At 55.1% G+C, this 57,274-nt stretch carries 55 protein-coding genes and 5 pseudogenes (1 of these 60 cut by a window edge); 19 read left to right on the top strand and 41 right to left on the bottom strand.

Annotated elements, in window-relative coordinates; all coding sequences use genetic code 11:
* From DESFRDRAFT_RS21330 to tnpA, 3 genes are all read right to left on the bottom strand, one after another.
* The coding region (locus tag DESFRDRAFT_RS21330; RefSeq protein WP_005994117.1) for an IS66 family transposase at positions 1–420 on the bottom strand (420 nt) is incomplete at its 3' end.
* 30 nt (positions 421–450) lie between these two features.
* Complete coding sequence (gene tnpB / locus DESFRDRAFT_RS11640) at positions 451–801, bottom strand: IS66 family insertion sequence element accessory protein TnpB (protein WP_005994118.1); 351 nt, start codon at positions 799–801, stop codon at positions 451–453.
* Positions 801–1,151, bottom strand: coding sequence for an IS66 family insertion sequence element accessory protein TnpA (gene tnpA / locus DESFRDRAFT_RS11645; protein WP_005994120.1), 351 nt, complete (start codon positions 1,149–1,151; stop codon positions 801–803). Before tnpA ends, tnpB begins: the two co-directional genes overlap by 1 nt.
* 53 nt (positions 1,152–1,204) lie before the next feature.
* Here tnpA and DESFRDRAFT_RS22940 point away from each other — a divergent pair.
* Positions 1,205–1,611 (top strand): annotated as a pseudogene (locus tag DESFRDRAFT_RS22940) (transposase); the annotation flags it as partial.
* A gap of 125 nt (positions 1,612–1,736) precedes the next feature.
* On the opposite strand, the gene DESFRDRAFT_RS21340 reads toward DESFRDRAFT_RS22940, so the two are convergent.
* The 20 genes and pseudogenes from DESFRDRAFT_RS21340 to DESFRDRAFT_RS11750 all read right to left on the bottom strand — a co-directional run bounded on the left by DESFRDRAFT_RS21340 (position 1,737) and on the right by DESFRDRAFT_RS11750 (position 25,593).
* Positions 1,737–2,798, bottom strand: coding sequence for a class I SAM-dependent methyltransferase (locus DESFRDRAFT_RS21340; protein WP_005994122.1), 1,062 nt, complete (start codon positions 2,796–2,798; stop codon positions 1,737–1,739).
* A 34-nt stretch (positions 2,799–2,832) separates the two neighbouring features.
* Complete coding sequence (locus DESFRDRAFT_RS11655; RefSeq protein WP_005994123.1) at positions 2,833–3,846, bottom strand: glycosyltransferase family 2 protein; 1,014 nt, start codon at positions 3,844–3,846, stop codon at positions 2,833–2,835.
* On the bottom strand, positions 3,821–4,777 hold the full coding sequence (locus DESFRDRAFT_RS21345; protein WP_005994124.1) for a GDP-mannose 4,6-dehydratase: 957 nt from the start codon (positions 4,775–4,777) through the stop codon (positions 3,821–3,823). The genes DESFRDRAFT_RS11655 and DESFRDRAFT_RS21345 overlap by 26 nt, the downstream gene beginning before the upstream one ends.
* Before the next feature lies 1 nt (position 4,778).
* Complete coding sequence (locus tag DESFRDRAFT_RS22545) at positions 4,779–6,236, bottom strand: hypothetical protein (protein WP_005994125.1); 1,458 nt, start codon at positions 6,234–6,236, stop codon at positions 4,779–4,781.
* A gap of 54 nt (positions 6,237–6,290) precedes the next feature.
* Positions 6,291–8,459, bottom strand: a complete 2,169-nt coding sequence (locus tag DESFRDRAFT_RS21350) for an acyltransferase family protein (protein WP_144005022.1) — start codon at positions 8,457–8,459, stop codon at positions 6,291–6,293.
* Between the two features lies 1 nt (position 8,460).
* Positions 8,461–9,693: a class I SAM-dependent methyltransferase gene (locus tag DESFRDRAFT_RS11670; protein WP_005994129.1), complete on the bottom strand. Its 1,233-nt coding sequence runs from the start codon at positions 9,691–9,693 to the stop codon at positions 8,461–8,463.
* A gap of 167 nt (positions 9,694–9,860) precedes the next feature.
* Positions 9,861–10,076: a hypothetical protein gene (locus DESFRDRAFT_RS11675; protein ID WP_043794679.1), complete on the bottom strand. Its 216-nt coding sequence runs from the start codon at positions 10,074–10,076 to the stop codon at positions 9,861–9,863.
* Positions 10,077–10,495: 419 nt separating this feature from the next.
* A complete protein-coding gene (locus tag DESFRDRAFT_RS11685; protein WP_005994133.1) occupies positions 10,496–11,734 on the bottom strand; it encodes an ABC transporter ATP-binding protein in 1,239 nt (412 codons plus the stop codon).
* 9 nt (positions 11,735–11,743) lie between these two features.
* Positions 11,744–12,577: an ABC transporter permease gene (locus DESFRDRAFT_RS11690; RefSeq protein WP_144005023.1), complete on the bottom strand. Its 834-nt coding sequence runs from the start codon at positions 12,575–12,577 to the stop codon at positions 11,744–11,746.
* A 153-nt stretch (positions 12,578–12,730) separates the two neighbouring features.
* Positions 12,731–13,798: pseudogene (locus DESFRDRAFT_RS21355) on the bottom strand (IS3 family transposase).
* A gap of 510 nt (positions 13,799–14,308) precedes the next feature.
* Positions 14,309–15,262, bottom strand: coding sequence for an NAD-dependent epimerase/dehydratase family protein (locus DESFRDRAFT_RS11700; RefSeq protein ID WP_081458469.1), 954 nt, complete (start codon positions 15,260–15,262; stop codon positions 14,309–14,311).
* Positions 15,231–16,427, bottom strand: coding sequence for a glycosyltransferase (locus DESFRDRAFT_RS11705; protein WP_005994144.1), 1,197 nt, complete (start codon positions 16,425–16,427; stop codon positions 15,231–15,233). Before DESFRDRAFT_RS11705 ends, DESFRDRAFT_RS11700 begins: the two co-directional genes overlap by 32 nt.
* 210 nt (positions 16,428–16,637) lie before the next feature.
* Positions 16,638–17,888, bottom strand: a complete 1,251-nt coding sequence (locus DESFRDRAFT_RS21360; protein ID WP_005994146.1) for a glycosyltransferase — start codon at positions 17,886–17,888, stop codon at positions 16,638–16,640.
* Positions 17,870–18,772, bottom strand: coding sequence for a glycosyltransferase (locus DESFRDRAFT_RS11715; RefSeq protein ID WP_005994147.1), 903 nt, complete (start codon positions 18,770–18,772; stop codon positions 17,870–17,872). Before DESFRDRAFT_RS11715 ends, DESFRDRAFT_RS21360 begins: the two co-directional genes overlap by 19 nt.
* The gene (locus DESFRDRAFT_RS20790; protein ID WP_005994149.1) at positions 18,766–20,385 is read right to left on the bottom strand and encodes a glycosyltransferase; all 1,620 of its coding nucleotides are present in this window, start codon (positions 20,383–20,385) and stop codon (positions 18,766–18,768) included. The genes DESFRDRAFT_RS11715 and DESFRDRAFT_RS20790 overlap by 7 nt, the downstream gene beginning before the upstream one ends.
* Before the next feature lie 4 nt (positions 20,386–20,389).
* A complete protein-coding gene (gene wecB / locus DESFRDRAFT_RS11730; protein WP_199533120.1) occupies positions 20,390–21,460 on the bottom strand; it encodes a non-hydrolyzing UDP-N-acetylglucosamine 2-epimerase in 1,071 nt (356 codons plus the stop codon).
* Between the two features lie 5 nt (positions 21,461–21,465).
* Positions 21,466–22,536, bottom strand: a complete 1,071-nt coding sequence (locus DESFRDRAFT_RS11735; RefSeq protein ID WP_005994154.1) for a polysaccharide biosynthesis protein — start codon at positions 22,534–22,536, stop codon at positions 21,466–21,468.
* Positions 22,529–23,422, bottom strand: coding sequence for a dTDP-4-dehydrorhamnose reductase family protein (locus tag DESFRDRAFT_RS11740; RefSeq protein WP_005994156.1), 894 nt, complete (start codon positions 23,420–23,422; stop codon positions 22,529–22,531). Before DESFRDRAFT_RS11740 ends, DESFRDRAFT_RS11735 begins: the two co-directional genes overlap by 8 nt.
* Before the next feature lie 10 nt (positions 23,423–23,432).
* The gene (locus DESFRDRAFT_RS11745; protein WP_005994159.1) at positions 23,433–24,683 is read right to left on the bottom strand and encodes a glycosyltransferase family 4 protein; all 1,251 of its coding nucleotides are present in this window, start codon (positions 24,681–24,683) and stop codon (positions 23,433–23,435) included.
* Positions 24,676–25,593, bottom strand: a complete 918-nt coding sequence (locus tag DESFRDRAFT_RS11750; protein ID WP_005994161.1) for an NAD-dependent epimerase/dehydratase family protein — start codon at positions 25,591–25,593, stop codon at positions 24,676–24,678. The genes DESFRDRAFT_RS11745 and DESFRDRAFT_RS11750 overlap by 8 nt, the downstream gene beginning before the upstream one ends.
* A gap of 331 nt (positions 25,594–25,924) precedes the next feature.
* Here DESFRDRAFT_RS11750 and DESFRDRAFT_RS23270 point away from each other — a divergent pair, with 331 nt between their 5' ends.
* The 15 genes and pseudogenes from DESFRDRAFT_RS23270 (at position 25,925) to DESFRDRAFT_RS23275 (ending at position 39,349) form a co-directional block, all read left to right on the top strand.
* Positions 25,925–25,987, top strand: a complete 63-nt coding sequence (locus DESFRDRAFT_RS23270) for a hypothetical protein (RefSeq protein ID WP_407918616.1) — start codon at positions 25,925–25,927, stop codon at positions 25,985–25,987.
* 287 nt (positions 25,988–26,274) lie between these two features.
* A pseudogene (locus tag DESFRDRAFT_RS22945) lies at positions 26,275–26,769 on the top strand (integrase core domain-containing protein); the annotation flags it as partial.
* Between the two features lie 210 nt (positions 26,770–26,979).
* Positions 26,980–27,529 (top strand): annotated as a pseudogene (locus tag DESFRDRAFT_RS11760) (integrase core domain-containing protein); the annotation flags it as partial.
* A 115-nt stretch (positions 27,530–27,644) separates the two neighbouring features.
* A complete protein-coding gene (neuC, locus tag DESFRDRAFT_RS11765; protein ID WP_005994168.1) occupies positions 27,645–28,814 on the top strand; it encodes a UDP-N-acetylglucosamine 2-epimerase in 1,170 nt (389 codons plus the stop codon).
* Position 28,815: 1 nt separating this feature from the next.
* Complete coding sequence (gene neuB, locus DESFRDRAFT_RS21365; RefSeq protein ID WP_081458471.1) at positions 28,816–29,883, top strand: N-acetylneuraminate synthase; 1,068 nt, start codon at positions 28,816–28,818, stop codon at positions 29,881–29,883.
* The gene (locus tag DESFRDRAFT_RS21370) at positions 29,876–30,508 is read left to right on the top strand and encodes an acetyltransferase (RefSeq protein WP_158306972.1); all 633 of its coding nucleotides are present in this window, start codon (positions 29,876–29,878) and stop codon (positions 30,506–30,508) included. The genes neuB and DESFRDRAFT_RS21370 overlap by 8 nt, the downstream gene beginning before the upstream one ends.
* A 5-nt stretch (positions 30,509–30,513) precedes the next feature.
* Positions 30,514–31,572: a nucleotidyltransferase family protein gene (locus tag DESFRDRAFT_RS21375; RefSeq protein ID WP_081458484.1), complete on the top strand. Its 1,059-nt coding sequence runs from the start codon at positions 30,514–30,516 to the stop codon at positions 31,570–31,572.
* A complete protein-coding gene (locus DESFRDRAFT_RS11780) occupies positions 31,566–32,249 on the top strand; it encodes an acylneuraminate cytidylyltransferase family protein (RefSeq protein ID WP_005994176.1) in 684 nt (227 codons plus the stop codon). The genes DESFRDRAFT_RS21375 and DESFRDRAFT_RS11780 overlap by 7 nt, the downstream gene beginning before the upstream one ends.
* Positions 32,249–33,571: an N-acetyl sugar amidotransferase gene (locus DESFRDRAFT_RS11785; RefSeq protein WP_005994178.1), complete on the top strand. Its 1,323-nt coding sequence runs from the start codon at positions 32,249–32,251 to the stop codon at positions 33,569–33,571. Before DESFRDRAFT_RS11780 ends, DESFRDRAFT_RS11785 begins: the two co-directional genes overlap by 1 nt.
* Before the next feature lie 2 nt (positions 33,572–33,573).
* Positions 33,574–34,347 (top strand): imidazole glycerol phosphate synthase subunit HisF, encoded by a 774-nt coding sequence (gene hisF, locus DESFRDRAFT_RS11790; protein ID WP_005994180.1) that lies wholly within the window; start codon positions 33,574–33,576, stop codon positions 34,345–34,347.
* 3 nt (positions 34,348–34,350) lie between these two features.
* A complete protein-coding gene (gene hisH / locus DESFRDRAFT_RS11795) occupies positions 34,351–34,995 on the top strand; it encodes an imidazole glycerol phosphate synthase subunit HisH (protein ID WP_005994181.1) in 645 nt (214 codons plus the stop codon).
* A gap of 1 nt (position 34,996) precedes the next feature.
* The gene (locus DESFRDRAFT_RS11800) at positions 34,997–35,962 is read left to right on the top strand and encodes a Rossmann-fold NAD(P)-binding domain-containing protein (RefSeq protein WP_005994182.1); all 966 of its coding nucleotides are present in this window, start codon (positions 34,997–34,999) and stop codon (positions 35,960–35,962) included.
* A gap of 18 nt (positions 35,963–35,980) precedes the next feature.
* The gene (locus DESFRDRAFT_RS11805; protein ID WP_005994184.1) at positions 35,981–36,937 is read left to right on the top strand and encodes a Gfo/Idh/MocA family oxidoreductase; all 957 of its coding nucleotides are present in this window, start codon (positions 35,981–35,983) and stop codon (positions 36,935–36,937) included.
* On the top strand, positions 36,934–38,676 hold the full coding sequence (locus DESFRDRAFT_RS22205; RefSeq protein ID WP_005994186.1) for a hypothetical protein: 1,743 nt from the start codon (positions 36,934–36,936) through the stop codon (positions 38,674–38,676). The genes DESFRDRAFT_RS11805 and DESFRDRAFT_RS22205 overlap by 4 nt, the downstream gene beginning before the upstream one ends.
* Positions 38,677–38,962: 286 nt before the next feature.
* On the top strand, positions 38,963–39,349 hold the full coding sequence (locus tag DESFRDRAFT_RS23275; RefSeq protein ID WP_144005025.1) for a helix-turn-helix domain-containing protein: 387 nt from the start codon (positions 38,963–38,965) through the stop codon (positions 39,347–39,349).
* On the opposite strand, the gene DESFRDRAFT_RS23280 is transcribed toward DESFRDRAFT_RS23275, so the two are convergent.
* The gene (locus DESFRDRAFT_RS23280; RefSeq protein ID WP_407918617.1) at positions 39,326–39,466 is read right to left on the bottom strand and encodes a transposase; all 141 of its coding nucleotides are present in this window, start codon (positions 39,464–39,466) and stop codon (positions 39,326–39,328) included. The genes DESFRDRAFT_RS23275 and DESFRDRAFT_RS23280 overlap by 24 nt on opposite strands.
* A gap of 191 nt (positions 39,467–39,657) precedes the next feature.
* Here DESFRDRAFT_RS23280 and DESFRDRAFT_RS22215 point away from each other — a divergent pair, with 191 nt between their 5' ends.
* Positions 39,658–40,836, top strand: a complete 1,179-nt coding sequence (locus DESFRDRAFT_RS22215; protein ID WP_005994188.1) for a polysialyltransferase family glycosyltransferase — start codon at positions 39,658–39,660, stop codon at positions 40,834–40,836.
* Positions 40,837–40,929: 93 nt separating this feature from the next.
* Positions 40,930–41,964, top strand: a pseudogene (locus DESFRDRAFT_RS21385) (DDE-type integrase/transposase/recombinase).
* A gap of 62 nt (positions 41,965–42,026) precedes the next feature.
* Here DESFRDRAFT_RS21385 and DESFRDRAFT_RS23115 read toward each other — a convergent pair.
* The 17 genes from DESFRDRAFT_RS23115 to DESFRDRAFT_RS11885 form a co-directional block, all read right to left on the bottom strand.
* On the bottom strand, positions 42,027–42,314 hold the full coding sequence (locus DESFRDRAFT_RS23115) for a helix-turn-helix domain-containing protein (RefSeq protein ID WP_081458473.1): 288 nt from the start codon (positions 42,312–42,314) through the stop codon (positions 42,027–42,029).
* The gene (locus tag DESFRDRAFT_RS21395; RefSeq protein ID WP_272913128.1) at positions 42,214–42,420 is read right to left on the bottom strand and encodes an ATP-binding protein; all 207 of its coding nucleotides are present in this window, start codon (positions 42,418–42,420) and stop codon (positions 42,214–42,216) included. The genes DESFRDRAFT_RS23115 and DESFRDRAFT_RS21395 overlap by 101 nt, the downstream gene beginning before the upstream one ends.
* A 31-nt stretch (positions 42,421–42,451) precedes the next feature.
* Complete coding sequence (locus DESFRDRAFT_RS21400) at positions 42,452–42,610, bottom strand: transposase domain-containing protein (protein WP_081458474.1); 159 nt, start codon at positions 42,608–42,610, stop codon at positions 42,452–42,454.
* Between the two features lie 36 nt (positions 42,611–42,646).
* On the bottom strand, positions 42,647–43,330 hold the full coding sequence (locus DESFRDRAFT_RS23120) for an acyltransferase (protein ID WP_005994194.1): 684 nt from the start codon (positions 43,328–43,330) through the stop codon (positions 42,647–42,649).
* Positions 43,327–44,556 (bottom strand): LegC family aminotransferase, encoded by a 1,230-nt coding sequence (locus DESFRDRAFT_RS11830; protein WP_005994196.1) that lies wholly within the window; start codon positions 44,554–44,556, stop codon positions 43,327–43,329. The genes DESFRDRAFT_RS23120 and DESFRDRAFT_RS11830 overlap by 4 nt, the downstream gene beginning before the upstream one ends.
* Positions 44,553–45,551 (bottom strand): NAD-dependent 4,6-dehydratase LegB, encoded by a 999-nt coding sequence (locus DESFRDRAFT_RS11835; RefSeq protein WP_005994198.1) that lies wholly within the window; start codon positions 45,549–45,551, stop codon positions 44,553–44,555. Before DESFRDRAFT_RS11835 ends, DESFRDRAFT_RS11830 begins: the two co-directional genes overlap by 4 nt.
* Positions 45,548–45,670 carry a hypothetical protein gene (locus tag DESFRDRAFT_RS23125; RefSeq protein WP_272913129.1) on the bottom strand — a complete coding sequence of 41 codons (123 nt, stop codon included), beginning with the start codon at positions 45,668–45,670 and terminating at the stop codon, positions 45,548–45,550. Before DESFRDRAFT_RS23125 ends, DESFRDRAFT_RS11835 begins: the two co-directional genes overlap by 4 nt.
* A 422-nt stretch (positions 45,671–46,092) precedes the next feature.
* Entirely contained in the window at positions 46,093–46,386 is a 294-nt protein-coding gene (locus DESFRDRAFT_RS21405; protein ID WP_272913130.1) for a recombinase family protein, read from the bottom strand.
* Between the two features lie 259 nt (positions 46,387–46,645).
* Positions 46,646–47,410 carry an AglZ/HisF2 family acetamidino modification protein gene (locus tag DESFRDRAFT_RS11845; RefSeq protein ID WP_005994200.1) on the bottom strand — a complete coding sequence of 255 codons (765 nt, stop codon included), beginning with the start codon at positions 47,408–47,410 and terminating at the stop codon, positions 46,646–46,648.
* 1 nt (position 47,411) lies between these two features.
* Positions 47,412–48,029: an imidazole glycerol phosphate synthase subunit HisH gene (hisH, locus tag DESFRDRAFT_RS11850; protein WP_005994202.1), complete on the bottom strand. Its 618-nt coding sequence runs from the start codon at positions 48,027–48,029 to the stop codon at positions 47,412–47,414.
* A complete protein-coding gene (locus DESFRDRAFT_RS11855) occupies positions 48,026–49,195 on the bottom strand; it encodes an N-acetyl sugar amidotransferase (protein ID WP_005994203.1) in 1,170 nt (389 codons plus the stop codon). Before DESFRDRAFT_RS11855 ends, hisH (DESFRDRAFT_RS11850) begins: the two co-directional genes overlap by 4 nt.
* A gap of 106 nt (positions 49,196–49,301) precedes the next feature.
* Positions 49,302–50,402 (bottom strand): glycosyltransferase family 2 protein, encoded by a 1,101-nt coding sequence (locus DESFRDRAFT_RS11860; RefSeq protein WP_005994204.1) that lies wholly within the window; start codon positions 50,400–50,402, stop codon positions 49,302–49,304.
* 70 nt (positions 50,403–50,472) lie between these two features.
* A complete protein-coding gene (locus tag DESFRDRAFT_RS11865; protein WP_005994205.1) occupies positions 50,473–51,486 on the bottom strand; it encodes a glycosyltransferase family 2 protein in 1,014 nt (337 codons plus the stop codon).
* Positions 51,483–52,067 carry an acyltransferase gene (locus DESFRDRAFT_RS23130; RefSeq protein WP_005994206.1) on the bottom strand — a complete coding sequence of 195 codons (585 nt, stop codon included), beginning with the start codon at positions 52,065–52,067 and terminating at the stop codon, positions 51,483–51,485. Before DESFRDRAFT_RS23130 ends, DESFRDRAFT_RS11865 begins: the two co-directional genes overlap by 4 nt.
* On the bottom strand, positions 52,064–53,068 hold the full coding sequence (locus tag DESFRDRAFT_RS11875) for an NAD-dependent epimerase/dehydratase family protein (protein ID WP_005994207.1): 1,005 nt from the start codon (positions 53,066–53,068) through the stop codon (positions 52,064–52,066). Before DESFRDRAFT_RS11875 ends, DESFRDRAFT_RS23130 begins: the two co-directional genes overlap by 4 nt.
* A complete protein-coding gene (locus DESFRDRAFT_RS11880) occupies positions 53,065–53,631 on the bottom strand; it encodes a hypothetical protein (RefSeq protein WP_005994208.1) in 567 nt (188 codons plus the stop codon). Before DESFRDRAFT_RS11880 ends, DESFRDRAFT_RS11875 begins: the two co-directional genes overlap by 4 nt.
* Positions 53,628–55,151, bottom strand: a complete 1,524-nt coding sequence (locus DESFRDRAFT_RS11885; protein ID WP_005994209.1) for a hypothetical protein — start codon at positions 55,149–55,151, stop codon at positions 53,628–53,630. Before DESFRDRAFT_RS11885 ends, DESFRDRAFT_RS11880 begins: the two co-directional genes overlap by 4 nt.
* Positions 55,152–55,369: 218 nt before the next feature.
* Here DESFRDRAFT_RS11885 and DESFRDRAFT_RS11890 point away from each other — a divergent pair, with 218 nt between their 5' ends.
* Positions 55,370–57,274: the 5' portion of a hypothetical protein gene (locus DESFRDRAFT_RS11890; protein ID WP_144005026.1), read on the top strand. The gene runs 66 nt beyond the window's last position; only the first 1,905 of its 1,971 coding nucleotides appear in the window; it begins with the start codon at positions 55,370–55,372; its stop codon lies off the right edge, out of view.

Raw genomic sequence — 57,274 nt, forward strand, 5'->3', positions numbered from 1 at the left:
TTTGGCCGGCACGATGTCGAGCTTCTCGCTGACTTCCTCGCCGATGCGGACCAGGACCGCGCCGCAAGGGCAAACCTTCTCCGATTCCGGCAGGTCGTGGACGATCTCCACCCGGGGCAGATCGGCGGGAATAGGGCGACGGCCGCGTTTGCCACGGGTACGAATCGGGGCGCAAACCTCCTCGAAGGTCTGCGGCTTGTGCTCCTCCGCAGCCTGCTCGGCCTCATCGAACAGGGAAAGTTGCTGTTCCTGGCCGGTGCGGGGCTTTTTCTCGGACTTCGGGCCGTAGATGATCAGGTTCAGGAGACGAAGGCGCTGCTCCAACTGGGCAATCTGCGCCTGATGATCGGCGATGACGCTTTTGAGGACGGCGGGGTCGTCGGGGAGGAATTGATGTCCACAGCCCGAACAATATACCAATATTATCCAATTTAATCAAATAAATACTGGTCAGAAAACCGTTGAATATTCCAGGTTGGTGTGCCCCTTCACAGTCAGGGGATCCAGGCCGTCGAGCAGCCAGGCAAGCTGTCTTGAGTCGATGGCCAGCACCTCGGCCTCTCGGGTCGGCCAGCAAAACACATGGCACTCCAAACGTTTGTGCCATAGGCAAAAGCCATTACGATCCCAGTAGAGCAGCTTGATGATGGTCCTGCTGCGGTTGCAAAATCCAAACAGATGGCCAGCGAACGGATCGAGTTGCATCTGCCGCGAGACCAGGATGGACAGGCCGTCGATGGATTTGCGCATGTCCGTGGCTCCCAGGGCCAAGTAGACCCGGACGCCATTTGCCGGCAACATCACAGCCGCGCCAGCGTGCGAACAAGTTTCTCAAGCACCGGTGCGGCGAAATCGCCGCGTATCTCGATGCGAAAGGCGTTGGTCACATGCACCAGCATCGGTTCCGGTGCGGTGGCAATGTCTGGTTGAGTCGACGCGGACAGCGGCACGGGGACGATGGTGACGAAAGACGCGGCATCCCTGTTATCCGTTGAGCCTAAACGCTTGCGCCAATAGCTCAGGGAACTCTGGGAAAGGCCATGCTGCCGACAGTATACCCCCTGGCTCAGACCGCTACGCTGACAAGCTGCAACATGCTCCGACCAATACGCCGCCTTCAAGGAACGCACTTCTGTTGCTGGTGCTGCCATGGTCGTCCTCCTGTGGGATAAACCATGGCAGAAAATTCAAGCGACGTAAGAAGGACCTATTTGGACGCTTACTGTTGTCCTGGCGACTGTCCAACACCTTGGACGCTGATTTTTGCGTCGCCGCCTTGGAAGAGGCCATTAATCGTTACGGGGTGCCGAAAATCTTCAACACGGACCAGGGCTCGCAGTTCACCAGCCTGGATTCACCCAGGCGCTCAAGGATGCCGGTGTCGCCATCTCCATGAATGGCAAAGGCCGGTGGATGGACAATGTCTTTATCGAGCGGCTGTGGCGCTCGGTGAAATGGGAGTGCGTCTACCTGCGAGAGTTCGAAACCGGCAGCCAGGCGCTCGGAAACTGGTTTCGTTTCTACAACGAGCAGCGACCGCATACGGCTTTTGACGGTCGCCGTCCCATGGACGTATATCGGGATGGCCACTCGGCTTCAAAGGCGGCATGAGCACTAACCGGACTATAGCTTAACTGCGCCGCCAAACTGTCCAACCAACTCGGACCAGCTCAGTCCTTAAATTGTAGCTTCGCTCCCACAGGACCAATTTCTTTATGCCCCTGGAAATATGGAAGCTAACCCTCTTTGCGGCTTAACACTTTTATGACGCTCCCTTTTTTGAGCATCTTGTCGGCAATTAAGGGAAACAATGAATTTCCTATTTTTGCTATATACCTATTTGCATTGAGTCTTGCCCCAATTCGGTACGCAAGCCGCGTAAAGAAGGAACGGTCCCTTGGAAAGACAGTGGTAAAGCTCGATTCCCCCCAAAGGTATTCACAAATGTCGCGCAAGGTAAAATCTATGGACTCATGTTCGACCAGTTGCACGCTAAACCCCGCTCGCTGTAATGCTACATCGAGAGACCTGGGCGACCAATAGTTCGGGTGCTCAAATCCAAAAACAACCGTATGTCGTGAACCTGAGAATTTATAAATTAACCCCTCAATATTAGGGACCTGGATCAGTAGACTTCCGCCCGGCTTCAAAATTCGAGCAAGCTCGCGTAGAAAATCCACTGGATTGGGAATATGCTCCAGAACGTCACGCATAACGACATAATCGTAGAAACAATCACTTAGCCCAGCTTTTTCCAAGGTCGTATTGAGTAGCGTTGCCGAATTGCCAAAGCGCTTGGTCAAGCTGGCAAAGTTATCAGAGCTGAGTTCAAGCCCTGTGACTGAACACCCAAGAAGAGATGCTTCATGCAAAAGAGTTCCTTCGCCACCGGGTCCTACTTCCAAAAATTGCTTTCCTACCAAGGAATTCCTATCTCCCAGTATACCGAGAAGATACCTGTTTTCCAGCCTGTCGCGTTCTATAGCACCAGAAGAACCGTGAAATTTCGTCTCATTGTATATGTTTATCCATTCAGACTCATAAAAAGCGTATGTCGCGGCATCAGTCAAACGAGGGTTAAGGAAAACCATGCCGCAAGTACTGCATTGATCGAACAGAAACCCATCTTTTTTCATAAAAAGGCATAGGCCTCTTCCATTACAAGCTGGACATGCCTGTAACTTGCAGGCGAACTCGTCCCTTAAATATCCAGTGTTCGTGTCAAAAAAAAGTGCATGTGCATTTTCCAACGCGGTATGCAGGCGTGTTTTATACGAAATATAATCAAATTCAGGCATAACAATTCTTCTCCCACATCATCAAAAAACGTTTTTAACCACGACTAAGACTAAACAGCGCCCGGTCTATTAACACTTGCAAAGAGCGTAAGATCTCCCTGGCGATTTTGCGAAGGCTAATTTTTCCTGGGCGGAGGCTTTCAACAACGTGTTCAGAAGGGAGATGAGGCAGCCATGCCGGATTTATCTCTTTCACCCACTGCAAAAATGCGCTGTAGTCCATTCCTTCTTTATAGAGAAGCTTTGGCAGGTAAAAATCACGCACATCTCTGGCGAGCAACTCTGTAGGGGCCAAATACTTGATATACCCTTTGATTTGCATTATGTTAGTTCGCACATCTTCTTCTGGAGAGACCTCTACATCATATGAGAAGTTCGTTATTTTGCGAGCTCTTGGGCTGTTTTTGTATACATTTTGGTGATAATGGAACAAGTTATCGACAAATCCCCAGGCAAACCCCTTTTTTTGTAAAAGTGTCCGGATGATGATATCTTCATTTCTGTACAGAAAGTCGTCATCAATCTCATGCAGCATTGCATCAAAGGCTTTCTTGCGCCCCATTTGTGTGCCGCCAAACCCGAAGCCTCTGGGATTTCCTGCGAACTTGTTGGGATACTCGACGAGGTAGACCATCTGCTGCTCACACTCAAACCAATCGTATTGGCCACAGTGGGCGCTCATGCCGTCAAACCATCCCGCAGGGATATACACATCGGAATGAAGATAGAGAAACCAGTCTGTTTCCACCTGCTCTACCAATTTGCGGATCGAGTACCCTAACGTTTTGTATTCCTTGTGGTCAAAGATGCTGACTCTCGGGAACTTTGCTGCCACATCCAAAGAGTTGTCGATACAACCTCCGTCACCAAGCAAAAGGCGGTTTACTGGGATCTCTCGATAGATGGAAATAAGGTTTTTGCGCCAGAGTTCGTTTGAATGTACTATGGGTATAATAACATCAACTGCCCCTGCAGAATCAGAAAGAAAACGATCGACATAAGGTTCTTCGCTATACAGCCGCTTAAAAATCGAGTGAGCTTCCTGCATATTTCATTTCCTTTTGCATCATCTCCATGACCATTTGCTCGAACGTGGTTGACGGCATCCAGCCCAGTTCGTTTCGTATTGCAGAAATATCTCCCCGCAAAGGCACTTTCTTCCGGCGCATCAGTGTGGCGTCCTCCCACACGTGATCACGCCAGTTAAGGCCGAGGAGCGAGAAGGAATTCTCAATCCAGTCCTGTACCGTATGAAGTTCACCCGTTGCGATGACGTAATCTTTTGGAGCAGTGCTTTGCAGCATCTTTTCAAAAGCCCGCACATAATCAGGTGCGAAACCCCAATCTGTCGCCGCAGCTAGACTGCCAACCACCAGCTCTTTTGCTCTACCCTGTTTTATGGCAACAGCGGTTCGTACGACTTTTTTGGAGACAAAATCTGGCGAGCGCAAGTGAGATTCATGATTGAATAAAATACCCGAACACGCAAATAAACCATGCCGTTCTCTATACCAGGCGACTACGTCAATTCCCATATTTTTAGTGATACCGTAGGCACATGCAGGAACACGCAGAGATTGTTCGTTGGCCACGCCCTCCTGCGTCTCTCCGAACACCAGTGACGAAGCCGCATAGAACAGACGGGCTTGTGAGCAATATTGCAGCACCGCTTCAAGAACATGCATCAGCCCTACTACATGTGTTTCTAAACATGCTGCAAACTCTGATCCTCTCTGTACCGTTGTTGACTGAGAAGAATGGTGGTGCGCAGCGAGATAGTAAATATAATCAATATGATGATGGGAGAAAAAGTGATCAATCGAAAATCGATCCGTAATATCGAGTAATGCCGCTCCAGTCTGTGATCCACTTTTGGTTTGACGGTAACTACCTATCACCTCAACATTATTTTTCTGTAGATATCTTGAAAGAAGCGTACCATCCTGTCCAGAAGCACCGATAATCAATGCTTTGAACATATTAATTCTCCTTGCACAAGGCGTCAAACAATTGCAACACACGTTTGTGCGCCAAACCATCAAGGGTCGCCCAACGGGGGGCCTCTTTACGTTGGGCTTCAGCAATGTTGCATCTATATGCTGAATCATTTGTCAGACGGGCTAAGCTATCTTCAAATGCGTTCCTGGACTGCACGGTGATCACCCCATCAAGCCCAATGTAATCGTCATAGTCAAGCCCGTAGACGTCGTAGTTGAGAACCGGAATTCCGCTCATTATGGCCCAGCGAATCGTGGACGAAATCGAAGCGACATAGAGTGAACAAAGGGGGACGACTTCAAACGTGTTCCCTTTAAAAATCTTGAGGGATTCATTTTCATACTGTTTATATACATCCGGCGACACACTAGGGTGCACGCAAACAAGAACATTCCATCCTGTAAGCCGCTTCATAACCTGAAACCAGGCGGAAATAAGTTCAGCATAGGTTTCATGCGCAACGCAGGCGTTAGGCGGCAGCATGTAATGAGTGTCGGGTGGTAACGCGGTCACAAGCAAAGGCTTTTCTTCTGGTAGGGCATACTTGTGGAGCAGTTCCTGTAAAAGCTGAGGCCTACGCTTAATCCTGTCATGCAGTATATCATGCGTGGGAGAGCCGACTAGCTGCAATGCTGAAGGTTCAAGCCCGGCATGAACATAATAATCTCTCATCGCCTCGCCTTCCATAAGCACAGCATCGGCAAAGCCGCTGTTGAGCACCCATGGCTTGGGCGGCGCCAGACGCAGCCATTTCATGAGCAGAGCTTCACTTGCGGGTAGCCTTGTCAAAGGCACTCCATCAATCGTATACTTCCATTCTGGGAACAACCATACCAAGCAACGATTGGCGAAATAGTCCAAACTGTGCGCGGGAATATGCCGCAGGACCCGTGCCGGCTCCTGCCCTTTACACAAACAATGGGTCAGCACCATGACGGGGACTCCTGCTTTCTTGCACTCATCGATTACGGCGCTTGTGTCGTGCCCGACTATATCTCCCCCTAGCAGCACCACATCAGGCTCAAGCATGGCTAAAAAGCATTTTGTCACGCATTTTCTAAGGCGCAATGCTCGCCACTTAGGAAGCGGGTTGGCCACTCTGCCAGAACTTGGGAGAAAAGAGCATATGCGGGCATACAACTGCCGCATCTTATTTTGTACGCTGCAAGCCAGAGTCCTGAAACATTTAGCAGCGCTTGACTGAGAGGATACATTTTCCTGCCTCACGGGAATCGGCAGGATACGCGCCCCGTAAGTGTCGTAAACATCAATCCCCAAATCATGGCAGATAGCTATTTGCGGCAGAACATACTGTTCCGGGACAGCAAACTGCACAACAGGCGTCCAGCCCCCACTTTTGATGCAAAGCTGAATGTACGGCAACTGATCAGCAAAAAAAGTCGCCATGTGACTTACAACAAGTAATTTACGTTTTTTCATGTTAGTCTCAGCAGCTTTTCGCCCAATAAAAGGATAATATAGCTAAAAATATCTTCATTCTTTGCTGCCCGAAACATCTTCAATGTATCCTCTGTCTTTTAGTTGTAGCAGGTAGGGCATAAGAAGCTTCTCAGCCTGCAAATGGCTGCCAACAAGAGAAAGGTGGTCGCTATCCCTGTACAATGGCAATCCATCAGGAGTAAAAGAGAGACATTCGCCTTGTGGACAAAAAAAATCAAGAGAATTGATAACCGTTGCCCCTTTTATGCTGTCAAGAATAGCCAGGTATTTTCTTTGCCTGGTGACAACTTCCTCTTTTGTGAGGCGTGGCACAGTTCTGGCCTTACTGAAAGGCCTGGATATACATTGGCGTAAATTAACTGGCAATTCTGGATTCTCGGACACAATATAAACCAGTTTTCCTTCTTTTTTGAAAAAATTCACGGTGTCTTGTAGGGCTTCGGCAAAACCCTTGGCAGGTATAATAATAGGATGAATATACGTAGGGGCAGACGGCTCAAACCCTGTAAAGTATATGGGGCCACGAGTAAAAATAAACACTGCAACAATATCTTTCTTTGCAACAATACTCTCAAGCATCTTCCGCGTACGCTGCTCTGTGTCGCGTTGTGTTGACTTTAAAGCATATTTCCAGAGGCCCAAAAGTGGCGTTATGATCGTCGGTTTTTGTCTGTCTACCCATATAGTGCTCGCGACTAAAAAGGTGTTGAACCCTAATCCTGCATTTACCTTGGCCATTCCTCGGTACGCTACAGGAGCATGACTGTCGCCAATCACTGCTATTGTCGTTTTTCCCCCGACATCTGTGTAACCATAATAAGAGTATCTATCATGTGGTATATCTGGCGCATATCGCAATGCCTTATCATCATGCACAGCAGAAGCAGTGCCATTCATGGTTTCAATGGCCGCAGCGAATGCTTTCATGTGTGCCCTCTCCGGCAGGCCTGAGTAATGCCATATAAACAGACCGACACCACCGGCACATACCATCAAGGTAATCAAGCACCACACTTTCGCTTTTCGTGCTGAATTACCAAAACGAATTGGCTTTTCAATCAACCAGTATGTCAGGACGGCTAAGCAAAGAGAAACACACACTAACCCCAGACGCAACAGCCACATATCGGACTCAAGCTTACCGTTGATAACAAAAGCAAGCGAAATAAGTGGCCAATGCCACAAGTAAAATGGATACGAAACTAACCCGATGCCAACAACAAAACGGTTGGACAGCAAGGCGTTGTTGATCCACTGCTGTCGGCCCGCCTTAATCAACAAAATCGTGCCGACCGTTGGCAAAAGAGCTTTCCAACTTGGCCATGCTTGGTTGCCCTTGCTATAAAAAAGCGTCATTCCTCCTAAACAAATCGCGCCGAGCGAAGCGCTCAGCGCACTTGGCAGCCAATTAGTGACCCCACATTGTATTTTTCCGGGCAATGCTTTCCTGCACCAAGCGTTGAGCATACTTTGAAACGGTACCCCATGCCCCCCCCCCTCTCGGACAAAAATCCTCAACAGTGCACCAGAAAAAAGCTCCCATACTCGAGCTAACGGTGAGTAAAAATCCGCTATAGTATCCGTACGATGTAAATATATATTATCCGCAAAAGATAATAAACATAACGCCGCGATGACGAAGCCCACCCGTAACTTACCTTTTACACAGAGAAAAAGCAGCAGAGGAAAGACAATATAAAACTGTTCCTCTATGCCGAGGCTCCAAAGATGTAGCAGGGGTTTTGACTTGGCAGCCACGTCAAAATACCCACTCTCGTGCCAGAGGAAAAAATTGGAAAGAAAGGAGGATCCACCGAAAACATGTTTGCCAAGAGCGCTATATTCATCAGGTAGAAGAAACGCCCAGCCCAAAATCAAAACCGTTGTCAGCACAGCGAGAAGCGCGGGGAAAATACGGAGGATACGGCGACAATAAAAATCCCAAAAGCTGAACTTCTCGGCCTCTAGACTATTTAGAATAATGCCGCTTATCAAGTATCCAGAAATAACAAAAAAAACATCCACGCCAATAAAGCCACCCGGGAAAAGAGTGGGAAATGCATGATAACCGACAACCGCCAGCACCGCGAATGCGCGAAGTCCATCAATATCCGGACGGTAGGCTAATGGAGAGACAGCATCGAGTGCCTTTATTCGTCCCATAAAAGACCTTTCAGCATCATCTTCATAGAAAATCAGCAACTCACCCGATCAAAGAAAACTCAGGCAAAGGGAAAAACATTTTTCCACCTTGATGCAGGAAATCCTTTTCCCGCGCTATTAGGTTGTCCTTAAAGTGCCACGGTAGCACAAGAAACACATCAGGGTTGCTTGCTTTGGCTTCGGCCTCGGAAACAATAGGAATATGACTACCCGGTGTATAACACCCGAATTTGTTTTCGTTCACCTCCGCAATGCAGGGGATATCTTTTTCAGTCAGCCCGCAGTACTGGAGTATCACATTCCCTTTGGTGGACGCTCCATACCCAAAAACAACCTTTCCCTCTGAGCGCAACACCTGTAGTCGCCGGATCAAATTGTCTTTGTGGCGACGTGTGTTTTCCGAAAAAGTGATATACGGGGTGAGTGTGTGCAAACCGAGCGCTTCTTCCTGGTTAAGAATGATCTGTACCAGCTCTGAGGCCTCGGGTTGTGGGGACCCCGCCAAGGCTGCGGTCACAGCAAAGCTGCCTCCATTGACATCATTAAACGTGACATCAAGGATCTTCAACCCCGCTTTGTCTGTCATGAATTTAATCTGCTCCAAGGCGTAATATTCCAAATGCTCATGGCATACCGTGTCGTACGCATTGGCCTTGAGCATAGCTGGCATGTAACTTTGCTCAAAATGCCAAATACCATCCGGTGCCAGCAGCGAAGCCACTTGGTGCATAAATTCTTGCGGATCTTCTAGATCGTAAAACATGGCAATAGAGGTGATAATTCGGGCTTTTTTCTTGCCAAAATGTTTTTTAAACTGATCCGCAGAGAAAAAGTCAAGGATCAGTTCAATATTAGGCTTGTAATATTTCTGAAACTTCAAAGCCGAAGGGTCAAAACCAACCCGCTGAACATGCTCGGGATAAAAGCCCAACGTTGTTCCATCGTTACTGCCGATATCAACAACGATATCATCATCACGTAGTGACACAAAGCAAGATAAAGAAGCCACCTTCTCACGCAAATGCGTAACCATCGACTGGTTCAGGCCAGATCTGTATCCGTAGTGATCGCCATACAATTGGCCCATATCATACGAATGTTGTAATTGAACTAACTGACATGAGTCGCACAGACAAAGCGCAAGCGGCCCCGTGGGAACGTAGTCCGTTGTATTTTTTGGGAAAACACCTGTAAGTGCAAGTTCGCCAAGGTTCAGTATGCCTTTCAGGCCTGTCGAGCCGCAAAGGCGACAACAAGATATTTCCGTGTACATTTTCTACCTTTTCTTTATATCCATTCACAGGGTCTGAACGGCCTAACCAGAAAATTGAGCTGACGCCGGACGATATCCGCCGAATATGCTGTTATCGTCGTCATGGCTTCCTCCCATCCGGGGGAGATCCCCCTCAGCGAAGAGGTCCCGGCCGCCCTGGCCCTGCTTCATGCATATAGGTCCTCAGGGAGCGACTCGACCAACAGGAAGTCCGGATCAAACAGCTTGGAACGCGCAATACCGAGCTTGTGGCTCGGAACCAGCAGTTGGAAACGCAAACTCAAGGCCAACTCCTCCAACCCCAACCGCCCGCCTTCGTCCGACAGTCCGTTCAAGCCGAGACCGCCCAAGGCCATGCCGATCTGGCAACGCTCACTTTCCAAGCCTGGAGCCGTACTACGCCCACCAAGTCATAGAGCTGCCCGAGGTCCAGATAGCGGTCACCCACTTCCACCTGCTGCGCGAGCGCTGTCCCAGTTGCGGCACGATAAACAAGGCATGCGTCCCCGACGAGCTCCGCACCGGCTTCGGCCCCAGGTTCTCAGTCATGGTCGAGGAGATGGCCGGCATGCACAGGGACTCACGCCGCATCACCCAGGACTTTTGATCCCCCGTCCTCGTCGAGGCCATCTCGCGGTCATTTCAGGGGGCCGCGTCGGACCTATTCTGGATCTGACCTACCCCGTAAACGCGTACTTTTCTTATTACTGAGAGTAATAATTCTTCTCAGAACTATCCTGCAGCCCCCTAGCCTGACGCGGGTTCTTGATATGTCTGACTAAAGACATGTTGAAAAGTTACGTTATATTCGTGTTTGCGACCATCGACAATCCGGCCTGACGCAGCCAGACAGCGCGCCGCCGAAGCCGTATCGGTCATTGCTTTCAAAAATTCGCTCGGTAACCACAAACGCAAGAGGAGCCACAACAACAAAGTGCACGATTCGGCCTGTGCCTCCAAAAGACTGTAGAAGAAAATCAACGGAAAATTGGCCGACGTTCAATAATTTCCCAGGAATGATGCACTCTGCTACGAAACGGCCTTGCTCACTGCGAGTGAGGCCCGGCATAGATGAAATGAAAACCGTTTCACCACTGGAGGTTATAAGGTCAATGCGCGGAACAATAGGCCCATCCACGAACTGCATGACCTCATATTCCATGTGCAAATGAATTGACTCTTCTCTGTCAAAGGATATGGCTGAAGCCCCATTTTTAGTCGACAATCGAATGGAAAGAGGTTTTGCGGTCGCATCTCCCAAGCCGTCCGCATCCGTAAAGTCCGCACGACTCTGATCGCCAAAGCCCCCTCGGTAGCGCAGCACAGCCTCGCTCATATTGCCATTGAACACACACTTCCCAGAATCCATCAGCAGCCCACGCTGGCACAGGGTTGTCATCATATTCATATTATGGCTCACAAACAGCACGCTACGGCCCTGTTCTGTACTTACTTCTTCCATCTTGCCAAGGCATTTTTTTTGAAAATCCATATCGCCAACTGCCAGAACCTCGTCCACAATCAAAATATCCGGTTCGAGATGGGCAGCCACAGCAAAACCCAGGCGAACGTACATGCCAGATGAATAGCGTTTAACCGGTACATCCAGAAATTCTTCCACCCCAGAAAAATCGACGATTTCATCAAATTTGCGCACAATCTCCTTTCTGCTCATACCCAGGACGCCACCGTTGAGAAAGATATTTTCACGCCCGGTCAGTTCCGGGTGAAAGCCTGTGCCCACTTCCAATAGACTGGCCACACGGCCGCGGAGGGTGATCCTCCCTGTGGTGGGCACGGAGATACGTGAGAGAAGTTTGAGCAGCGTTGATTTACCGGCACCGTTTCGGCCGATAATGCCCAAGCGCTCCCCCGGTATGACATCAAAAGACACATCGTTTAAGGCCCAAAAATCTTCCCAATTCATCTTGGGTCCGCGCCGAAACAGGCTGGGTGGCTCGGGGTTTAGCCTGCTGCTCCTGGCACCCTTCATAATGCGGAAGCGTTTTCCCAGGTTTTCTACTGAAATAATTGGCTTCACGGCACGCTCCTACATAACATCCACAAAAGTACGTTCCATGCGCCGGAATACCAGCACGCCCACCCACAACATTGCGACCGTCCAAAGGCAGCTAAAAAGCACCGCTTGAGTAGGAAAAGCCGGGGTGCTGAGCATGGCCCAACGAAAGCCGTCTACTACCCCGACAATTGGGTTGAAATCATAGAGCATGCGCCATTTTTCCGGCACCAGAGAGCTGGAGTACATCACAGGGGAAAGGTATATGCCAAAACCAATGGCGACCGAGGCAGCATGCGCCACATCGCGGTAATGCAAGGTCAACGCAGCTAGTATAATACCCGGCCCAAGGGCCAGAAGTCCCGCCAACAAAATGAAGCCCAACGCGGCCGGACACTGTGCGGGCGGCACAATTCCAAACCAAGCCAGAACACACAAAAAAATCAGCAGTAACACCAGAAAGTCCACCAGAGCGACCGCAATGGTGCTTAATGGGATAATTAGACGTGGTATATACACCTTGCCTATTAGATTACCGTTAGTCAGTAAGCTGCTGCTGACGCTGGTCAAACATTGGGAAAAAAAGTTCCAGACCAGAGTGCCTGAAAAAATCAGAACGGAATAGGGAACCTCAGGTTCACTGGGCAGTTTCGCCACATTGCCCAGCAAGACGGTGAACGCGCCAATGCTGAGTAGTGGTCGAAAAATGGCCCAGAGTAAACCCATAGCTGTCTGCTTGTAGCGTACAGAAAGGTCCCGCCGACACAGCATCCAAAGCAGCTCTCTGTATTGCCACAGGTCTTTCCAATACTGCGCGTCCAAGCGATTCGCTTCAATAACCAAGGTATAGCCGTCTTGTTTCGTCATCATTTTTATCCACTAAACAACCACCAGCTAAAGCTGGTGGGTTTAAATCAGCGGACTGGAAGTCCAGCTATTGACCGGCAGGCTTCGCAGCCTGTTGCTCAATATCAAATCTGGAGTTCACCCGATTTTGTGGAGACATTTCGAGTTGAACTCTCAGAAAGCGAGAGCATGCATCATTTCGTAAGCCAAAGGCGACATGTAGTCGAGAGCAGAATGTCGTCGATGGGTGTTGTACCAGCCTTTGATGAAATCAAACACGGCCAGTCTGGCTTCCTGTCTTGAGCGAAACGAGTTTTACCAGAGCAGTTCGCACTCAAGCGATGCAAAGAAACTTTCACACATGGCATTGTCAAAGCAATCTCCGACAGTTCCCATAGATTGACGTATGTTCAATGTACGGCAACGGCTCCCGAAAGGATTACGTTGTTTCACCGGCATGGTGAGAGCCGCAAGCACCAAGTCCGTTCTCATATATGGCTGGCCATGGCCAAGCCAACAACTCTGCGGCTGAAAACATTCAGAACCACCGCTAGGAAAAGGAAACCTTCCCACGTCGGGACATAGGTGATGTCAGCCACCCAAAGTCGGTTCGGAGCCGGTGCGGCAAATTCCCGTTTTACCAAGTCCGGAGCTGGGCGAGCTTTTTCCTGACGCACAGTCGTACGAATCCAACGCCGCCGACTCGCTCCTTGAAGTCCTTGCGAACGCATGAGGCAGGCCACGCGTTTCTGACTCACTGCAAAGCCTTGGTCCGACAGCTCGGCATGGACTCGTGGCGCGCCGTATGTGCGCCGGGATGAACAATGAATCTTGCGGATCAACACGGTGAGCTCCACGCATAGCAGCCGCTGGGGGAGACACCCAAAACGCGGCACAACGTGGAAACGCTATACGTGTCCTGATTTGCCATCACGAACCTGAACGCTTCCGCGTAGTCGAGTCGGCCTCCTTGGCGAACCAGGCCGCGGCTTTTGACAAAATCTCACGCTCTTCGCGCAGCTGCTTGTTTTCGCGGCGCAATCTTCGAAGCTCGTCCCATTCCTGGGAGTTCAGTTCATCATGGCGGAGACCATCGTCGCGATCTGCTTGCTGCACCCAGTTGCGGATCGTCTGACCGGAGGGCTCGAATTCCTTGGCCAGATCCTCAGGGCTGCGCCCCGAGCGAACCAGATCGATCATCCGGCTACGGAATTCCGGGGGATACGGGGGACGTATCGACATCGTGGACCTCTCCTTCCAAAGGATTATCTGTCCACGAAATCGGGTCAACTCCACGGTCAAAAATTTTTCCGAGTACATATTCCGAGTAGATTCCGATGACAAGCTGGAATGTCCCTGCGCTTCGCCTGCTCTTTTTTTCAACCACGCCTATTCCGGCCCTATTCGCCCCGCCAGGACGTTTTCTTCCTATTTTGCAACCTCACCCTGAAACGCCCCTGGCTGGCATTTTCGCGGGTTCTGGTCAACGCCTTGGCTTCCCGATGGCATCGCGCTCGGCGCTGACGTAGCCGGCCGGGCGACGGTAGTAACCCTGGCTGGTCAGGGGCCGAGTGCGCCAGTCCCGGATGCCTTTCCTCTCGGAAGGTAACTTGCCCTCCTTGAGGTACTTCCCCCTCCCTGGGGACATCCGAGCCCGGTTTCCTTCTTCAAGGATTTGATCACCTTTCTATGATACTGCCACTGTCAGTGAACGGGTTCATCCCACCACGTTAGGTGTTCTCGCGAGAAATCTCAGGCAAATCTTTTTTTGAAGGCCGCAAAAGTGAGACGCAGGCCCTCTTCCAACCCCACCCGCGGCTTCCAACCATAAAGTCTGTTTGCGAGGTCGATATCCAAGTAGTTGGCCGGGACATCAAACGACCGGACCGCCAGACACTCCACCGCCAGAGGCTGACCAGACACCTTGCGAATTAACTCAAGTACTTCGTTTACTGCATACCCTCTCCCTGATCCAACATTGACTGTGACATTCCCCGGCCCCCCCCCCAGGCAGCGTAGGAAAAAATCCGTTAAATCATCGATATAGAGGTAGTCGCGGATCACCGAACCGTCGCCAAAAACGGTGATTGCCTCTTGGCGGAGAGTCTTGAGCATCGCCACAGCAATTATTCCCTGCTGGCGAAACGGGGATTGGCCCGGTCCATAAATATTAGAAGGTCTACAGATTACATAATCGAGACCGTGTTTAAAACCGAAGTAGCGGATGGCGTTTTCGATGACATACTTGGTTAAGCCGTAGGAGGAAATGGGCGCGGGTACGGCGTTCTCGAGAATGGGCAGGGTCTGAGGGATACCATAGACCGTCCCGCCCGAGGAGCAGTAAAGAAGCCTTTCTACACCGCCAGCCGCGCACAATGTCAGGATGTTGAAGGCTGCGTCGAGGTTGGCGGAAAGAGTGGCCAGAGGATCGTCCTCGGCGGTCTGTGGTAAGGTGGCGTCGGCGAAGTGGGCCACCAACTTTGCTCCAGCCAAGGCTTGGCGCAAACGATTCCGATCGCTGATGTCGCCGGTGAGGTACTCCACTCCGAGCACGGGGTGTTCAGGCTGACCTCCTCTGGAATAGACACGCACCTGACAGCCTCGGCAGAGCAGCGGTTCAAGTAGGCTAGAACCGAGAAACCCCGTGCCTCCAAGCACCAAGATACATTTCCCCTCAATTGTCACGTATCGGCCTTTTCCCCTCATCAATCAACTGATCGTAAATTGCCTCCAACGCCTTCTCTTGATGCCGGATGTTTAAGCATTGCTCGGCATGCTCGCGGCCCCGACGCCCCAGTCGCTCGCGCAGGTTCCTATCGGCGATCATTCGGGAAAGCGCCTCGGCCAGAGCCGTCACATCGTATTCGGGCACAAGCAGGCCACTTACCTCGTTGTGAATTATGGAGGGGATGCCGGAGTGGAAGGTAGAAAGCACTGGCAAACCCGAGGCCATGGCCTCTACGATAGCTCCAGGAATACCTTCCTTTTCGTTGGCCCGGCTGGTGACACTGGGGTGGACGAAAATGTCCGCTTCTTGGTAGGCCGACGCCATTTCCGGTGAACCGTATAGTATCGCCCCTGTGAAGTCCGTGTGCTTGGCTAGTCCGGCCTCGTCCACGTATCGGACGAGTTTTGCGTGGAGGGGACCATCGCCCACGAGGCGCAGGGTAAAGTCGGTCACGCCCTGAGAAAGAAGTTTCCGCAAGGCGCGAAGCAGTATGAGGTGTCCCTTCTGAGGCACGAAGGAGGCTAGGATGAGCAGGCGCACGGGGCCGGTCGGTTCGGGGTATTCCCTGGCCGGAAAGGCGAATCGCCCGATATCCGTACCGAAATAATGAACCACAATCTTTTCTCTTGGGCACCCTAGAGACACCAGATCATCCTGCATCTGCTGACTCATGGCCAGAATACGGGTCGCCGGGCCAAAGACGTTTTGTCTGAGGAACCGCCCGCCATAGCCGCAATACATGCGCGGAAAAGAGGAGCAGTCGTAGCCGTAAAAGGAGACAACTGAGGGGAGGTCAGCCCCGCGCATGACTGAGGCGTACATGCCGGCATCCGAGCCATAATGGAAGTGTAAGACGGTGGCGTTCTGCTCGCCGAGAAAGCGGACAATACGACTCGTATCCCGACCGGATAGGCAATAGGCTAACTTGAAAAGCGCCTTTTCGACCAAGGTGGCACCCTGGCTCAAGTCCAATACAGGGAGGCCCTCAGCCGTGTCGAGGGCGGCGTAACCGCCGTCGTTTTGCCGAGAGAACTGTTTGTATACTACGGCAGGGGCATAGCGAACATGGTATTGGATCTGGTTACGGATGAACGATGCCCGTAGTTGGGTGGATTTTCGGACAAAATGGACAACACTTTTCATGATGGTCTGCTTACCGATAAAATGTTAACAGGACTAGCAGGCGTAGACAACCGGTCATGATTGAGGCCTGGACCAAAGACTCTTTCCGTCATGGGTTGCCCCGCAGACTTCATACGGGAAGTCTGCGGGGAAATTCCCTTCCATAGATACAATTTGGATAGTGCCAATAAATATGTTCCTAAGGCCATATTGTCGGGCGTGATACGACAGTCAAGTGTGCAAGAAATTTTTTTTGCCTTTGCGTCGTCTGCCCAAAACACTTTCATAAACCAGCATAACCGCTTCGGCGTGGCGGTCAAAATCGTATCGGGAAACAGCAAGTTCGTGGGCGCGCCCGCCCACCCGGCGACGCAACGCGGGATCGTCGGCCAGGGTCCGCACCGCCGCCGCCAGGGCCGCGCTGTCACCCTGGGCCACGGCGATGCCGCCGCCTTCATCGGCAAAACACGTCTCCGGCAAGGGCGTACCGTCGAACACGACGCAGGGCACGCCGCACGAGGCCGCCTCGGCGGCCATCATGCCAAAAGTTTCGGCCGTGGAGGGCATCAGGAAAATGTCCGAGGCGCGGTAGAAATCGACCATGCGCTCGGGCGTGGTGATATCTCCCAGTTCCGTAACGGGAAACCGTCCCAGAAGCGTATCGACGCAGCCAGTTTCGCCGCAGGTCAGGATGTGTATATCGTTGCGGTCGCCAAGACTGGACAGAGCCTCCAGAATGGAAGGCAGACCCTTAAACACTGAGATGGCTTCTCGGAAAGCGATTACGGTCCTGTCCTGTGGAATTCCAAGTCGTTGCCGAGACAGCATCCTATTCCCCGGGCTAAACATAGCGGTGTCAAGCCCCGGAGGCACGAGATGCGTCCTGTGGCTGCGTGTCAGGGGTGATCGGGACACCCGATCGCGAAGCCAAGTAGATAAGACGATGATGTCGAAGTCCGAACGTTCGTAGACGCGCTGCTTGATCCGGTACATGCGGGCCGCACCCTGCCCGGCCATGACAAAAGGGGTAGTCAGGTCCGGGCATCGCGGACAGCCTTCCAGCCATCCGGTGCAAGCGAAGGGATGCACGCAACGCCCGGTCAACGGCCACATGTCGTGGAAACTCCAAACCGTTGGCTTAAGGTGCGTCAGCAGGGGAAGGAAGAGGATGTTGAAATAAGGGATATGGATCAGTTGGTAATGTACGATATCCGCCAGCCGATACTGTGTTGACGCCACAAGCCGGAGGGGGGTGGCGTGCAACACGGACTCCAGGGAGCAGCAGCGCTCGATGAAGTAGCTGAACTTAAAGAAAAGACGCGCCGCGAAGTTGGAAAGTGGCCAGGAGGTGTCCGAGACATCGGTTTTTATCCACACGGCCTGGGAGGTCGTGTGGCCTTGGGCGGCAAAGGCCCGGGCGAGGTCGAAACCATTGAAGCTCCGTCCTAGCGCATCTGTGTAGCTTACCTGGAGAATATGCATTTTTTGACGCGCGACAGCAGCCGTAAGAGATAGAACCAGCAAAACAGCATCGGACTGTAAGAAAAAGACTGCTTGATATGCTCGCGAAAAGCCTGCCTGTCGTTGCCCGTGTAGTCCAGGGCGATAAAATGCCACTTCCCCAAAATGCGGTGGCGTCTTTTCCTGACGACCTCCGGCGTGCCGGGCTGATCGGTGTAAACATAGCCCAGACGTGCGATTTCCCGGGCCATATCCGCACCCTGGCAGGTATTGGATGCGGATGCGCCATGCTCGCGATGGGTGGCGAGAAATTTCGGAATATGTATGATCTTCCCAGAGGCCGCTAAGCGAAAGGAGTAATCGAGGTCGCCGGTATACTTAATGGTTGTATCCCGAAGTCCAATTTTTTTGATTGCTGTTCGTCGTATGAACATGCCAGGCCCTATGGTAACGTTGGCATCTTCCAGCATGTTTTGCAGTGTATAGTCAGGCAGCCTCATACGCCTTAAAACCCGGCTTTGGGCGTCGATGGAAACCCAGTCTGGATAGGTCATGCTGGCTTCAGGATTGGCCACAAGACTGGCGACCGCAAGGCTCACGGCTTGGTCACTGTATAAGGGATCGTCGGAATTAACGACGCAAACGATATCTCCAGAAGCCAGGGCAAATCCCTTGTTAACGGTTTTCGTCTCCCCCATGTTGTCGTGACGGAGATAGCGAACAGAATTCCCATACTGTTCAACCAGTTCGGCTGTGTCGTCTGATGAACCGTCGTCAAGGATTAGGTACTCGATGTTCGGATAATCCTGTCCAAGAACGCTTTCAATCGTTTCCGGAAGAAACGCCCGTCGGTTGTAGGTCGGCGTTAGGATGGTTACGATGGGGCATTTTGGATCCGCTAACATAAGTCAGCAAGCCTCCACAGTCCCAGAGATTTATCCGCGTATGCCCCATCGCCCTCGGTGCATTCTTCGATGATCAGCCGCAGCGGCTTTGGTAGACTGAACGGTGGTTTTTCCAAGTTCAGCACACGCCAACAGCCACAAAGCTCTTCATTGGACGCCCGGGAAGTGAAGGTGGTAGCCAGCAGATAGGTTGCTCCGCTACGCTTGAAGTTAGCCAGGGCCTTTTTGACGTCGGCGTTCGTCAGGTGTACGAGGCAGTCGCGGCATAGGATCAGGTCCACCGTGGGCAGCGGGTCGCTGACGAGGTTCAGATGGTCGAAGACGTGCAGGGAATCGCCGTAGGCTGTCCGGTTCGCCTCGATCAGCTCGGGAACGATATCGATGCCGACGTAGCGGATCTGGCCCAGGTCGATGTGTTGCAACCAGTGGAAGTCGCCGCACGGCGCGTCGAGCAGACTCTTGATGCCAAACTCCCAGAAAAGTTTCGGCAGGTCCTGGCGTAATTTCGCGGTCTGCATCAGACTGGAGCCCTCCCCGGACCGGGACTCCTCCCCGCCGAAGATGTTTTTCTGGTAAATCCGGGAAAAATGCTCCTGCAAGGGGTAACGATTGCTTAGGGTTTTGGCATAGGTCAAAATTTGACGAATTTTTTGCTTGAATCTCCAAGCCGAAGACGGCAGCAAGTATATTGCTATGGCCTGAACAAGGGCACCAAGTCCCTTCACGGAGGTGTGGCCTACGGCAGGCAGCCTGCGGGAGAGGGGCAAGCCTTGTGTGGCGACCATAGATTGACGTACTGCATCCCAAAAATAGCCGTACAGGCCGACGCGGGCCAGGGGCGACAAAAGTCCGAGATAGGCCACCCTCAACCCCCCAGAGCCAAAGGTCGTGCGCATCCAGTCTTGTGTTAGCAAGCGGTAGTTGTTGTTAAAAAAGCAGCGCACCTCGTCCTTATGGCAGGAGAGAGTGCGACTTCCCTGGCCGACGTGTTGCCGGGCGTGAGCCAGGACTTCGGCCAGGTGCACGAAGGGTACGAGCATGGCCATGCGCACCCAGAGGTCGTAATCCTGGGTGGTGCGCAGGTGCAGGGGGAAGGTCCCCACCTTTGAAAAGGCGCTTTTGGGCACGAGCAGGGTGCAACCATGCAAATTTTGCTCAATGTAGAGGTAATAGGGCATGGCCGCCGACGGCCTGTGCGGCAGGCGGACAGTATGAAAGAGGCTGCCTTTGGCGTCCATGAGGGTATAGTCCCCGTAGACAACCACTTCGCGGTCTTCGCGGGCGTCCAAAAAGGCTACCTGCTTTTCGATCTTGTCACAGGGATAGGTGTCGTCGTGGCTAAGCCACGAAAAGTATTCGCCGGTCATTGCTGCGATGCCGGCGTTGAGCGCCGTGGCCACGCCGCCATTGATCTTGGAGAGATAGCGGATACGGGCCCCGTAGGAGAGCGCGATGGCCTCGGTCGCCCCGCCGTCGCTGGAGCCGTCGTTGACTACGATGACTTCAATATTCGGATAGGTCTGGGCCAGTGCCGAGTCTATGGCGTAGTGCAAGTACTCGGAACCGTTGTAGACCGGTATGACGATGGAGACCTTGGGCGCAAATGCGGGCATGAAATCAACTCCAGTGGGAAAAGAGCAGCTTGGCCACCGTGCGGCTGACTGCCGGAGCAAGGTATTCCGCAGGCGTGACCCAGGGACCGTCGTGTTCGAGTACTAAGCGCAGGGCGCGTAGCAGATCCTCGGGTTCACAGCCAGTGAGGATGTTGCTGCCGGCCTCCATGGTTTCCGGGCGTTCGGTGACGTCGCGCAGGGTCACGGTGGGGATGCCGAAAATGCAGCCTTCTTCTTGCACGGTGCCACTGTCGGAGAGCACGGCCCGAGCATTCTTCTCCAGGTGCACGAAGTCAAAAAATCCCGGCGGCTCTAAGGCAACGACGCCCTTATCCAAGGCGCGGCCAGAAGCCTGAAGGCGGCTGCGGGTGCGCGGGTGCAGGCTTAGGAGTACGGGCAGGCTGTACTGGCTGTGGATGGCGATCAGGCCCTCAAGAAAGCTGTCCAGCCGGTCGGGCAGATCCACGTTTTCTGCTCGGTGCAGGGTCACCAAGAAATAGCCACCCGGCGTAGCCCCAAGTCGCGTCAACACGTCGCTCGACTCGATCTGTGGGGCGTAGTGCGTGAGCACCTCATGGATAGGGTTGCCGGTGACGTAGACCCGGTTGGCGGCGAATCCCTCGCGCAGCAGGTGGTCGCGGCTGTTGACCGTGTAGGGCATGAGCACGTCGCTAGAATGGTCAATGATGCGACGGTTGACTTCCTCGGGCACTCGGGGGTCGAAACAGCGGTTGCCGGCTTCCATGTGGAAGACCGGAATGCCCCGGCGCTTGGCCGCGATGGTGGACAGTGCGCTGTTGGTGTCGCCGAGTACCAGAAAGCGCTCAGGCTTGTGGCGTTCGAGCAGGGCGTCGACCTCGGCCAGGATGACGCCGACCTGCGCCATGGCCGATGAGCCCTGACACTCGAAGCGATGGTCCGGCGCGCGCACACCGAGCTGGTCAAAGAAGATGTCGCACAGGTTGGGATCGAAGTTTTGGCCGGTGAAGACCAGGATGTGATCGCACAACGCGTCGAGCAGGGGAATTACCTGGGACAGCCGGATGATCTCCGGCCGCGTCCCGAGTACGGTCATGACCTTCATCGCAAAAGCTCACCGTCGGCCCCAAAGGATTCCACTTGCTCGACGAGAAGGCCGTGTTTTTCCAGTAGAGCACGGGTAGCAGCCAAATCCATGAGGTCGTCGTTGGACAAGTAAGCGCGGCCACGCGGCGCAGCGTCCTCGGGCACCACGAGTTCGGGCAGCATGGGCTTAATGGCGTAGAAGTCGCCCCGGTCGTAGGAGCGAAGGCCCTCTTCCTCGGAGATCATCATCTCGTGGATTTTTTCCCCAGGCCGTATGCCGATGACCTTGATGGGCGTGTCCCGGTCCCCGATTAGGGCTTTGGCGATGTTGACCACGGTGGCGGCGGGTATCTTGGGGATAAATGTCTCGCCGGGCTGGGCCTGAGCCACGGCCGTGGCGATGGTGAAGACCGCATGCTCCAGGGGGAGCAGGAAGCGGGTCATATCCTCGGTGGTGATGGTCACCGCGCCGCCGCTACGGATTTGGTGGTGGAAAAGCGGGATTACTGAGCCGCGCGAGGCGAGAACGTTGCCGTAGCGCACGCAGATGTATCGGGTCTTGGGACTGTCCAGGTTGGCGGCGATGAACACCCGCTCCTGCAAGGCCTTGGTCATACCCATGGCGTTTATGGGCTTGCAGGCCTTGTCCGTGGTGACGCCGACGACGGTGGTCACCGGGAAGTCGTGCTCGCGGATGGCCCGGGCCACGTTGTGAGCACCCATGATATTGGTGAGGGTGGCTTCGGTGGGGAAGTATTCGCAGGTGGGCACCTGCTTGAGGGCGGCGGCATTGATCACGATGTCCACGTCGCGCAGACAGGAGACCACCGAGCCGTAATCGCGCACGTCGCCGATGCGAAATTCTAGCAACTTCTTGAAGTTGTCGTAGATGATCTCATCGGTTGGGTTTTGCAGGTCCTGGTACTCCACTCGCATGTAATGCTGCTTGGCTTCGTCGCGGGACAGGATGCGGATCTTTCTCGGGCAGCCGCTGCGGCCTTCGAGCAAGTGACGCACCAGGACTTTGCCGAGGGAACCCGTGCCACCGGTGATCAAGAGTGATTTGTTTTCGAAAACGTTATGCATTGTTGTTATCTCCCGAGAGAAATGCCTGGCGGTCTCGGTGCATGGCCGACACCAGTTCGGGCCAGGACGGCGCCGAGTAGCCCGTGGCTTGATAAAATTTCGCACCCGACAGCGTCTTGTCCTCGACCATCCGCTCGTCGCGGCGGATGTCGACATCCTTTCCGTAGGTCGCTGCCACGAGGCGCAGCAACTCGTACTTGGAAATCGGAGTGGATGCCACCTGAAAAAGCCCAGTCAACTGCGGCCGGGGCAGGACGTACTCGGCCACAACCCGGGCCAATTCGCTGGTCGGTAACCCGGAATAGAGGACGTTGGCGTAGCCCGAGACCGCCTCGCGGCAGCCCAGGAACCACTCCAGCAGGCTTTGGCGGTTGCGCAGTTCGTGGCCGATGATGGACGTGCGCAGCGTCAGCCCCGGGGCTTCGCGCACCTCGCCCAGGTATTTGCTAAGGCCGTAGACGTCCCGTGCCGTGGGTGGGTCCTCCTCGACGTAAGGGCTCCCCTTGTGCCCATCGAAAACGCAGTCGGTGCTGATGTGGATGAGGCGCGCGCCCCGGGCGCGGCACAGTTCGAGGAGTTGGTGGGGCAGGCGGGCATTGACCTCGATGCAGGGCAGGGGCTGGCGGCCCTCGGGGAGCTGGCGGATGAGGCCCACGGCATTGATGACGACATCGGCCCGGACCGCGTCCATGGTTGCGGCCACGGTTTCGATATCGCGGGCTTCAAGTCCACCGCGCAGGCGGGCCAGGAAGGCTTCCGGAGCCTGGCCTCGCAAGCGCTCGGGATTCCGGGCCGCTCCGGTCACGTCGAGCCCGGGACGACGCGACAGTGCGAAGGTGAGCGCATGGCCGAGCATGCCGGTGGCGCCGAGGACGAGAATGCGCATGGGATACTCTTTACGGGTTGCGTCGCAGGGCCGCGACGTCATGATACAGGGCAAGAACGCGTTGCCTGACCGCACCATACTCGAGCCGCTGTCGCACAAGCTCGCGGTTGTAGACGGCCGCCGCCGTGACCAGGGCGTCGTCCTCCATGGCCCGCGACAAGGCGTCCTTGATGGCCTGCGGATCGTCCGCCGGAATAAGAAATCCGTTTTCCCCGGGCCTGATCCATTCGGCCACGGAAGGCAAGTCCGAGTAGATGGGAAAAGCGCCCAGGCCGAAGGCCTCACACAGGGAGCTCGGCAAGCCGTCGTTGACCGTCACAGCCATGAAGATGCGCGCCTGAGCGTACAGGGCCAGGACTTTCTCGTACGATAATCGGCCAGGGGCGCGGATGTCCATGCCTCCCGCGGCCAGGGCTTTCGCTCGCGGGCGGATGGAGGGCGAGGCCTGGAGCACGACCACCCGCCAACCTTTCAAGCGATCCCCAAGGCTCTCTAGGGCGTCCAGGGCGAAGCGGGCGCGACCGACGGGATCGCCGCCCTTCTCGAGGGGGAGCGTATTGTCGCGCCCCTTGACGAGGATCAGGCGGCGGGCTGCCGCAGGGGCCTGCGGCAAGGAGAGCTCCGATTCGGTCATTCCGCCGAACATGGGCAGTTTGCCCCAGAAAAGGCCTCGAAATCCGAATTCGCGGGCCAAGTCGCGATCGCGGTCGCATTCGGTGACCAGAACGTCCACATGAGGCAGGGTGTCCTGAATGCCTTGCGCCTGGTCTTTCCTGAACCGGGGAAAAAAATCCAAGTCCGTGCCCCAGGAGCTGTAGATCCAGGGGGGACGCCTGGAGGCGGGCAGGCGCGAAAGCGCCTTGCGCACAGGGAGCAGGTGATTTTGCCAATTGACGTTGAGTCCGTGGGAATGGACGAGCCGGGGCCGCAGGAACAGCAGCAGCAGGCTCAGCCAAAGCGTGGAGCGGCCGCTGGGGACGAGGCCCAGAAGGCGCAACGCCCTGTAGAGAAAACCGCGCGGTGTCCACCACGGACGTCGGCCCCAGCCGCCGAACATGCCCAGGGCGTGGTCCGGCGCGTCGGCAGGAATCCTGGGCAGGTACAAAACGCAATCTTCGTACCCCGCAAGGGAGGCGGGTGGCGCCGCACCGGTGTGCACCAGGCGGACGTCCAGGTCCGCATCGCGCAGCTGATTGCACCAGCGCCGGAAGTGGGGGCTGCCCAACTCGCCGGCCAACACGAGGCACAGCCCCCTAGCCACGGTCCGACCACCTGCCAAGGCAGGCCGCGAGGGCGGCGGAGAAGTCGAAGGGCAGCGGCCGGCCGAGCAGCATGCTCAGACGGTCGGTGCGGGCCACCAGACGCCCCGGGTCGCCCGGAATCGGTCGGCCGGCCGCCTCCACCGGAATGTCCGGGCCGACATGCCTAGCCACGAGTCGGGCCAGGGCATCAATGCGGGTGCCCGCCCCTGAGGCCAGGTTGACGAGGCGCAAGCCCCCGTTGGGTAGGTCGGCCAGGCGCAGCACGCCAAGGGCTAGCGTTTCCACGGACAAGTAGTCCCGGACTTCGCTTCCGGAGCCGCGCAACAGGATGCGGCCCTCGTTCCGGGCTTGGTTGTAGATCTCCCAAACGAGCAGGCGTCGCTGGCGCGGCCCGAATACAGAAAAAAGGCGCAGGACGGTGGCCGGTATGCCGTGCAACGCGGCATACTGGCGGGCCAACAGCTCGCATTGCCACTTGTGGAAGCCATAGGGGGAAATGGGGGCGGGAGTGTCGTCCTCGGCGAAGTCCCCTGCGCCTTCGCCGTAGACGGCGGCGCTGGAGGGATAGAAGACATGGGGGCGGGCCCCGGTCAAACGCAGGGCTTCCAGCACGCCCTGGAAGAGCAGCACCGAGGCAGCGAAGTCCCGTCCGGGCTCGCGAAGGGATTGTCCCACGCCGGCTGAGCCGGCCCCTTGGAACAGGACCTGCGGCGCAAACGCGTCGAGGACGCCGCCGAGGCTGTCCGGCGTGTAATCCGTTTCGCGGACCGGGAAGGGGTAGGCTTCGGCCCGGCGGTCGCGCCCGGCCAAGTCGAGGCCGAGCACCTCCCAACCATCGGTCGCGAACGCCTCGCCCACGGCCTGACCAATGAAGCCCCGGGCGCCGATGAGAAGAAGTTTCAAAGCCATAATGTGTTATAAGTCCGAAGATACATGAAACAGCGCCGACCTTCAAGGCCGGCGTACAAGCGGAGCGTTCGACCCGTCCGGCCTGTCTCGGATGGATGCAGCGGGGTTGCCGGCGATGACGGAGCCGGCCAGAAAACTCCTAGTGTAGCGTTCCTCAAATAGATATGTATAATGTTGCGCCAGGAGGAGTGAGACGGGAGCCCCAACCAAGCGACTTGAATTGACGCCTGAGGACTTGGCAACCCTGCGCTTGTGGGAAGCATCGGGTAAAACCGGACAACGCCTTGCCGTCAGAGCACGGGTTGTCCTGGCCGCAGCCGAAGGACTGCCTTTGAAGGCTATCGCCGAGAAAACAGGCCTTGGCTACAATAGCTGCCTCAAATGGCGCAAATGATTTCAGGCGGTTGGCCTTGACGGTCTCGTAGACGCTCCCGGACGCGGGCGTCGTGAAAGCATATCTCAGGAGCAACGACTGGAGGTGATGGCCCTTGCCTGCACGACTCCGGTAGATGGCTCTTACGCCTGGAAGCGTTAGAAAGCTCGCCGAGGCAACGGGTTTCGGTGTTGGGACGATCCACCGCATCCCGAACGCTGGCGACCTGAAGCCCCATAACGTCCGGCATTGGTGCGGCAAGAGCCCTGACCCCGAATTCACGGAGAAACAGGCCACCATTATTGGGCTTCCCTGTGAAGCGGGTGGCAGAGGCGTTCGACGTGGCCCGTTCGCAGCTGTCCGGACAACTGGCGCCGGCCCAAAGAACCGTCCGTCCCGTTATTCCAAGGCCCAGGATGAAGTCCTGCTGCCTTTGATCCGCGAGATCGTCGACGGGCGGGTGACCTACGGCTATCGCCGAGTGTGCGCCCTGCTCAAAGCGATTCGGGACAAGCCGTGCACCGCACCGGGTCGAAAGGCTGACCGACAACGGTTCCTGCTTCGCAGCCAAGGAGACTGTGGAATTTGCGTCCTGGCTGGGCCTAGTTAGCCGGTTCACCCCAGTCAGAAACCCGGAGAGCCTCGGCATAGCCGAGGCGTTCGTCAAGACCTTCAAACGCGATTACGTGTATGTCCATGACCGCCCGGACGCGCAGACCGCCCTCAGCAAATTGGCAGCCTGGTTCGAGGACTACAACGAGGTGCCCCACACAAAGGGGCTGCGGATGCTCTCACCCAGGTAGTTTATCCGCTTGTCAGCAACTGTGGGGTGTCCGGTTTAGCGGGGGCAACTCCAGCATGGACACTAGAAGACTATCGATGTATTGACCTGCTCGGCTCTTTTCGCACCAGCTGAAACTCGAGAAGGTGGCTCCCGACGACGAAGCGCGGGTTGTCATAACGCAGGGCGTGTGCGCTGTTGTCCACCTCCCGCTCGACTTTGCACTACGAGTCGCGCCAGGAAACGCGTTGCGGGCTCACGTCCCCGACCGCAGTTGCCGAACGGGCCAAAGAGGTATGGGCTTACGATTTCGTGTTTGATACTTACGCCGACGGTCCGCAGGTGAAATGTTTGACACTCATCGATGAATATACCCGCGAGTGTCTGGCTATCGATGTAGCTGGGAGTATTCGCTCCGGGCCGGTGATTGGGGTGCTCTCGCGCCTTGCCAGCGAGACGCGCTATCTGCGCTCGGACAACGGGCCGGGGTTCGTGTCCAAAGCGTTGCTGCGCGGGGCTGCGAACGAATCGCTGGGCGTCGTCTTGATCGACGCCCGGTAAGCCCTGGCAGAATGGCATGGTCGAAAGCGTCAACGGGAAGTACCGAGACGAGTGCCTGTCCAAGGAGTGGTTTCGCTCAAGAGTGGAAGCCAAGGCCAATCATTGAGGACTGGCGCAAACAGTACAACGAAATCCGGCCTTACGCAAGCCTAGGGAAGATGACACCCAAGGCCTACGCAGGGATGATCGGCAACAACCTGAACCAGGGGGACCACCTTCAAGAATTGACTGGTCCGAAAAAAATGGCAAATGGTATGTTGGTTGTGCGCATAAAACAGATCTGGAAGCCAGCCTCGTCAAGCTCCCCAGCAGTTCTTTCCTTGCAGGAGGAACATAGTGGACTCGCGCCTTAAAATCTGCATCGTGACGGGGTCGCGCGCTGAATATGGTCTGCTCTACTGGCTGCTAAAGGACATTGCTGCTGACCCTGATCTTAAGTTGCAGATCATTGCGACGGGGATGCATTTGTCGCCTGAGTTTGGGCTTACGTATCGACAAATTGAAGTTGACGGTTTTACAATTGATGCCAAGGTCGAGATGTTGCTATCGGCGGATACACCCGTTGCCGTAACAAAATCCATGGGCCTTGGTGTTATCGGCTTTGCTGATGCCTTGGACCGCCTTGCGCCGGACATCATAATCGTTTTGGGGGATAGATTCGAAATTTTTGCGGCTGCTCAGGCCGCCATGGTGGCGCGAATTCCACTTGCGCACATCCATGGAGGTGAAACGTCTGAAGGGGCCTACGACGAAGGCATCCGCCACGCAATTAGCAAGATGGCGCAATGGCACTTTGTTGCCACAGAGCCCTACCGCCAGCGAGTGGTCCAGCTTGGTGAGGCACCACAGCGCGTGTTCAATGTGGGGGCTCCGGGCTTAGATCACCTTAGTCGCACGCAATTGCTCACACGTGAAGAACTGGAGCAGGTCCTGGATATGCGTTTGCGACAACCACTATTTGTGGTGACGTATCATCCGGTTACTCTGGGGATGGATTCGCCAGAAAAGGCCATGAAGGAGTTGATTGCCGGCCTTAGGAAATTCGAAGATGCCTCTATAGTGTTTACCTATCCCAACGCCGATAGCGGTGGGCGAGCCTTGCGTCAGATTATCAACAGCTTCGTGGCTGAAGATCTGCAGCGGATAAGAGCGTATACTTCACTTGGCCAGCAACGCTACCTAAGTCTTATACGCCAAGCCGACGTCATCGTTGGAAACTCGTCTAGCGGTCTTATAGAGGCACCGGCGCTTAAGACGGCCACAGTCAACATAGGTGACCGTCAGAAGGGACGCTTAAAGGCAAGCTCAGTCATCGATGCATCAGAGCATCGAACCGACATAGCCAAAGCGATACGGCACGCATTATCTCCAGAATTTCGCATCCAACTCCTGCAAACGCAGTCACTTTATGGCTGTGGCGATGCTAGTGCTTCAATATTGAGGCAGCTCAAGGCGCCACTACCAACAATTCAGAAATCTTTTTTTGATATCAAGCACAAATACTAATATGACCACTTTCGTTATTGCTGAAGCTGGAGTGAATCATAACGGGTCACTCGACTTAGCATTCCAATTGATTGAGGCTGCGGCAGAAGCCGGCGCAGATGTTGTAAAATTCCAAACTTTCCGCGCCGAGAACCTTGTGGCGAAACATGCGCCTAAAGCTGCCTATCAAAAGTGTACGACTGATCCTGACGAAAACCAGTTCAACATGATTCGAAAGCTCGAACTGGATAAACAGCAGCATGGATATCTTATAAACCACTGTCATAAATGTGGTATTGCCTTTATGTCGACACCTTTTGACTGCGATAGTTTACGACTGCTCACCGACTATTTCAAATTCGATACCATAAAGGTCTCCTCTGGCGATCTCACCAATGCACCGTTTCTTTTGGAGATCGCAGGTGTGGCAGCACAGGTCATTTTGTCCACGGGAATGTCCACGTTAGGAGAGGTTGAGGCTGCCCTTGGTGTGTTGGCCTTTGGCTTTGTGGCCCCCAAAGACGCAGTACCCTCACCAGAAGCCTTTGTGCAGGCTTACACATCAAAGGAAGGACAAGCCCTGCTACGGCAGCGTGTCACACTTTTGCACTGCACGACTGAGTATCCGGCTCCAATAATTGAGGTCAATTTGCGGGCCATGGACACCATGGCGCAAGCATTTGGGCTCCGGGTTGGCTATTCCGACCACACGCAGGGAATCCACATTCCAATCGCTGCCGTGGCGCGCGGTGCAACAATTATTGAGAAGCATTTTACCCTGGACCGCACTCTACCTGGCCCTGACCATCAAGCCTCACTGGAACCAGCAGAGCTTGCTGAAATGGTCTGTGCCATCCGTGATGTCGAGAGGTGTCTAGGCGATGGAATAAAGCGACCAGCACCTAGTGAGTGGAAGAATCGGCCCATTGCACGCAAGAGCCTCGTGGCAGCGCGAGCAACGCAGCGCTGTGACCCCTTGGTCCTTGTTTGCAAGCGTCCGGGCAATGGTTGTACCCCCTTTCGCTACTGGGAGCTGCAAGGCACGGCTGCAGGTCGTCATTACGAACGAGACGAGCTCATTGATGCCTGAAAGCAAGCTTGTCATGTTGGCGGGAGGAGGCCATGCGCGGGTACTCATCGATGCAGTTGAGCGAACTGGTGCATGTGTGAGCGCCATTTTGGATCCAGGCATTGCTGTTGGGCAAAAAATTTTGGGTGTTTCTGTGGTTGGGGACGAAAGTTGGCTTTCGACGATATCCCCCCTTGAGTTCACCTTGGTCAACGGCATTGGCGCACAGCCGCGATCCACTGCGCGACAAAGCGTGTATGACCGATGTCGTGAGTGCGGTTTTAGCTTTGCCACGGTACTCCACCCGGCAGCAGTGATCAGCGTGCATGTGGAGTTGTGTGAAGGTGCTCAACTGATGGCCGGTGCCATAGTACAGTGCAGCGCGCGTGTGGGTGTCAATACGATACTCAACACTGGATCAAGAATAGATCACGATTGTGAAATTGCTGATCACGCCTTTGTTGGTCCCGGTGCAATCCTTTGCGGCAATGTACATATTGGGAGAAAGGCTTTCGTTGGTGCTGGCGCTGTTGTGCTGCAGGGAAGAAGAATCGGTGCCGATGCAGTGGTTGCCGCTGGTGCAGTTGTAACAAAGGATGTTCCTGACGGAAGCTTGGTCAAGGGAAATCCTGCTGGTCAAATGTGATGAGTATGAAAAAATTACGTGACATGATTGTTAGCCCGCAAACGACATTGCGTGATGCCATCGCACACATTGATAGTACCGGTTCGCAGTTGGCAGTGGTGTTGCACGAAGACGGACGTTTGGCGGGGCTACTCAGTGACGGCGATGTGCGACGGGCCATCTTACGCGGATGCGATATGCAGGCTCCTGTGGCTGACTTTATGAATTGCAATCCGACTACGGCATCCATAAGCACGACATCAAGCGAGCTTTTGGCGCTGATGCGGCGCAAGGTGCTTCGTCACATTCCGCTTGTGGATGAAAACCTGCGTGTGGTTGAAATTGTCACACTTGAAGTTCTGACTGGCGTGGTCGAACACCCAAACTGGGTGGTGCTCATGGCTGGTGGACTGGGGACGCGCCTGCGGCCGCTGACAAAAACTTGCCCCAAACCCATGCTTCATGTGGCTGGTAAACCCATTTTAGAAGGTATTTTGGAAAATTTTCTGGAGCAAGGATTTCGTCGATTTTATCTATCCGTCAACTACTTAGCAGAAACAATTCAAGACTACTTTGGCGACGGTACTCGATATGGTGCAGAAATAAGGTACTTGCACGAGAACAAACGCTTGGGGACTGCTGGGGCATTGTCGTTATTGCCTACGCTACCAGTCGAACCGATTCTTGTCATGAATGGTGATCTAATAACGCGAATGCGCTTTGACGAAATGCTCAAATTCCACGAAGAGCATAGGAGCTCCGCGACAATGGCGGTGCGCGAATATGATTTTCAGATACCTTACGGAGTTGTAAATATTGATGGCGTTCGTATTACTTCAATTGAGGAAAAACCGGTTCATAACTTTTTTGTGAATGCTGGAATCTATGCTCTCTCGCCTGAGGTGCGCGGTTATATTCCAGGTGATACCCACTTTGACATGCCCATGCTTTTCGACAAACTGCGAGATGGCGGGATAGTCACCACAGCCTATCCACTGCATGAATACTGGCTGGATGTGGGCCGCATGGAAGAACTAGAGCGTGCAAGGTCAATATGCTCTGCTTCTGGGAAAGACACATGTTAGCCGGAGGAACTGTACTTGCAATCATACCGGCTCGGGGTGGCTCAAAAGGTGTTTCCGGAAAGAACATCCGAGAAGTCGGCGGCAAGCCCCTTATCGCTTGGACCATAGAAGCCGCCAAGGGATCTCGATTCGTCGATAGAGTTATTTTGTCGTCTGATGACTCCACCATCATAGGTGTGGCATTGGCGCATGGGTGCGAAGTGCCTTTCACGCGCGAGGCGAGGCTTGCACAAGACGACACCCCTTCCATTGATGTGGTTTTCGACGCGATAGAACGCTGCCCTGGCTTTGACTGGGTGCTCCTTCTGCAGCCAACATCGCCGCTCCGCACTGCTGAGCATATTGACAGTGCTATGAAACACTGCCAGCAGCATAACGCACCATCGTGCGTATCGGTCTGCCAAGCAAAAGAGAGTCCCTATTGGATGTTTACACTTTGCAAAGGCAACAAACTGCAGCCACTCTTACCTGCGGCAGAGTTTGCCCGTCGACAGGATCTTCCACCGGTTTTCATTCTCAATGGTGCAATCTATCTTGCCCGCACAGAGTGGATGATGAAGCATAAAAAATTTATTTCGCTGGGCACAGTTGCTTATGAAATGCCTGACGAGCTTTCAATTGACTTGGACACAGAGTCAGACTTTCAGCAACTAAAGTTCTTTATGGAGAACAAATAATGAGTAGGTATCCGCGTCGCCGTACATTCGACATAGAGCCTTTCACGCGAACTTCGGATCTACATGACATTCGTTATGGATTGCCGCATGATGTGCACTTTTGCAAGAAATGCGTCATTTCCAATCAGCGGCCAAACTCTGCTGTTGAGTACGGTCACACCAAAGACAGCATGAAGACGACAATCCACTTTGGCAAGGACGGCGTCTGTGATGCGTGTCGCATGGCGGAGCAAAAAAACAAAACTATCGACTGGAGCGAACGCGAGCAGTCCTTGCGCGATCTGTGTGAGAGACATCGCCGCAACGACGGAGCTTACGACTGCGTTGTGCCGGGGTCTGGGGGCAAGGACAGCTTCTACGCCGCCCACATACTCAGAACCACGTATGGGATGCATCCGCTGACAGTTACGTGGGCTCCCCATGTCTACACCGAGTGGGGCTGGAAAAACTTTCAAAGCTGGATTCATGCTGGCTTTGACAACTTCTTATGTACCCCAAACGGGCGCATTCACCGCTTGATTACGCGCCTGGCCGTGGAAAATCTGTTCCATCCTTTTCAACCCTTCATGTTCGGACAGAAGGCTTTGGCCCCAAAAATGGCCTTGCTTCACAAGATTCCGCTGGTATTTTACGGCGAGAACGAGGCCGAATACGGGAACCCCATTGCCGACACACAAACCGCCAAGCGGGATTGGTCATACTTTACGGCATCGGACAAGTCCAACATTTACTTAGGTGGCACATCACTCTCTGATCTGAAGGAGCACTTCGGCGTCCAGGAATACGAGCTTCAGCCCTATCTACCCGCCAATCCAGAACACATAGAGCAGCAAAAAATTGAGGTGCACTACTTAGGCTACTACCTTAAATGGCACCCGCAAAGTTGCTATTACTACTCTGTGGAGCACGGCGGTTTTCAAGCCTCCCCAGAGCGTACACCAGGCACCTACAGCAAATACAACAGTATTGATGATCGCATCGACGATTTTCATTATTACACGACCTTCATTAAATTTGGGATCGGTCGTGCGACCTATGATGCAGCGCAAGAAATTCGCTCGGGTGATATTACACGAGATGAAGGGGTGGCGCTGGTTAAGAAATTTGATGGTGAGTTCCCCGAACGCTTTGCAAACGAAATCTTCCACTACCTCAGCATCCCCGCAAACGAGTTCCCCGAAGCGAGCAAGATGTTTGAGCAGCCCATTATGGACCGCGAATACTTCATGCATCTGGCCGACACCTTCCGGTCACCGCATCTTTGGAAATTTGAAGACGGTGAATGGAAGCTCCGTCGGCAGGTTTGGCAGCAGGGTGTGTGAGTATGGCTGGCGTACGACTTATCCCCCGGCTTGATATCAAGGGACCAAATCTGATCAAAGGCATTCACCTTGAAGGCCTGCGCGTGGTTGGTGATCCGCAACATTTTGCTCGTCGCTACTACGAGCAAGGTGCTGATGAATTGATCTACATGGATATCGTTGCAAGCCTTTATGGAAGAAACAGCCTTAATGAACTCGTAAGCAGAACCGCGCGCGATATTTTCATCCCCCTCACTGTTGGAGGAGGGATTCGATCTGTCGAAGACGTTCGTGAACTCTTGAGGGCAGGTGCCGATAAGGTTGCCATCAATACTGCAGCAGTTTTGCGCCCAGAGCTTATCTCTGAAGTCTCACAAGTCTTTGGTTCACAGTGTATGGTGGCATCGATTGAGGCCAAGTACATTGCAGACAACCGCTGGGAAGTCTTTACTGACAATGGTCGGGAACGCACGGGCTTGGATGTGCTCGAATGGGCGCAGAAGGCGGCATCCTTGGGCGCAGGTGAGATCCTACTGACCTCAGTAGATCAGGAGGGGACGCGAAAAGGTTTCGATATCGCTTTGGTCAAAGCCGTAGCAGACTGCTGTCCCATACCAGTCATTGCAAGCGGCGGAATGGGGACAGTCGATCATTTGGTGGAGGTTGTGCAAAATGGTCATGCCAACGCAGTTGCCATTGCCGATGTGCTCCACTACGACCGCATTGCGCTACGAGACATCCAGATCATCGCTCGCAGAGAGGGTCTGGCGGTACGTCTGCTGGAAGAAAGGCACTAAGACATGGCAAAGCAGGTAACAGTCGTTGATTATGGAATAGGTAATATCTTTAGCGTTACCCATGCCTTTCGTCATTGCGGGGCAGAGGTTTTGCTTGCCGACAAGCCAAGCGACATCATGAATGCATCATGCTTGGTCCTACCAGGCGTGGGGGCTTTCTCAAAGGGCATGGACGGGCTTAGACAGCGTGGTCTGGTCGAGCCCCTGCAACAATATGCCGAAAGCGGTCGCCTTATGCTTGGCATTTGTCTTGGGATGCAAATGCTGCTTTCAGAAAGTTCGGAATTTGGCACCCATGCGGGTCTAAATATCATTGAGGGCAAAATCTTACCGATACAGCCCCAGTCTCGGTGCGGCGAAGCGCTCAAGGTTCCCCACATTGGGTGGGGTGAGTTGGCCCAGCCAAGTGGAGGTCCTTCATGGGACGCAACAATCATGAAGGATCTCAAAGAAGGGGACTCCTGCTACTTTGTGCACTCGTTCATGGCTGTTCCTGATAATCCAGCCCACCGCCTGGCAGATACCGAATATGGCGCCATCCAGATTTGCGCAGTTGTGGCAAAGGATAACATCTATGGATGTCAGTTCCATCCCGAAAAAAGTGGTTCGGTGGGGATGAAGATCATTCGCAGCTTTTTGGGAGACTAACATGTTCAGAGTAAAGATCGTTGGGGCAGGGCAACTGGGAAGCAGGCATCTCCAGGCCCTGAAAGCAGTGAAATACCCCCTAGATATCCAGGTGATTGATCCTTCCGAAGCATCACTGCAGGTCGCAAAAGAGCGCTACGACGCGGTTGAATCTGGAGTCGGGCATGCCATCAGCTTTGCCACGCGTCTTCGCGACAGCGATTGCACGGATGTGGCTATCATTGCGACGAGTTCAGATGTTCGCAGGCAGGCTATTGACCATCTTTTTGACCTTTCAAAGCCGCGATTTCTCATTCTTGAGAAGTTGCTTTTTAATACGCGTCAGGACTACGCCTATGCCGAAAGTCGCTTTGCCGAGGCAGGAACCATGGTGTGGGTAAACTGCCCTATGCGGGTCATGCCCTGTTATGAACACATTCGGCAAGAATTGACCTCAGACCGTATGTCCTACCGTGTGACGGGTAGTCAGTTTGGCCTTGTGACCAACGCAATTCACTACCTAGATCATGTCGTTCACCTCTCTGGTTGCGGCGACTTCGAACTAAGCCTAGGCGAAATTGATAGCACTCCTATTAAGAGTAAGCGGCCAAGTTTCCTTGAACTAAATGGCAGATTGCGTGCCAATTTTGCCAATGGGACAACGTGTGAAATGACCTGCTATCCGACCGGAACGGCCCCGATTCTGGTCGAGATTTTCACCGAAAACCAGCGCTATGTGGTGAGGGAGTCTGAAGGCAAACTATGGCACGCAGAAGCAAGCACCAACTGGGTGTGGAATGAACGCGTAGCGACCATTCCCTATCAGAGTCAGCTCACAACTGAAATCGTCGAGTCTTTGCTTGCGTCAGGAGGGTGTGGGCTCACACCGTATGCAAGCTCTGTACGGACTCATCTAAGCTTGCTTGATCCGTTGCGGGAGTTAATTCGCGCACAGTCTTGTGAAGTCTCTGAATATCCATTCACCTAATATTGATAAAAAAATGAGATGACAAACGTGAGTATTCTGCTCGTCGGCGCTGGTCCTATGGCTGTCGAATATGCAAAAGTTTTCAAAGCGATTGGGATAGCACCTATCGTGGTTGGACGCTCAGAAGCATCGGCACAGAAGTTTACAGCCGAAACCGGGATTGCCGTGTCACGCGGAGGTCTTGACGCGTGGTTGGCGGATTCAAATCATTTCTTGCCTGAACGCGCTGTGGTTGCGGTTGGCGAAAAATGGGTCGGAGCGAGTGCAAAAGCACTGCTTACACATGGTGTACGCCAACTTTTGGTCGAAAAACCCGGTGGTTTTGATGCGGATGATATCCTTTCCGTAAATAACGCTGCCGCAAAGCAGCGGGCGACAGTCTACGTCGGCTACAACCGGCGCTTTTATGCCTCAGTTGAGGCCGCAAAGCGGATTATCGCCGAGGATGGCGGCGTCACCTCATTCAACTTCGAGTTTACCGAATGGAGTCACGTCATCGGACCGATCGAGAAGGAAGAAGGCGTAAAGGAGCAGTGGTTCCTCTCGAATTCGACGCATGTAATTGACCTTGCATTTTACCTTGGTGGAATGCCGCAAGAAATGTCGGCATATGCGCAAGGTGGTCTGGCTTGGCACCCAACATCATCTATCTTTGCTGGAGCTGGACGATCGGTACACGGTGCGCTTTTTTCCTACCAAGCCAACTGGGAGGCCCCCGGACGCTGGGGAGTAGAGGTGCTTACGCGTAAGCATCGGCTCATTTTTCGGCCGATTGAAAAGCTTCAGATCCAAAAAATCGGCAGCGTCGCCATAGAAATGGTCGAGGTTGATGACAGCTTGGACAAAGATTTCAAGCCAGGACTATACAAGCAGGTACATGCCTTTCTTGCCGAAGAATCGAATGTTCTCCCGACGATTTCCGAGCAGGTTTCCATGCTCGATTGGTACCTGCAGATTCGTGGTGATGTGAAATGAATGAGGCGTCCAATGTTCTGCTTTTTGTGACTATAAACACCCATCTTCGCGTTTTGATGGATGTGGCCGATCTCCTCAAATCATCGGGCCGATATACGCCGATATTCGTTTACTACCCATCGGCAGTCTTTGATTGCAATTATAATAACTGCCAGTCTGCGCCATATGAAAGCTACATTTGGACGAGTGAGCATTTGTATTCAGAAGGTTCTTTTGAGCCTGCGGCAGACTATTTTTCGAGTAGATGTTCTCATTCTACGCCCTTTAGTCAAATGACGACGGATAAGGTGGGGCATGAAAATGGAAAAGTTGACAATTTCTTTCGATGGCTTTCATCGCCGACAGACTTAGCTAAGAAGACCAAGGCGTTGCTCATTATGGTAGCCCAGGTGGTGCAATTAGTAATTTATGCGTACACTTTTTTACGAGTCGCACTCTTTAGCATCATACCTCCCTTGAACTTTCCCGCTCTGCAGCAGAGGGAGCAGAATGCTTTAAAAAAAAAGACAAGATTCCAACGATTTTTGTTACATTTCTATGCGTATAGGTGGGCGGAAATATCAAAGAGGAGGCAACGGGTTAACGTTAATCGTCTGCAGCTTTTAATTGAGAAGTTTGAAGACGATGTGCTCTATGGTTTAAAAGAACAGCAAGTTTTTTATGAACAGATTTCTTATTTTATTCAACAACAAATTCCTGCTCTTATTATATTGCCTGAGGATAACTTTTTTTTCAGAGGGAATTTCATAGTTCGTGCTGCACACTTGAATGCTGTCCCTGTTGCGATTGTTCCATTCACAATTGTCAATACACTCGAATGGGCGGAAGCATTTTTTAACGTAAGCGCTTATCAGGCGGATAGAGGGTGGAACAGGCTTTTCGCAAAAGCATTCCCTCATTGGGTTCTTGAACATAGAGGTCGTCAGCTCATATTCCCGGCGATCTATGTCCTTGGCTCCGAGTATTTTGGAATGACCCCAGATGTCCCTTGGCTGATAAGCAGCGGCCATACAGACGCGCTAGCCGCTGAAAGTCAATTTATGGTTGATTATTATATTCGCGCAGGGATACGTAGGGACAAGATACGCCTCACGGGCGCGCTTTCCGATGACACGCTTTTTTTTCATCTCTCTGAGCGGGACCGGCAATGTAAGAAATTGGGTGCCCGTTGTGGCATTGAAATGAAAGATAAGATCGTCTTGATTGCTTTACCTCCGGATCAATTTACCACTGAAAACTGGAAAAACGATGAATTTGATTGCTACGATACACTCATACTATTTTTGGTTGGGGTTGTCACTGAGTTGAGTGGCAATAATTTTACTGTACTGATTAATTTGCATCCACGAATAACACTTGAAAAGGTTGCCTGTCTGGCAAATTGCGGAGCAACAATCGTAATGGAACCTATTGAGCGTTTGGTTCCGCTTGCCGACCTATATGTTGCCGTTACCTCTGCAACAATCAGGTTGGCTATTTCATGTGGAGTTCCTGTCGTTAATTATGATGCATACCAATATAACTATGACGACTTCAAAGGATTGTCCGGTGTCTGTGAGGTACGCTCTAAGCAGGAGTACAGGGCAATTCTCAACTCACTGCTGAATGACCCGCAGTTCTATTCGCGAGTTCATGAGGCGCAAAAAGCTTCAGAAAACAACTTTTGCCATCTTGATGGGAAAGCTGGTGAGCGCATGTTGGCTTTGTTTGATGATCTTGTCAGTGCGTATCTGCAGTAGCTAGCTTGATTTTGCAGACGACTTATTTAAACTGATTAACAAGCTTATCATGAAGACAACTTAAACGCGCTTGCCACAAGCACGTGCGTTTGTTTTGGGTATACTTGACGGCGACACAATTGTATTATGGGAAATACTCTCAAAGAAATATTTATGAATAAGCTTCCAAATCGGTCATATCGTGCGCTCGCAATGTTTATAAATTCAGATTACTGACTTGGATTGGCCTAGAGTTTTCTTTGACACCAATTTGGCGGTATGCAAATGCCGTCCAGGACGGTGTCGAATGAAAATCGAGGGAGGAGCGCCCAAGCGATTCTGGGCGCGGCACAAGACCCAGGCTCTCCTCAGACTTCTTCGCGGGGAAAACATTGATCTGGTCAGCCAGAAGCTGGTGGTCACCGCCGCCACGCTGTCCCAGTGGCGTGACACCTTTCTGGGGGCTGGTGAATCAGGCCTGAAATCGCATCCGGTGAAGGAATCAAGGAGAAGATCGGCGCGCAAGCCATGGAAAATGAGCTGCTTTGAGAGAAAAACGCCCGACTGGAGCAAAACCGCTCTTTGGCACACCGGAGTGCCAAGCCGCCTCTGCCTCCACCGGGAGTGTCTACGGCCGGCTCTTGTCTGTCGCATCTGGAATGTCTCCAAATTAGCGAAGCCAGATGAGGCATGACGCAATGGTGAGCATGGTCAGAAAGGTTCTGGCCAGTTTTTCATAACGGGTTGCGATACGACGGAATTCTTTGATTTTACAGAAGAAGCATTCAATCAGGTGTCGCTCTTTGACCACCAACCGGACTATAGCTTAACCTCGCCGCCAACCTGCACAACCAACTGGGGCACCTCATCCTTAGCCATCTTCAAAACCATTCCAGACTAACACGGGCAGGCCATCATGACTAAGGCATGTTGGCGTCCACTTCTCTGGCGTGGAATTTTTCCTTGATACTCAGGTAAGATGCTACTTTTTGGATTAGATATATGACCACAATTGCAGAGTCAAAGAATCATGTGCTTCTTCTGGCGTATACCCCATGTAACTTGATCATGGGCTTCGCGGCTCATCATACGGTTGCCCCAAATGCTATTTTAGACGTTCTTTATTGTGGGGCCACTGACAAAAATGAACTTTTCATACGGCAATTGGCTGACACCTGTCCCTCGATAGCCTCGATTACATTTCTGTCCTGGGAGCGTCTGGAGAAAATGGCCAGCAGCAGCTATCCCCTCACCGCACGATGGGCGCTGCCACTTACAAAGGGCTGGCTTGAGAGAAGGGCGGGAGAACGCTTGAAATCTGTCTGCCCGACCCCCTGGTATGACATAGTGTTTTACCCGCATGATGCCGTTGGCCAAGCTCTCGGGCTCGCTCGGGCTGCATGGCCTATGGCCAGCTTTGTGTGGATCGGCGATTCTTTTGGCATTTTCGTGGAGAAAAAAGCACATTTTGACCTGCTTGGTCTCCGCGTTGTCAAACATCCTTTTCTGCGCGAAATAAAACCATCACAGGCCACTGCCTGTCTGCCGGTTGACCAGAGCGGCTACGCACTGAAAGACATCCCTTTAACTACGATTTCACGGCAGACCATCCTGGAGATATTGCATCTGATCCATGACTCACTTCCAGAGCTGACAGGTTATCTGGAAGATCTGCGACATCGTCATGCTGGTCGGACGGAAATCTTCCTTATGACGGAGAACCATGCAGAATTAGGCTATATCACTCTTAAACAAGAGTGCGCTATGTATGCTGATCTGTTAGTTCAATACGCCAGTAAAGGCAGTGTTGTCTATGTCAAACCACATCCAGGCGAGATTTTTGAACGTCATGAGCCTCTCATAACTGCCATTGCTGGACATTGCGACATTGTTACCATTTCTCCACATTTTAGATCCATCCCCGTTGAGCTCATGTTTGAGCTTATTTTGAATTGTGAACTCTGTATTAGCATGTCTAACCCTCGTCTTTCATTGAAATTCCTTTACAACAAAGACGTGCTCAACCCAGCTGAACCACAATTCGTAGAACGTTGGTTTGACCCAGCGTCATGGCGGCTTTACAACGATTCGTACCTCCTCTACGAGAACCCTCGAGAGGCCTTGCGAACCTGGGATGGCCAGGGAGTGCTCTGGTCCGGTGACTTGCCTGATCGCGTTTGAAGGTTTTTACGAAAGCCTCATTGGGTCAGCTGGTCGCGGAAAACTGGGCAGCCTGCTAAGCTATAGTCCTCAAGTGATGAGGGACGGTTTTCGATGTCCCAGCGACGGAAGTTTTCAGCGGAGTTTAAGGCCAAAGTGGCCCTTGAGGCCTGTCCGGTGAGTTGACCTTGGCGGAGCTGGCCAGGAAATACGACGTGCACCCGACGCAGATCGCCGGTTGGAAGCGTCAGGCCAAAGGCGGCATGGTTGCGGCCTTTTCCGGGAAGGTGGCGAGCGTGCAGAAGGATGCCCCCGCCGAAATCCGAGAACTCCACGCCAAGATCGGGCAGTTGACCGTGGAAAAAGATTTTTTAGAGCGGGCCTTCGCCAAACGGTGAGTCGCGGGCGAAGGCGTGGGATGGTCGATCGTGGGCATCCCCGACTCAGTATTTCCCGACAGTGCCACATCCTCGGGCTGGCCAGGTCGACTTGGTATCATCGCCCGAAGGGCGAGTCGGCCATGAACCTGGACCTGATGCGGCGAATCGACGAGCAGTTTCTGGAGACGCCGTTTTACGGATCGCGCCAGATGCGGCTGCATTTGCGGCATCAGGGCATCGTGATCGGACGAGAACGTGTGCGACGTTTGATGCGCAGGATGGGGCTGATGGCGATCTACCAGAAGCCCAAGACCAGTCAGCCGCATCCAGGGCACAAGATCTATGCGACTTCCTGGTCATGGACTGGCACAGTCGAGCCGTGCTGGCCTGGCGGCTCTCCAACACTTTGGACGCGGATTTTTGCATCGCCGCCTTGGAAGAGGCCATGAATCGCTACGGGGTGCCGGAAATCTTCAACACGGACCAGGGCTCGCAGTTCACCAGCCTGGAATTCACCCAGGCGCTCAAGGATGCCGGTGTCGCCATCTCCATGGATGGCAAAGGCCGGTGGATGGACAGTGTCTTTATCGAGCGGCTGTGGCGCTCGGTGAAATGGGAGTGCGTCTACCTGCGAGAGTTCGAAACCGGCAGCCAGGCGCTCGGAAACTGGTTTCATTTCTACAACGAGCAGCGACCGCATACGGCTTTTGACGGTCGCCGTCCCATGGGCGTATACCGGGATGGCCACTCGGCCTCCAAGGCGGCATGAGCACTAACCGGACTATAGCTTAACTGCGCCGCTAAACTGTCCAACCAACTCGGACCACCTCATTAAAAAAATAAATCGGGATTGACGTTGAACCGTTTGGCAAATTTTTTAGCAGTTTCTTTGCTGATCCCCCGCTTGCCGGCCAAGATAGCAGAAATATAGCTTTGCGGCGCACAATCGGTCATGTCATTGACCGCCCTAATGGAGCCACTTGGGGTGGCGATACCGGGGATCGGACGCATCGAAAAGTTAGGTGTTTTCCTCCGCACCGGCAACGCGATTTTTGAGCGCCGCCTCCTCTCGGGAGCTTCGATAGCTCCTTCCTTCGAGAATGACTTTGTAGGCTCCATGCCTGATCCGGTCCAAAGTAGCCGCACCAAGCAGCTTGTTATTGAAGGCTTCCCCCCATTCGGAGAAATCCAGGTTGCTGGTGAGTAAGCGCTCAATAAGGCGCATCTTGTCAGGGCAATCGGAAGGCGCCAGAAGTTCAGGTAGGGATAATCAGGCTTTTGGGAGCGATGTACGGTGGCAGGAGGGCCTTGCGCTGGGCGTCGGAAGTTGCCGTCGGCAAGTGCTCAAAGAGGTGACGCAGATAACGGTACGGCACCAGGCCGTTGACCTTGGCGGTCTCGGTGAGAGAGTACAGGGTGCTGCCCGCTTCTGAGGCCCCCCCAAAAAGTCCTCAACTTGCAGATCCGCTCCCACTGAGCCCGGCAGACGTGCTCCGGATGCAAGCGGCTGGATTGCCGACGATGACGGAACCGGGTGGGAAGCTTTTGGTGACGACGCTCCCCGCTCCCACCACGCATTCCTCCCCCAAGGTGACGCCCTTGAGGATGCTGACGTTGAATCCGATCCAGCATCTTGACCGGATGGTGATGGGAGACATAGCTACGTGGGTCCAGTTCTTGTTCCGTATCAGGTTCGCCCGATCGGCGAGGTAATCGTCGTAACAACAACGAACGTCGTCGGCCCGTTTCTCCCAGCGCGTGGAGTGGGAATCGTTGTCCATAAGCGTGACTCCCCAGGCCATGATCACGTCGTCACCCACGGTGATGGCATCAGCGCAGACGAAATTGACATTGCCGAGCTGGCAGCGTGCGCCAACGCGAATGGTGGAGTCTTCTCGCAACAGGTTGAAGCTGCTGAAGATGTGGGAGCGCTCGCCGATGGACAGACGGATGCTCGGGTGGACGTCCGGCGACCAGACGCGCACTGTGGCGCAAGGATCGACGATGGCCGTAGCGTGCACCTCGACATGGTCGCGACAACGCTGCCAGCAATCCCATGGCGGTGGGCCGGCCACATAGGAGGCCGCCCTGCGCGAGCTAAGGAGACATCTGCCCAGCCGGCCAAGAATGTTCATGATCTGCTTGAGGCGTCCCCGGCAAGGGGACGGCTCCTTTGCCCATTTTCCGGGGTACGACGAGCGATGTGCACGGCGTCCTGTATGCGCGGGCTGCTCGGGATATTGACCAACTCCGCAGCCAATTTGGTGGCCACCTCCAAGGGGCCGCGCGGGTTATGAGCAAACATGGGCAGGCTGGACAGCAGATCCCAGGCCCGACGCGTTTGGATGCCGCAATCGTTGCTCGTTTCAAGAAAGGCCTCCCTTGTCGCGATATCGGGTAGGCGGATGGCGTTGAGCCAATAATTGGACTGAGTGTCGGCGGGTTCGCTCACGAAACGTAGGCCGACTTTGGCGCAAAAAGTCGCGTATTCACCGGCCAGGGCGCGTTTGCTCGCTAAGAAAGACTCGAGTTGCTCCAACTGGGCGCAGGCCAGGGCTGCGTTGAGGTTGGGCATGCGGTAGTTGTAGCCCACGCTGTCATGGACGAAGCGGTAGGGGAGCGGCAGCTTAGCCGTGGTGGTGAGATGCTTGGCCCGGCGGGCCAGTTCCGGATCATCGGTCAGCACGGCGCCGCCCCCACCACTGGTGACGATCTTGTTGCCGTTGAAACTCAGGGTGCCAAGCAGGCCGAAGGTGCCGCAATGTCGGCCCTGGCGGAGGCTCCCCAGGGCTTCGGCGGCGTCTTCCACCACCGGGACGCCGAAGCCTGCGCAAACATCCGTCAGCGCGTCAACGCGGCAGGGGTGCCCGAAGGTATGCATGGGCACACACGCAGCCACGCGCCGCCCGGTGGCAACATGGCGGCAACCTCCATCGGCTTTTTTGCAGGCCGTGAGCAGGAACTCGGCCACAGCCCCGGGATCGAGCCCCAACGTGTCCTCTTCCACGTCCAGGAAGACCGGTTCCGCTCCAGCGTGAGCGACGGCGTTGGCCGTGGCCACGAAGGACAGAGGCTGGGTGAGGACCATGTCGCCCGGCTGGACTCCTGCGACGAGCAAGGCGGCATGCAGGGCCGTGGTGCCGTTGACTGTGGCCACGGCGTATTTCGCGCCGGTGATCTGGCAAAGCATTTCTTCGAAACGCGTCACATAGTTCCCGACTGAGGATACGAACGTGGAATCGATGGCGTCGATGACATACGCCCGTTCGTTGCCGTAAAACTGCGGCTCGTGCAGGCCAATGCGATCCCGCCCGAGAAAATGGGACCGAATGAATTCGCATAATGAAACGTAGGTGCTCATATGTTGTAAGCCTGCGCCTTGTACCGACCGAGGTTCTCCGGGGCACTGAACCAGTCGACCGTTTCCACTAGGCCCCGGCGGAAGCCATCGAGGCCGCCGTAGGCGGGAGCCCAGCCGGTTACGGCCCGCAGCCGGGTGTTGTCGGCCAGGAGACGTTCCACTTCGCTTTTCGCCGGACGCAGGCGCTGGGAGTCGTGGCCGATCTCGACGGAGGCGTCCATGACGGAGGCTATCATCTGGGCCGTGTCACCGATGCTGACCTCGAAGCCGGAGCCGGCGTTGAGCACCTGACCGACTGCTGCATCCGACAGCAAAACGGCCTCGAAGGCGCGTGCCGTGTCCGTCACAAAGCTGAAATCGCGGGTAGGATGGAGCGCCCCCAGTTGGATGCGCCGCGCGCCGGAGGCGATCTGGCTTATGATCGTGGGAATGACCGCCCGGGCCGACTGCCTGGGGCCGTATGTGTTGAAGGGGCGCAGGATGGCGACGGGGGTGTCGAAGGAAAGGTGAAAGGACAAGGCGAGTTGATCCGCGCCGATCTTCGTGGCGGAATAGGGAGATTGCCCGTGCAGTGGGTGCTCTTCTGTGATGGGCACGAATTGGGCCGTGCCGTATACTTCGCTGGTCGACGTGTGCACGACCTTGGACAGGCCCAAGTCGCGTGCGGCCTGGAGCACGTTGAGCGTGCCTTTGATGTTCGTGTCCACATAAGTGTCGGGCGAATGGTAAGAATAGGGAATGGCGATCAGGGCCGCCAGATGCAGCACGGCGTCGCAGTCCCGCATGGCTGCGCGTATGCCGTGCGGATCGCGGATGTCGCCGGCGAATACATCGAGGTCCTTGCGGATATCCTCCGGCGAAGCGTCGAGCCAGCCCCAGGAATTGAACGAGTTGTAGTAGACGAAGGCCCGTACCTCGTGGCCCTGGCGCACGAGGTGCTCGACGAGGTGCGAACCGATGAAGCCGTCGGCTCCGGTAACCAGGATGCGCGTCATACATTTCCCCGGGCTCGGTCGAAGTCGCTGGACCGTCCCACGTCGAGCCAATCGTCGTGTATGTTGTAGACCGCCACGCCGTGCCCTGCGGCCATGGCCGAATCCAGAAGGTCGGGCATGATATGGCCCGGTCGGCCAGAACCAGGGGCAGAAGCGACGGCGCTATGACGTAACTGCCGGCATTGACGAGAAAATGGCAAGTAGGCTTCTCCCTGAAGGTCTGCAGCAATCAGTTGTCCGTGTTCACTAGGCCGAAGGGGTATTTCATAGGTGTGGTTGCGGACGCACAGCGGGGCAGCTTGGCCTTTGCGGACATGGAAGTCAAACAGGGCGGGCACGTCTATTTATGTGATGAGGTCTCCCAGGCGCGCAGTCGTTCGGCATTGCGCGAGCGGAGAAGAATAGTAGTCAATTCCCCAAAATTTGACAACTCGTCCGGTAAGCGATCAATTAGGCCTAAACCCAACATTCATGCACCAGGTACCAAGTAGCTTCGAGCAGGTCTCTTGGTGTCAGGAGCATGACAAGCTCATCAAAAATTTCAGCCTGTTATGCCGAGCTTGGCGTCCTGTGCCGGTGGACGATGTCCATCACCGTGTTCTTGCTGAGCTTCAATTCTTTGGCGATGTCTCGATATGACTGATCCTCTTCGACGAGGCAGAGCACCTTGGGGGCCGAGCTCGGCCTTTGGGCGATGACCAAGCCTGCGCCCAACGGTCTTGTCCCGCGCCTTGGCTGCGGCGATGCCGGACCGCACCCGTTCCCGAAGCAGATATCTCTCGAACTCTGCCAGCGCGGCCATCATGGACGCGATCAGTTTCCCCTGCCCGAGCACCTTGTCTGTAACAAGGGCTGGTTTGATTAGGGATTACCTTTTAAAAAAGTCATATGGGAATCTCTCAATAATATGACCCCTCCGGGTTTCCCGTGGGTAACCGCACTCAGGAGCTTATTGGATAGAGATCCAAGCCGCCGCCGAAGAATATAGATGGCGGCCTTGAGGTGTTCCCGGTTTCTGTAGCCGCAGTCCCCTCCTGAGGAGACCATAACCGGTCAGGTACCCACGGAAAATCCGGAATGACCGAAAAACTTACCTATTTTCTCCGGACCCGTTCCAACTCCGCCTTCTCGGGATAGGTGATAAGCACAGCTCGACGGGGGCCATGAAAGACAAACATCGAACCGGCGGCAGCCGCCGAAGCTTCGCCCTCGACAAGCGCCTGGCGCAGATGTGCGTTGGTTCCGGCACCGCCGAGCGCGATAACCGGCACATCCACGGCCCGGCTGACCGTACGCGTGAGGTCGAGGTCGTATCCCTCCATGGTTCCGTCGCGATCCACGCTTTGCACGATGAGTTCACCCGCGCCGCGCGCCACCATATCCCGGGCAACAGCCTCTACGTCGGTGGCGACCTTGTGGCTTCCCCGGCGGCTGACCACCACTGACCGGCCGGTCCAGGATTTTTTTACGTCCAGACAGACCAGTACACTTTGACTGCCAAAGCTCTCCGCCAGACGGCTGACCAAGTCGGGCTGCTCCAGCGCGGCGGTGTTGAGACAAATCTTCTCTGCTCCGGCGCTTAACAGGTCCCGAGCAACGGGCACAGAGACCACCCCACCACCGACCCCGAACGGCATGAGGCACTGGTCAGCCACGCGGGTGACAAGATCAAGCGGTGGGGTGCGGCCCTGCTTGCTTGCTTCGATGTCGAGGATAAGCAGTTCGTCCACTTCCTTAGCATCGAAGATATGCACGGCGTTCATGGGGTCGCCCACATAAACGTGATTCTTAAAGCGTACGCCCTTGCAAAGCCCCTTGCCGCGCAAGAGCAGGACGGGAATGATTCGGGGCAACAGCATGTCAGGTGAGCCTCAAAAAATTTTCGATCATCCGTAGGCCATGGTGGTGGCTTTTCTCCGGATGGAACTGCACGCCCCAAATATTGTCCCAGGCAACGGCGCTGGCGAAAATCTCTCCGTAATCGGTCTGTGCCGCCACTTGCTCCGGGGTATTGCAAAATGCGGCATAGGAATGGACGAAATAATACGGCAAGTCGGGATCGATGTCGGTGAAAAGTAACGCGCCGGGGCGGCAGGACACCGTATTCCAGCCCACATGGGGCACCCGCAACCGCCTGTCTCCCTCGGGGGGGCGCAATCGCCGCGTCTCGGCGTCAATCCAGCCCAGTCCCGGCCGGCGGCCTTCTTCGCTGCCCCGGGTGAACAGCTGCATCCCCAGGCAGATGCCAAGCACTGGCGTTTTTTTCTCCAGCACGGCTATATTGAGCGCCTCTTCCAATCCAGAATCCCGAAGATTTTTCATCCCGGCGTCAAAAGAGCCCACACCCGGCAGCACCAACTTTTCCGCGGTTGCCACCACGGCCGGATCGGCCGAGATCATGGCCTCGGCCTTGATGCGCGCGAACTTCATGGCCACCGAACGCAGGTTCCCCAGGCCATGGTCCACAATCACGATCATTGCGGGCAGGCTCCCTGATCGTCCCCGGGTGCATAGACATATTTATAGTACAGCACCGGCGGGACAACGCCCAGGCGCGTGCCCAAGGCGAGTGGGCCACGCAATGCTCGCAACAATGGATAAGTCGTGGGATAATCCTGGAAGGTCTTGACCGGCGCGTCCATGATCGCATCGAATTCGGCCTGGGTCAGTTCCAGCTTCCGGATCGTGTATTCCACGAGTTCCGGCTTTTCCGGGTACGGCTCAGCTTGAATCGTCGCCAGCGCTTCATCCCGGGATATTTTCCCGGAACGTACCCTGGCCGAAAGCCCTAGCTTGCGTTTGTCGATGCCGAATTTCCGGGGCAGCAGGTAGGATTGAAAAAAATGAGTGTAAAGCGACTCGTGATGATGGCCGCCGTAGTCCTGCCAATCGATTTCCCGGGCCAAGACCGCCGCCGCCTCCTTCTTGTCGTATTCCATATAGTTCAGAAAGGGCAGAATATGAATGCGTCGACCGAACATGTACCAGGCGAGCGCGAGCAGGGATAGATTGGGCACGTTCGTTCGGGCCGAGCCCGAAAAACGCTTGTGCACGGAGCGAATGTAACGACCGTCAAAATAGGTCCAATCCCGCGGCACAATTCCCTCGGTCCGGAAGCTATGGCCGCTTAGGACATAGCGCAAGCCATCCCTGGCAGCGGATTGGAGCAGCACGGCGCTGATGGCCATGTCCGTGGGGATCTCGGCGTCCGAGGTAGAAGCCTTGAGAAAAGAAATCTGCAGGCGGCGAAAATCGTCCCAGTCCACCACATGGGTGTAGAGCTCGACGCCAAGCCTGCGTGTGGCGTTTTCGATGTTATGAACCGCGATTTCCGAATCCCAGCCGTTGTCGAAATGCACAGCCAGGGGGCGCAACCCGAGGGAAACGGCTTTAAACAGCGTATAGGTGCTGTCCACCCCGCCGCTGACCCCGACCACGCAGTCATAGGACTTGCCACGTCCGGAGGCCTTGATGCGAGCTACCAGTTCCTCAAGACGCCTTTCGCCAGCCTCTCCGAGCGGATAGCGCTTTTCCATGGTGTCGTGGATCTTGCAGAATTGACACACCCCGTTTGCATCAAAGACGATGCTTCTGATGGTTTTATCATAGAGGCAGCGGGAACAGACACGGGGAGGGGTAGCCATGGGAAACTCCGGAGAAACGATCCTCGGTTGGTCAGGGTGCCGGACTACCACAGGTAGCCCATTCGCCCAGGCGGTTCAAGGCGCCGCGCGCGGTAGATACAGACGCTTACTTGTACAGCCGATCGTTGTCGAGCATGTCCATCCACATGGCCGAGAGCAGAAACTGAATGCCACTTATGATCAAGAAGACGAACAACAGTAACGCTGAAAAAGTCCAAGATTTGCTCTCAAAAACGTCAGCCATCAAACGTAAAAAAAGCAGACCACCACCCAAAAGTGTTAAAAAAGATAAATGGTACAGCATGAAAAGAGGGTGGAAATCCTTAAAAAGATATTTTATCCACAAACGCTTAAAAAAAGACTTAAACAAGAGCCAGCTTATAGAAGGTATCACCCTAAAAACATTCATTTTTGATGTCTCGCCCACATTGTAAACAGGCTTTATCTCCACTTCACGAAGTGTACAAAAGGCGATGTTGAGCTTGACCAACATGTCATTCGGCATACCGTAACGCCGATAGATCTTGTGGATGCGAAGGCCCTGCAATGCATTGAGCGAAATGGCGGTGTAGCCGGTTTGGGTATCGGAGACGCGCCAGTAGCCGGAGGCGATCTTGGTCAGCATGGACAGGATGGAATTGCCGAAGTACCGCAACTTGGGAATGACCAGCCAAGCTGAACGGTGGATCAGTCGGTTCCCCTTAACGTAATCAATCCCCTCGTCCACCACAGGCCTGCAGATGCTTTCCAGCTCCGCCGGGTCCATCTGGCCATCACCGGCCATCACGGCTGTACATTCGATGCGCAGATCCTTGCACAGCTTATATCCTCGCGCAATGGCCGCACCCACGCCACCGTTTTCCAGATTGTCAACCAAAATAACTCGATCTGCATTCGGCGAGCAGTTGTGCACTTTTGATGGCACAAAATATTTGATTTCCTCCTCGTCCATGCGCTGCACGAGAAGCTCTGCCCTATTGTAAACGCTATCTTGCCGCAAAATACCATCATTCTCTTCTTCGAGCAGGGGAACAGTATTGTGAGCGTCCATGTAATCGAGCACACGCTGGCGGGTATCGTCCCTGGAACAATCGTTGACGACTACAATATGATCCACGAACTCCGGCATTGTGTTCAACACCTTCGTGATCTGACTGCCTTCGTTATAGGCAGGTACGACCACGGCCACGGTCTTGCCAGAAAGCATAAAAGCTGACCTCATTTGAACTGTGTTGGCGCATGCCACGCACATCTTTTGTCAACAGGAAGTGCATCCGTCAAGAACAACCGGGCCGACGCCGCCGGGTGCATGAATGCGAACTGGAGGACGGCTTGCGGCCGATGGACTTATCCACAATGAAAAGCGGACGTTTTCTGGTTTGCTCCAGGTTGTTCCAGAGGTAGCCGCCCACGATGCCGAAGCCGAGGAAAAGCACCGAGACAATGACGAGTTCCAATACAATCACGGAAGGCCAGCCAGGCGTACTGATAAAGCCAAGCAGTGAAGCCACGACCACGTAGGCGATGCCAATGGCGCTCAAGATCGACATAAGCAGCCCAAGCAGCACGAAAATGCGCAGTGGAAACGAGGAAAACGCCACCACCGAATGGAAGGCGTAGGAAAGCTTTTTGCCAAACGTCCACATGGAGTGCCCGTGGACGCGTTCGGCCCGGTCGTATTCGAGTATGGCCCGGTCGAAGCCGGCCCAGACGATCAGTCCTATAAGGCTGGTCTTTTTCTCCGAGGACTGCAGGATCACCCGGACCACGCAGCGGTCGATGAGGCAAAAGTCGAAGCCGCCCGGCGGCATCTCCGGCATGACAAGCTTCCGGTAGAGCGTATGAAACGCCTGGGCCAGAAATTTGGAAACGCCCGGGTCCTCACGGCGCCGTCTGGCGCACAGCACAACTTTCTTGCCGCTCCGCCAGCTGGCCAGCATCTCCGGGAGCATCTCCGGCGGGTCCTGGAGATCCGCCGACAAAATCACTGCTGCGTCGCAGTCGGCGACCTGGGCCAGGCCGGCGGCGATGGCGGTAAAGGATCCGTGGTTGCGCGAGAGCAGCAGCACCCGCACCCGCGCGTCCGACGCGGCGAGACGCTCCAGCACGGCTTGTGATCCATCCGGGGACCGGTCGTTGACGAACTGGAGCACGAGCTCCACCCCGCAACCGACCACAGCGGCGGTGATGCGGCGATAAAGCTCCGGCAGGCTCCCCTCGTTGCCGTAGACCGGCACGACCACGGCCAGCCGGGGACGCTTGCCGGCCGGATGCCGGACCGCCTTTCTCATAACGGCCTTGCCGCGCGGCAGACCATGCCCGCGTGCGGGGCGTCGCCGGTCCAATCGCCAACGCTGCATCGCAGTCCTTCCTTGCAAGAAACGAGTTTGCCGCCGCAGCGGCACACCTGTCCGGCCGGGCGGGCCGGATTGCCGACCACCAAGGTAAAAGGCGGTACATCGCGGGTAACCACCGCACCGGCTCCGATCATGGCATAGCTTCCGATGGTGACACCCGGCGTAAGGACCGCGCCGGCTCCGATGGAACAGCCGCCCTCGAGAATCGTGGCCAATGCCGGGAGGTAGCGCTTGCTGCGCGGATAGCGGTCGTTGGCGAATACGGCCGACGGGCCGATAAAGACATCGTTGCCCACGCGAACGCCTTCCCAAAGCGCCACGTGGCATTTGACCGTAACCCGGTCGCCAAGGACCACGCCGCTCTCGAGAAAGACAAAGTCGCAGATGTTGGCGTCACGGCCGATGACCACCCCGGGCAGCACATGGGCGAAGGCCCAAATCCGCGAGCCCGGGCCAACGGCGTCGGTTTCGCAGATGCCCTGAGGATGCACGAAAACGTCTTGCGGGGCGCTCACCAGTAATACTCCCGGTTCTCGCGATAATAAGCGATCGTCTCGGCCACGCCGCCCGCCAGGGCCGTACTCGGTCGCCAGCCGGTCACCCGGTTGATCTTGCTGATATCGGTATAAAAATCACCTGGTTCCTGGGCTTTGCGCTCCGGAGAGAAAGGCGTGAACGTAAGCTCGCCACTTCCGGCCTGGGCCACGATGGTCTCAGCCAGGGTCAAAAAATCCGAGGGGGCGTCATGGCCGATGTTGAAAACCTCGCCTTCGGCCTCGGGCGTGACAGCCAAAAGAAGCAGGGCGTCCACGCAGTCGTCGATGTAGAGAAAGTCGCGCTTGATGCGGCCATCGCCGAAAATGGGAATGAGATCGCCATCGATGGCCAGCCGCATGAACCAGTTGGCCACGCCGAAGCGGTTGTGGCGCATCTGGGCCCGGGGGCCGTAAATATTGGTCAGGCGCGAAAGCACACAGCGGATGCCGTGGTTGCGGTGATAGCTGCGCATGATGTGTTCGGCGGCCAAAAGCGAAATTTCGTAAATACCCTTGGGTTCGGGCTTGGTCTCCTCGCCGGCCGGGAGTTGCAGCACGGAGCCGTATTGGCCGCGCGAGCCGAGCTTGATCACTTTGGCTGTGGGGTTGAACCGCCGCAAGGCCTCCATGACCACGGCTGTGCCTTTGATGTTGATGTCGATGTCCGGAAAGGGATCGGACAGGCTTTTTAAATGGCAGACCTGGGCCGCGCTATGAAAGACGTAGTCCTTTTCGCGCACGAGCCAGTCCATGGCGGCGGCGTCGCGGATGTCGCAGAAGTTGATGACCGCAGCATCGCGCACGGGGGCGATGTTGCGCAGATTGCCGCCGTATTCCTCGATCATGGCGTCGGCCAGGGTGACCGTGGCGCCGCAGTCAACGAGGCGTAAGGCCAGCGAGGAGCCGAGAAATCCCAGGCCGCCAAGAATGAGCACACGACGGCCGCGAAAGGCCTCGCGAAAAAGGATATCGGTATTCATGGAGCCTCGAAAAAGACAATTTTGCCCTTGTGCCAGAGCTGGCTGCCCTGGCCTTTGAGCACGATTTCCAGGGTAATGGGAAATTCTTCGTCCGACCAGCCGTTTTCCACGCAACCCAGGCACAATGGGTATTGCGCCCCAACCTGGGTCCAGCGGCCGTCGCGGCCGGACAGCGAAAAAAGCTTTTTGCTGAAAGGGCCAAGCAGTTCGTTAACTGTCACTGAAGCGGCCGCACCGGACAGACGAGGATAAAAGACCACCCGATCGCTATATTTGCGCAGCCGGACAACGATCCGGGCCTCTTCCTGGCCCGGTTTTGGGGTGTACATACGCCAGCCGGGCGTATCGGTCGCGATATCCGCCGCGTCCCCCCACTCCGGTCGCTGCTCCATATTGGAACAGCCGAGCAGCCGGGTATGGCGCGGGACCGGATCGACCACCGGCAGGGTCAGGGCGCAATAACTGTCATGAAGGGGATGCCCGGTGGCAACGCCGAACCCTATCAGGGCAGCCAGGGCCAGCAGCCAGGAGGCTGAAGCGGAAAAATGGGTGCGCCATCTCACGGAGCAGCCTCCGGATACGAGGCGAAACCGAAGGCCACGTCGTTACGATAAAGCGTCCCGGCCGGAGTCTCGGCCACAGCGGTCAAAGGTGTATGTCGGGAGGCCAGGGCGGCCGCCGCCGGGGGGAGCAGGACAAAGCCAGCCCGGAGCGGCTGTTCAAGGGCCGAAATATCATACAGCTCGATGCCGTAGGCCGGCGGTGCCGCCAGATAAGCGACAACTGGCTTGGTCGCGGGCACGGCCAGGGTGCGCAGCCAGGGCGAAGAAGCTCCGAGGCTCAGGGACAAAGTCGGGTTCATGGCCGTGGCCTGGGCGGCGATGCGCGGCGCGAAACCACGGAAGTCGTCATAGGCCGGACGCACAAAAAGTGCGTATTGGTGGGCCAGCGTCATCGGCAACAGCGCCAGGCCAGCGGCCGTCGTCCAAGCCAAAACCGTGGTCCGCGAACGCGGCGGCAGGGTTTTGACGGCATAGGTCAGGGAAAGGACGAAATGGGCAGCGAGCAGCCGGGACAAATGTCGGCCGGAGCCATTGTAGAGGGCGACGTAAGCCAGAAACGGCGCTCCCATATTGCACAGATGCACCGCCAGTGCGTACAGGCGGGCGCGTTTGCCGCCGGCGGTCACGACCATGGCCATGCCGGTGGCGCTCAACATGAGCAACAGGACCAGAGTATGGTAGCGGTTGTCGGCAAAATTGGTCAGGTTGCGTAGATTATTCAAAAAAAGCGGCAGGCGATCGAGAAATCCGCCGGAAAGCACGGCTGCACCTGGATTGGTGCCGGGCGAGGCGATCCAGGACGCGGCGGTAAGAGAGAAAAGGGCATAGCCGGCTAGCAGACACAGCCCGCCCCACAACAGGGCACGCCAGCTCTCGCGCCAGTGGCCCGACCCGGCACAAAAAAAGACCGCCGGGAACAAGACGGCCCAGGTCGGCCTGGTCAGCGTCGCGGCCAGAACCAACCCGAGGACGATCCAAAAGCGTCGCCGAATAGCCGCGTCCCCCTGGCGGACCAGACCGGCCAGCGCCGCACCCAACACAAGCCCCAGCGCGCACTGGGCCGCGTCCTGGTAGGCAGTCGGCAACAACACAACAAGAGGAGGGAAGAGCGTCAGGCAAATGGACAAAAAAGCAAAGGTTCCCAGAGACAACCCTCTGGCGCTGCCCAAAAGGGCCAACGTCAGAAGCACCATATTGAAGGTGGGTGCCAGCCAGTTTTGCCAGCCGCCGCTCAGCTTGGCCAAGCCGCCATAAACCACGGCATAGGCCGCCCCATGTGGGCCAAATCGGCCGATTCTGGCAGTATGCCCGTTACCACCGTAATAGCCGCCGGAAAATCCGGCCGCAGCGAAGGTAGAGGCTTCCCGCGTATACAGATATTGATCGAAATCATAGGCGGGCTGAAAATCCCCGACGCTCGCCCCGATCAGGCGGGTAAGCAGAAAAAGGCCCACAAGAGCGGGAGTAGCGGACAGAACCACCACCATGACCAAGCGGCCCACGCGAGAAAGAATATTCATGAGTATGTGGGCAGGCTCATAGCATTCCGCCAACCGACAAGGCAATATAAAGCCTCGCACACCACTGCCGTGCTATACGGACAGTGCGCTAACCGAGCCGTTTTCTGGTTGTTTTATCCGGGCACCGATGCTATTGCTGCCCCGCTTTTCGGTCTGGTGGAAATCATTCCTGCCTCCTGGCCAGACGCGGCAATCTGTTCTCCGACGAGAATCCTGAAATGAAAGGATTTTCGCTTAAAATACGCATTCCAGCCTTGTGCGTCGTGCTGGCCGTATTGGGGTTGGAAGGCCTCATGCGTCTTTTGCCGATGCCACCAGCTTCGCCTGGATACGAGTATGTCAAAAATGCCGGGATCTTCTACAAACATGGCCAGCCCGGCGTCAACAGCATGGGATTTCAAGATCGCGAGCGGCAAAAGGAAAAACCGGCCGGTATCGGGCCAGGACAAAATCCCGGCATGAAAAAATTATTTTTCAGCCTCATTCTCGTAGGGCTGGTTGTTCTTGCCTGCGAAGGAGCTGCCCGGCTGGCCTACCGGCTCGAGTTTGGGCACGCCTACATGGCCGCCGCAATACACAGTCGCATTGCCACCGTGCTGGCCCGACAGTCGGCCGCCAAGGCCAATGAACGCGGCGCATCCGGTCGGGCCCATCCCTATTATGGCTTTGTGGCCAGCGACGACCGCCCCCTGCCGGCCCAACGCGCGATGGTTGATATCACCGCTTCCCAGCTTGGCTTTACCGGCGATACCCGACTGTTCGATCCCTCAGGCAAGACTTTTCTGGTCGTGATCACGGGCGGCTCCGTCGCCCACTATTTTGCCACGGACAAAAAATCGGAATTGCTCGCTTGGCTGGAGAAACGTCCGGAATTCGCCGGGCGTACCGGCCGGCTGCTGGATACGGCTCTGCCCGGCTACAAGGAGCCCCAACAGCTGCTCATCCTGTCCGACCTGCTAGCCCTTGGCGTGCGGCCGGACGTGGTCATCAATCTCGACGGGTTCAACGAAACCTGTATCGCCCGAAAAAACCTGGAGGTAGGCGGCTATCCCTTCATGCCTTGGTTCTGGGTGGGCAACGACTCCCCTTCACGTGAGCGTCTGCGCCTGCTTGGGCGTCTGGAATTCCAGGAATCTCTGCGCGATCGGGTGGCCGCACTCCTTGCCCGTTTGCCCGCCCTGCCGGCGCTGGTCGGCTTTCCGGCTACGGCACTCGATAAACTGGCCGATAATCGCACCGGGGAAATCGAAAACCAGCTGGCCCGGGAAAGCATCGCCCGCAATCCGCTGGCCAGGCAGCAGGCCAGCCCCGGAGGCGGTTTTTATCTCGGTCCCAACGTAGTTATCACCCAGGACCAGTTCGCTGACTTGGCCGCTGCCGAATGGGCCCGTGCCTCGATTTTGATGAGCGACATGGTTCGTGCCGCCGGGGGGCGCTATTTTCATGCTCTGCAACCGGCGTCTCCGCTATGGGCGGCCGCCCGGGGCGAGGCGCTTGGTCCGCTTTGCCCGGAGACCTGCGTGGAGTCAGGATATCCGGCGCTCTCCCGCTACGGAGCCGCCCTGGCCGCCGCCGGCGTGCGTTTTGCCGACCTGGAGCCGGATATGACTGCTACGGCCAAGGTATTCGTGGACTGCTGCCATGTCACTCCGGCTGGCCAGAACGCACTTTTTTCTGCTATGATCGCCTTTTTAGCCCGGACCTGGAGTGCCGAGCCGCCCAATGTCGATCCTGATACAGCCCTGGCCGCCTTGCGTGACAAACCGGCCGCTCCTTTTTCCGGAGCCGACCTACTGGCCGCACCAGCACCGGGAAATGTAGTCACGGAAAACATCCGGGCTGTGGAACGCTCCAGCGATGGCCCCTACCGCACCGTTTTAGGTCACGAGGCGGTCGTCTGCCTGCCACTGGCCCGTCCGGAAAAAATCCGCCTCGCCTTCGGGCTCAAGGATCCGCTTCCCGGGCAAGGCCTGACAGTCCGCTTAAACGGCCACGAACTTGGTGCCTTCGCCTTGGACAAGCCAGACTTTCGGTTGGAAAAGCCCCTGGAGATCGATTTCTCCCAAGGGCTCAATACGCTTTCCTTTGCCTTTTCCCAGACCAACACAGGGCCAAAGCGCAAC

The organism is Solidesulfovibrio fructosivorans JJ] (assembly GCF_000179555.1).
In the GTDB taxonomy this organism is placed as follows: Bacteria; Desulfobacterota; Desulfovibrionia; order Desulfovibrionales; family Desulfovibrionaceae; genus Solidesulfovibrio; species Solidesulfovibrio fructosivorans.

Coding starts and splice junctions, on each gene's coding strand:
- DESFRDRAFT_RS21340 (WP_005994122.1), bottom strand. CDS start 2,798: ATGCCTGAATTTGATTATATTTCGTATAAAACACGCCTGCATACCGCG.
- DESFRDRAFT_RS11705 (WP_005994144.1), bottom strand. CDS start 16,427: ATGAAAAGTGTTGTCCATTTTGTCCGAAAATCCACCCAACTACGGGCA.
- neuB (WP_081458471.1), top strand. CDS start 28,816: ATGACCACTTTCGTTATTGCTGAAGCTGGAGTGAATCATAACGGGTCA.
- DESFRDRAFT_RS11655 (WP_005994123.1), bottom strand. CDS start 3,846: ATGCAGGAAGCTCACTCGATTTTTAAGCGGCTGTATAGCGAAGAACCT.
- DESFRDRAFT_RS23115 (WP_081458473.1), bottom strand. CDS start 42,314: ATGGAGCCTACAAAGTCATTCTCGAAGGAAGGAGCTATCGAAGCTCCC.
- DESFRDRAFT_RS11830 (WP_005994196.1), bottom strand. CDS start 44,556: ATGAGCACCTACGTTTCATTATGCGAATTCATTCGGTCCCATTTTCTC.
- DESFRDRAFT_RS23125 (WP_272913129.1), bottom strand. CDS start 45,670: ATGCCCGACCTTCTGGATTCGGCCATGGCCGCAGGGCACGGCGTGGCG.
- DESFRDRAFT_RS21395 (WP_272913128.1), bottom strand. CDS start 42,420: ATGCGCCTTATTGAGCGCTTACTCACCAGCAACCTGGATTTCTCCGAA.
- tnpB (WP_005994118.1), bottom strand. CDS start 801: ATGTTGCCGGCAAATGGCGTCCGGGTCTACTTGGCCCTGGGAGCCACG.
- hisH (WP_005994181.1), top strand. CDS start 34,351: ATGGCAAAGCAGGTAACAGTCGTTGATTATGGAATAGGTAATATCTTT.
- DESFRDRAFT_RS11740 (WP_005994156.1), bottom strand. CDS start 23,422: ATGCGCATTCTCGTCCTCGGCGCCACCGGCATGCTCGGCCATGCGCTC.
- DESFRDRAFT_RS11670 (WP_005994129.1), bottom strand. CDS start 9,693: ATGTACACGGAAATATCTTGTTGTCGCCTTTGCGGCTCGACAGGCCTG.
- DESFRDRAFT_RS11860 (WP_005994204.1), bottom strand. CDS start 50,402: ATGCTTTCTGGCAAGACCGTGGCCGTGGTCGTACCTGCCTATAACGAA.
- DESFRDRAFT_RS11735 (WP_005994154.1), bottom strand. CDS start 22,536: ATGCATAACGTTTTCGAAAACAAATCACTCTTGATCACCGGTGGCACG.
- DESFRDRAFT_RS11785 (WP_005994178.1), top strand. CDS start 32,249: ATGAGTAGGTATCCGCGTCGCCGTACATTCGACATAGAGCCTTTCACG.
- DESFRDRAFT_RS21375 (WP_081458484.1), top strand. CDS start 30,514: ATGAAAAAATTACGTGACATGATTGTTAGCCCGCAAACGACATTGCGT.
- DESFRDRAFT_RS11855 (WP_005994203.1), bottom strand. CDS start 49,195: ATGGCTACCCCTCCCCGTGTCTGTTCCCGCTGCCTCTATGATAAAACC.
- DESFRDRAFT_RS22205 (WP_005994186.1), top strand. CDS start 36,934: ATGAATGAGGCGTCCAATGTTCTGCTTTTTGTGACTATAAACACCCAT.
- DESFRDRAFT_RS11780 (WP_005994176.1), top strand. CDS start 31,566: ATGTTAGCCGGAGGAACTGTACTTGCAATCATACCGGCTCGGGGTGGC.
- DESFRDRAFT_RS20790 (WP_005994149.1), bottom strand. CDS start 20,385: ATGCCCGCATTTGCGCCCAAGGTCTCCATCGTCATACCGGTCTACAAC.
- DESFRDRAFT_RS23275 (WP_144005025.1), top strand. CDS start 38,963: ATGAAAATCGAGGGAGGAGCGCCCAAGCGATTCTGGGCGCGGCACAAG.
- DESFRDRAFT_RS11715 (WP_005994147.1), bottom strand. CDS start 18,772: ATGTTAGCGGATCCAAAATGCCCCATCGTAACCATCCTAACGCCGACC.
- wecB (WP_199533120.1), bottom strand. CDS start 21,460: ATGACCGTACTCGGGACGCGGCCGGAGATCATCCGGCTGTCCCAGGTA.
- DESFRDRAFT_RS11800 (WP_005994182.1), top strand. CDS start 34,997: ATGTTCAGAGTAAAGATCGTTGGGGCAGGGCAACTGGGAAGCAGGCAT.
- DESFRDRAFT_RS11805 (WP_005994184.1), top strand. CDS start 35,981: ATGACAAACGTGAGTATTCTGCTCGTCGGCGCTGGTCCTATGGCTGTC.
- DESFRDRAFT_RS11690 (WP_144005023.1), bottom strand. CDS start 12,577: ATGACGAAACAAGACGGCTATACCTTGGTTATTGAAGCGAATCGCTTG.
- DESFRDRAFT_RS22215 (WP_005994188.1), top strand. CDS start 39,658: ATGACCACAATTGCAGAGTCAAAGAATCATGTGCTTCTTCTGGCGTAT.
- DESFRDRAFT_RS11885 (WP_005994209.1), bottom strand. CDS start 55,151: ATGAATATTCTTTCTCGCGTGGGCCGCTTGGTCATGGTGGTGGTTCTG.
- DESFRDRAFT_RS11835 (WP_005994198.1), bottom strand. CDS start 45,551: ATGACGCGCATCCTGGTTACCGGAGCCGACGGCTTCATCGGTTCGCAC.
- hisF (WP_005994180.1), top strand. CDS start 33,574: ATGGCTGGCGTACGACTTATCCCCCGGCTTGATATCAAGGGACCAAAT.
- DESFRDRAFT_RS11845 (WP_005994200.1), bottom strand. CDS start 47,410: ATGCTGTTGCCCCGAATCATTCCCGTCCTGCTCTTGCGCGGCAAGGGG.
- DESFRDRAFT_RS11700 (WP_081458469.1), bottom strand. CDS start 15,262: ATGAGGGGAAAAGGCCGATACGTGACAATTGAGGGGAAATGTATCTTG.
- DESFRDRAFT_RS21345 (WP_005994124.1), bottom strand. CDS start 4,777: ATGTTCAAAGCATTGATTATCGGTGCTTCTGGACAGGATGGTACGCTT.
- DESFRDRAFT_RS11750 (WP_005994161.1), bottom strand. CDS start 25,593: ATGGCTTTGAAACTTCTTCTCATCGGCGCCCGGGGCTTCATTGGTCAG.
- DESFRDRAFT_RS21360 (WP_005994146.1), bottom strand. CDS start 17,888: ATGCATATTCTCCAGGTAAGCTACACAGATGCGCTAGGACGGAGCTTC.
- hisH (WP_005994202.1), bottom strand. CDS start 48,029: ATGATCGTGATTGTGGACCATGGCCTGGGGAACCTGCGTTCGGTGGCC.
- DESFRDRAFT_RS11875 (WP_005994207.1), bottom strand. CDS start 53,068: ATGAATACCGATATCCTTTTTCGCGAGGCCTTTCGCGGCCGTCGTGTG.
- DESFRDRAFT_RS22545 (WP_005994125.1), bottom strand. CDS start 6,236: ATGAAAAAACGTAAATTACTTGTTGTAAGTCACATGGCGACTTTTTTT.
- DESFRDRAFT_RS11865 (WP_005994205.1), bottom strand. CDS start 51,486: ATGAGAAAGGCGGTCCGGCATCCGGCCGGCAAGCGTCCCCGGCTGGCC.
- DESFRDRAFT_RS21370 (WP_158306972.1), top strand. CDS start 29,876: ATGCCTGAAAGCAAGCTTGTCATGTTGGCGGGAGGAGGCCATGCGCGG.
- tnpA (WP_005994120.1), bottom strand. CDS start 1,151: ATGGCAGCACCAGCAACAGAAGTGCGTTCCTTGAAGGCGGCGTATTGG.
- DESFRDRAFT_RS23120 (WP_005994194.1), bottom strand. CDS start 43,330: ATGAACATTCTTGGCCGGCTGGGCAGATGTCTCCTTAGCTCGCGCAGG.